Raw genomic sequence first — 54187 nt, 5'->3', positions numbered from 1 at the left:
ATCCCCTTGGCTTCCAAGGCTTTTTGCAGCCGAACCGGAAATGCCGCCGGGCCCGGGAGACCGTAACCGGCGCTCAGGGAATCGCCCAGGACCACCATCTTGATCGGTTTCACGGAGCCTTGCGCCGGGCCTTTGTCGGCTCCGTCCCCAGATCCCGGCGTCTGCGCGCTTGCCGCCGTCATCAAGCCCATAAGCAACACGAGTATGTGCACGACAATTCTCAACCGGCCCTCGACCGCAGCTGCGGAAGTGCCATATGACCGAACCATGGACAGTCTCATCGCATCCTCTTCACTGACCGACGTCGAGCCGGACACCATTGCCGTCAGGAACGTCAATCTCTCGCTCGGCACCGGCGCGGCACGGGTTCATATCCTGAAAGATATCAGCCTTCGTGTGGCAGCGGGCGAGGCGATCGGCCTGATCGGCCCGTCGGGCTCGGGCAAGTCGACCTTGCTGATGGTGATGGCGGGGCTTGAACGTCCTGACAGCGGAGAAGTGGTCGTCGACGGCACCTCGTTCAATGCCCTCGATGAAGATGCGCTGGCGCGCTTCCGCGGCCGCCAGGTCGGCATCGTGTTCCAGTCGTTCCATCTGATCCCGACCATGACGGCGCTGGAGAATGTCGCGGTGCCGCTCGAACTTGCCGGCAATCCCGATGCGGCTGCGCGCGCCGCGCAGGAGCTGCAATCGGTCGGGCTCGGCGAACGGCTGCATCACTATCCGACGCAGCTCTCCGGCGGCGAGCAGCAGCGCGTCGCGATCGCGCGCGCGCTGGCGCCGGATCCCGCGATCCTGGTCGCCGACGAGCCGACCGGAAATCTCGACGAGGCGACGGGCAAGCAGATCGTCGATCTGCTGTTCACCAAGCACGCCGAGCGCGGCATGACGTTGGTGCTGGTGACGCATGACCTCGCGCTCGCGCAGCGCTGCGATCGCGTGGTGCGGCTGCGCTCCGGCCGCATCGACGGACAATCCGCCACATGAGCATTGCGTCCGACGTCGCGGTGCAAGTCCGTACCCAGGGCCGCGCGTCGTCGCTTGCCTTCCGTTATGCGCTGCGCGAACTGCGCGGCGGCCTGCGCGGGTTCTATGTCTTCATCGCCTGCATCGCGCTCGGCGTGATGGCGATCGCCGGTGTCGGCTCGGTCGCCGCGAGCCTCGGCGACGGCCTGTCGCGCGAGGGCCGCACGCTGCTCGGCGGCGACGTCGCGTTCTCGCTGATCTCGCGCGAGGCCAAGCCCGACGAAGTCGCGTATCTGCGCACCCGCGGCGAGGTCTCGGTTGCGGCCACGCTGCGCGCGATGGCCCGCAGTGGCGACGGCAAGCTGGCGCTGGTCGAGCTCAAGGCGGTCGACGGCAAATATCCGATGCTCGGCGAGCTGACGCTCGAGCCCGGCATGCCTATCGCCGATCTGCTCGCCGAGCGCGACGGCGTTTTTGGCGCGGCTGCCGATTCGACTTTGCTGGCGCGGCTCGACCTCAAGCTCGGCGACCGCGTCACCATCGGCAGCGCGACCTACCAGATCCGCAGCGTGGTGGCGGCCGAGCCCGACAAGCTCGCCGGCGGCGTCGGGCTCGGTCCGCGCTTCCTGATCAGCGAAGCCAGCCTGCGCGCCACCGACCTGCTGCAACCCGGCAGCCTGGTACGCTGGATCTACCGGGTGAAGCTGCCCGACGGCGCCAACGACGATCGCGCCACCACCGCGCTGATCGACGGCGCGCGGGCCGCGGCGCCGGAGGCCGGCTGGGAGGTCCGCAGCCGCAGCAACGCCTCGCCGCAGCTCGAACGCACCATCAACCGCTTCACCCAGTTCCTGACCCTGGTCGGCCTTGCCGCCCTGCTGGTCGGCGGCGTCGGCGTCGCCAACGCAGTGAAAAGCCATATCGACCGCCGCCGCGACGTGATCGCCTCGTTCAAGGCGCTCGGCGCCACCGGCCGCGACGTCTTCACGATCTACTGCACCCAGGTCGTGGTGCTGGCCGGAATCGGCTCGGTGATCGGGCTTGCGCTCGGCGCCGCGCTGCCTTTCGTCATCGTCGGCCTGTTCGGCAAGCTGCTGCCGCTGCCGGTGGTGCCGGCGCTGCATCCCGACGAGCTCGCGCTCTCCTTCATCTATGGCCAGCTCACTGCGCTGGCGTTCGGGCTGTGGCCGCTCGGCAGGGTCCACGACGTGCCGGTCGCCGCGCTGTTCCGGGAAACCGTCACCAGCGAGTGGCATCGCCCGCGCTGGAGCTATCTCGCGCTGATGGCCGTGGTGATCGCATTGCTGATCGGCGTTGCGATCGGGCTGGCCTATGACAAGCGGGTCGCCACCGTGTTCGTCGCCTCGTCGATCGCAGTGTTCCTGCTGCTGCGCGGCATCGCCGAGATCCTGATGGCGGTGGCGCGGCGGCTGCCGCGCAGCCGCATCACCATGCTGCGGCTCGCGATCGCCAACATCCACCGGCCGGGCGCGCTGACGCCTTCGGTCGTGCTGTCGCTTGGGCTCGGGCTCGCGGTGCTCGTCACCATCACCCAGATCGACGGCAATCTGCGCCGGCAATTCCTGGCCGCGCTGCCGGAGCGGGCGCCGTCGTTCTTCTTCATCGACATCCCCTCCACCGAGGCCGACCGCTTTGCCGCCTTCCTGGGTCAGATCGCCGCCGGCTCAACCGTCGAGGACGTGCCGATGCTGCGCGGGCGCATCGTCGCCGCGCGCGGCGTCAAGGCCGATCAGCTCAAGTCGTCGGTCGATTCGGAATGGGTGCTGCAAAGCGACCGCGGCCTCACCTATACCGGCGAGATTCCCAAGGGCTCGAAGATCGTCGAGGGCGAATGGTGGGGCCCGGACTACAGCGGACCTCCGCTGGTCTCGATGGAGAAGAAGATCGCCGACGGCCTCTCCCTGCAGATCGGCGACGAGGTCGTGGTCAACGTGCTCGGCCGCGACGTGCCGGCGAAGATCGCCAATCTGCGCAACATCGACTGGCAGGGCCTCGGCATCAACTTCGTGCTGGTGTTCTCGCCGAACGCCTTCAAGGGCGCGCCGCACAGCCACGTCGCCACCCTGACGGAGCCGCATGCAAGCTCGACCCAGGCGGGCGCTGACGACGATGCGCGCATCATCAAGCAGGTCGCCGATGCGTTTCCGATGGTGACGAGCGTGCGGGTCCGCGAGGCGCTGGAGACGGTCGGCAGCGTCGTCAGCAACCTCGTGCTGGCGATCCGCGGCGCCAGCGCCGTGACGCTGATCTCGGCGATCCTGGTGCTGGGCGGCGCGCTCGCGGCCGGGCACCGTCACCGGGTCTATGATGCCGTGATCCTCAAGACGCTCGGCGCGACGCGGCCGCGATTGCTCGGCGCTTACGCGCTGGAGTATCTGATGATCGGTTTTGCAACCGCGATCTTCGGCGTCATCGCCGGTTCGGTCGCGGCCTGGCTGATCGTGACGCGGCTGATGACGCTGAGCTTCATCTGGCAGGCCGGCAGCGCCGCGCTGGTCGTGCTCGCCGCGCTGGTCGTCACGGTCGGGCTTGGGCTGGCCGGCACGCTGCTCGCGCTGAACCAGAAACCGGCCTCGGTGCTGCGGAATTTGTGACAATATGTAGCGGCGAAAGCGCCGTTTTTGCCTATCATGCTAGGCCAGAGCGACATTCGGCCGCGCGTGGAAGCTTGCGTCGGATGTGTTAATTTCCCACATACCAAACGGGTCGGATGGCCGGCTGAATGACACGGAATTAATGTTCCGCAAACCGAGCCATCTGAGATAGATTTACGACCGGCGCCGCAAATCCCTTGCGCTCCACCGGGACCAACCACGGGAATTCGACCATGTCGGACCTAGACCGCAATTACGCTTCTCCTTTCGGCCGGGCCGCCGGGCGCATTGACGCTGCGGCCGTCGACGCCGGTCTGCGCGCCTACATGCTGCGCATCTACAACTACATGAGCATCGGCCTTGCCATCACCGGCCTGGCCGCGCTCGGCGTCTACATGGGCGCGGTGACCACCGACCAGTCGGCCGCGGTCGCCAAGTTCGGCAACGCCTATCTGACGCAGTTCGGCTACGCGATGTTCGTGAGCCCGCTGAAGTGGCTGTTCATCCTCGCTCCCTTGGCGATGGTGTTCGTCATCTCGGCCGGCATCAACCGCTTGCAGCCCGCGACCGCCCAGCTCCTGTTCTGGGTGTTCTCGGCGCTGATGGGCCTGTCGCTGTCGTCGATCTTCCTGGTGTACACGCACACCTCGATCGTGCGCGTGTTCTTCATCACCGCGGCGACGTTCGGTGCGCTGAGCCTGTACGGCTACACCACCAAGCGTGACATGAGCGGCATGGGCTCGTTCCTGTTCATGGGCCTGATCGGCATCATCATCGCGAGCCTGGTCAACCTGTTCCTGGCGAGCTCGGCGCTGCAGTTCATCGTCTCGGTGGTCGGCGTGCTGGTGTTCGCGGGCCTCACCGCCTGGGACACCCAGCGGCTGAAGAACGACTACATCTACGGTTACGCCTCGCAGGGTGGCGTGATGGCAGAGCGTGCGGCGATCACGGGTGCGCTGTCGCTCTACCTGAACTTCATCAACCTGTTCACGCTGCTCTTGCAGCTGCTCGGCCAGCGCGATTAACCACCTCGAGCAAGGCAACCGATCGAAGCCCCGGCCATCTGGCCGGGGCTTTTCTTTTCGGCGGGCCGAATGGCGTAGCCCGGATGGAGCGGAGCGCAATCCGGGACTCCTCCATCCGCGGTTACAACGGCCCCGGATTGCGCTCCGCTTCATCCGGGCTACGAAGCCGCGGCCTTGCCACGCCTACACCAGCGACAGCTTGCGGTCGATCGCGAGCAGCACACGTTCGAGTTCATGGCCACGGCGCAGGATCAGACCGGTCGCCGAAATCACGCTGTACATGCCTTGCTTGCGCGCCAGCCGGGGATCCTTCTCGATCCGGTAGATCGGCATTTCCGACGCACGCCGGAACACCGAGAACACGGCGCGGTCCTTCAGAAAGTCGATCGCGTAGTCGCGCCACTCGCCGTCGGCGACCATGCGGCCGTAGAGATTGAGGATGCGGTTGAGCTCAAGTCGATTGAATGTCACGCGGTTGGGCTGGGGGGTCGCGGCGACGGGACGCGCCGCGGCGCGACTCCCGCTCGGATCAGTGTCCTCCGAGATCAAACTCATCGAGCGCCTCCTGTCATCTCGGTGACGGCGGAACCCGAATGCCGTCCACCCTTCGGGATCGTCACGAGAGTGACATGATTGCGCTAAGCGATGGGCCCTGCAAGGGGCCATTCGCAACGCAACCAGGCCTTAACCACTATTGGACGCAACGGATTGTCCGAAAAACCAGAGAGTCACGGGAACGTTAGCGGAATCATATTGCTGCCCCACTTCCGCCAATCGCCCGCCCCGCTGCCTTGCGAAAACAAAATCCTGCGTTGGCCCGGTCCTTTCGGTTCCGGATTCCTCAGCCCCCAGCCCCCCGGGGCCGTCGGGATCGGGCCTGTTCGCAGGGGAGTCAAATCCCAACACTGGGCCAACGAAAGTTGGTCCTTTTTGTTTTTGGGACCTACGGCATAGCGCACGATCGAGACGCAGGCGCAAAGCCTCGCGTCCTTCCTTTCAGCACATCACTGGATGCACGTTCGCTGTCGCTCGGCTGCGCGACAAACCATGCGACGCAAGCGCGCCCCGTGAAGCTTAGTGAAGCGAGGTGAACGCGGCGCCGAGCATCGGGCCCGGCTTGTCGCGATTGCCGTCCTGGACGTACACCGCCGCGGCATCGACGCCCTCGCGCGTGATGTTCTCCAGCGGCACCGTCCAGCTCCCGGACGACCCGTTCCAGTCACCGACCTTGAGGAGGTTGCGCACCACATTGTGGTAGGTGATCTCGCGGCCGCGGTTCTCGCCGCGCGCGATCGAGATCGGCACCGACTTCGAGATCGAGCAGATCCAGACTTCGCCGCGCGATGCGGCGGGCGACTTCGATGCCGCGACCGACACGTTGATCTGCTTGCCGGTCAGCGTCATCGTCACCGGCACCGACATCACGCTGCCGCCCTTCTCGGTATCCTTGATCGCGCTCTCGATGCCGGCGCGATCGCTGCCGATCACATGCGCGGAGCCGTTGATCACGGCCTGCGGCGTGTAGACATCGCGATCGCCGCGCATATGCGAATAGGCTTTCTGACGCGCGCTGAACCGGGAGTCGGCCAGCGTATCCTTCCAGCCGAGATAGTCCCAGTAGTCGATCGGCATGCTGAGCGCGATGACGTTGGGGTCCTTCGCAAGATCACCGATGATCTTGTCCGCGGGCGGGCAGGACGAGCATCCCTGCGAGGTGAAGAGTTCGACGACAGCACGCGGATCGGCGTGAGCGGGGCGGATGATTGCGACGATCGCGCAGATACCGAGCGCACTGGACCATCGCGAGATAGAATTATAGGCCATCATCGCTGTCATACTGCGAACCAGTCGTGATGATTTCCATCCGTAATTGTACGGAGCATGAAGTCTGTCCCTGAACTTGCGTGCCCCAAAACGCGAGAAAGCGGCCTTTTCATAGGCCGCCTTCTTTTTGGTCGCTACTCACTAAGCGGTGAGCCACCGATCACAAATCCGCGTTGAGGCATGGTCCCTCGCGGCAAACGCGAGGGGTTTGCGCGGAGACCAGACTCCAACAAACGGCCCTTAGGCCGCGAGTTTGCGCAGCACGTAGTGCAGGATGCCGCCGTTGCGATAGTAATCGAGCTCGTCCAGCGTATCGATGCGGCAGAGCAGCGGGACATCCTTCTTGGCCCCGTCGGCGGAGACGATCTCGGCGGTCAGCGTCTGGCGCGGCTTGAGATCGCCCTGCAGGCCGCGGATCGTGACCTTCTCGTCGCCCTTGAGGCCGAGCGAGGACCACGACGTGCCGTCCTGGAAGGTGAGCGGCAGCACACCCATGCCGACCAGGTTGGAGCGGTGGATGCGCTCGAAGCTCTGGCAGATCACCGCACGCACGCCGAGCAGGCGGGTGCCCTTGGCGGCCCAGTCGCGCGACGAGCCGTTGCCGTACTCGGCGCCGGCGAACACCACCAGCGGCACGCCCTCGGCCTGATACTTCATCGCGGCGTCGTAGATCGACATCTGCTCGCCGTCCGGCCAGTGCTTGGTCAGGCCGCCTTCCGGAATATTGCCGTCGGCGCCCTTCAGCATGAAGTTCTTGATGCGGATGTTGGCGAAGGTGCCGCGCATCATCACTTCATGGTTGCCGCGCCGCGTGCCGTACTGGTTGAAGTCGGCGGGGCGCACCTGGTGCTCGCTGAGGAACTTGCCGGCGGGCGAGGTCAGCTTGATCGAACCGGCCGGCGAGATGTGGTCGGTGGTGATCTTATCGCCGAACATCGCCAGGATGCGGGCGTCGACCACGTCGGTGACCGGATCCGGCTGCTTCTTCATCCCTTCGAAATAGGGCGGGTTCTGCACATAGGTCGAACCCATGTTCCAGCGATAGGTCTCGCTTTCGGTGGTCTTGATCTTGCGCCAGTTGGTATCGCCCTTGAACACGTCGGCGTACTTCTTCTTGAAGATCGTCGCGGTGACGTACTTCTTCATGAAGGCGTTGATCTCCTTGGCGGTCGGCCAGATGTCCTTGAGGAACACCGGCTTGCCGTCCTTGCCGATGCCGATCGGCTCGACCGCGAGGTCCTTGGTCACGGTGCCGGCGAGCGCATGCGCGACCACCAGCGGCGGCGAGGCGAGGTAGTTCGCCTGCACGTCCGGCGAGACGCGGCCTTCGAAGTTGCGGTTGCCGGAGAGCACGGCGGCGGCGACGATGCCATTCTCGTTGATCGACTTCGAGATGTCTTCCGGCAGCGGCCCGGAATTGCCGATGCAGGTCGTGCAGCCGAAGCCGACCAGGTTGAAGCCGACCTTGTCGAGATCGGCCTGCAGGCCGGAATTGGCAAGATATTCCGCCACCACCTGGCTGCCCGGCGCGAGCGAGGTCTTCACCCACGGCTTGGCCTTCAGGCCCTTGGCGGCCGCCTTGCGCGCGAGCAGGCCGGCGCCGATCAGCACGCTCGGGTTCGAGGTGTTGGTGCAGGAGGTGATTGCGGCGATCACGACATCGCCATGGCCGAGATCGAAGTTGCGGCCCTCGACCGCGAAGCGCTTCGATTCACCCTCGGGCTTCTTGTACTCGTTGACCAGCGCGGTCGCGAAACCGGTCGACACCGCCGGCAGCGCGATCCGGCCTTCGGGGCGCTTCGGTCCGGCCATCGACGGCACGACGTCGGCGAGGTCGAGCGTCAGCGTGGTGGTGAATACCGGATCGGCCGACTTGGCGGTGCGGAACAGGCCCTGCGCCTTGGCGTAGGCCTGCACCAGCTTGACGCGATCAGCCTTGCGGCCGGAGGTCTTCAGGTAATCGATGGTCGCGGCATCGACCGGGAAGAAGCCGCAGGTCGCGCCATATTCGGGCGCCATGTTGCCGATGGTCGCCTTGTCCGCGACCGAGAGATAGTCGAGGCCGGGGCCGAAGAACTCGACGAACTTGCCGACCACGCCGAGCTTGCGCAGCATCTGGGTGACGGTCAGCACCAGGTCGGTCGCGGTGACGCCTTCCTTGAGCTGGCCCTTGAGCTTGAAGCCGACCACCTCGGGCAGCAGCATCGACAGCGGCTGGCCAAGCATGCAGGCTTCCGCCTCGATGCCGCCGACGCCCCAGCCGAGCACGGCGAGGCCGTTGACCATCGTGGTGTGCGAATCGGTGCCGACGAGCGAGTCCGGATAGGCGACCTCGAAGGTGCCGGTCTTCTTGCCGACCGTCATCTTCTCCTTCTTGGTCCACACCGTCTGCGCGAGATATTCGAGATTGACCTGGTGGCAGATGCCGGTGCCGGGCGGCACCACCGAGAAGTTCGAGAACGCCTTCTGGCCCCACTTCAGGAACTCGTAGCGCTCCTGGTTCTGCTTGTATTCCTCGGTGACGTTCTTCGCGAACGCCTTGTTGTCACCGAAGAAGTTGACGATCACCGAGTGATCGATCACGAGATCGACCGGCACCAGCGGGTTGATCTTCTCGGCATCGCCGCCGAGGTTCTGCATCGCGTTGCGCATCGCCGCGAGATCGACCACGGCCGGAACGCCGGTGAAGTCCTGCATCAGCACGCGCGCCGGACGGAATGCGATTTCATGCTCGAGCTGGCGCTTCTTCAGCCACTTCGACACCGCAACGATGTCGTCCTTCTTGACGGTGCGGCCGTCCTCGTTGCGCAGCAGGTTCTCCAGCAGAACCTTCATCGAATACGGCAGCTTCGAAATCCCCTTCAGTCCGTTCTTCTCTGCCTGGGGCAGGCTGTAATAGACGTAGGACTTGCCGCCGACCTTCATGGTCTTGCGGCATTTGAAGCTGTCGAGCGAGGTCATGCGAGGAATCCCAATTTTCAGTTATACCCGGCAGGGGTAACTACGAGGGTAACTAAACACCGGCGACCAACACGGGCCAAGGGATGGCCTGGATGGCTTGCGGCCGCCGATTGTGTGTGCTGCATCAAGTTCCGGGCTTATAGAACCTTTCTAGAAGCACCGCCACACCGACAAGCGTGCGACAGCGTTGCGCGACCCAAAAATTCTCACGCGGTAGCGAAAGATTTCAGAGGGCTGTGACAAGACAAACCATGCAGCTCTCCGGACGAAATCTGAAATGCGTGCGCGGCGGACGCGAGGTGTTTTCCGGCCTCGACCTGTCGGCTGCGGCCGGCGAGGCGCTCGCCATCACCGGCCCCAACGGCGCCGGCAAGACCTCGCTGCTGCGCGTGCTCGCCGGGCTCCTGGTTCCGGCCGAGGGTTCGGTCGCGCTCGAAGGCGGCGACGCCGAGCTCAGCCTGCCCGAGCAGGCCCACTATCTCGGCCACCGCGACGCCCTTAAGCCGGCGCTGAGTGTTGCGGAAAATCTTTCCTTCTGGCGGGAATTCCTCGGCGGCGAGACGCAGGATGCCGGCCGCTGCCTTGCCGCCGTGGCGCTCGACCACGCCGCGCATCTGCCGGCGGCGTATCTTTCCGCCGGCCAGCGCCGCCGCCTGTCGATCGCCCGCCTGCTCTCGGTGCGGCGGCCGGTCTGGCTGCTGGACGAGCCGACCTCGGCGCTCGATGCCGCCGGACAGACGCTGTTCGTCGGCCTGATGCGCGACCATCTCGCCAGCGGCGGTCTGATCGTCGCGGCGACCCATCTGCCGCTCGGCATCGATGCGCGCGACCTGCGGATGGGAGGCGCGACATGAACCCGCTGTACTTCTCAACGCTGAGCTCCGGTCTCTCCGTTCCCTCCCCCCTTGCGGGCGAGGGCATAGGCCGCCTTTGGCGGCCGTTGACTGAAAGGACGCCGAAGCAAAGCTTCGGCTATGGAGCGGGGTGCCACACGACGGACTCTATCGATGTGCGCTTCAACGACGCACGGCCGAGATTGCGAAAGCAGCACTCCCAACAATCCTCTCGCCCGGGGCCACCCCTCTCCCCCGCCCTCCCCCGCAAGGGGGGAGGGAGCGCAGCGAGTACGCGGCGAGATTTCGGGAGCTTCCTGCAGAGTGGATTTCTTACATGACCGCGCTGGGCGCATTGATCCGCCGCGATATCCGGATCGCGCTGCGTGTCGGCGGCGGTGCGCTGATCGGGGTGCTGTTCTTCCTCACCGTCACGGTGCTGATGCCGTTCGCGGTGGGGCCGGATTTGGCGCTGCTGTCGCGGCTCGGCCCTGCCATCCTCTGGCTCGGCGCACTGCTGGCGAGCCTGCTCACCCTCGACCGGCTGTTCACGGCCGACCACGAGGACGGCTCGCTCGACCTGATCGTGATGAGCCGGACGCCGCTGGAACTCGCCTGCGCGGCCAAAGCGCTGGCGCATTGGCTTGCCGCCGGCCTGCCGCTGATCATCGCAACCCCGGTGCTCGGCTTGCTGCTCAATCTCGACGGCACGGCGACGCTGGCGGTTGCCGCCACGCTGCTGGCGGGAACACCGGCGCTGACTTTCACTGGCATGATCGGCGCGGCCCTGGCGGTGACGCTGCATCGCGGCGGACTGCTGCTGGCGGTGCTGGTGCTGCCGCTGTCGATCCCGGTGCTGATCTTCGGCGTCGCGGCCTCGCAGGCGGCGCTCTCGGGTCCCCTCCCCTTTGAAACACCGTTCTCGATCCTGTGCGCGCTGTCGCTGGCGAGCCTCGTGATCGGCCCGTTTGCCGCTGCCGCGAGCCTCCGGCACGGGCTGGACTGATCAAATCTCGCCGAGGGGAATTCGGCCAATTGCCTCGTTCACAGCGGACGACTATCAGGGTGCCATGAAGCTGACCGAGACGCTGACCGACCTTGCCAATCCGACCAGGTTTCTGGCACTGACCGCGCGCATCCTGCCGTGGCTCGCCGGCGCGACCGCGCTGCTGCTCGCGATCGGGCTCTACCAGTCGGCGATGGCGCCCGACGACTATCAGCAGGGCGCCACGGTCAAGATCATGTTCATCCATGTCCCGAATGCGTGGCTGTCGATGTTCGTCTGGGGCGTCATGAGCGTGGCTGCGCTCGGCACCCTGGTGTGGCGCCATCCGCTGGCCGACGTCGCCGCGAAAGCCGCAGCCCCGATCGGCGCCGCCTTCACCTTCCTGGCGCTCGTCACCGGCTCGCTGTGGGGCCGGCCGATGTGGGGCACTTATTGGGAGTGGGATGCGCGGCTGACCTCGGTCTTGATCCTATTCCTGATGTATCTCGGCCTGATCGCGCTGTGGCGTGCGGTCGAAGACCCGTCGCGCGCGGCACGGGCGGCGGCGGTGCTAACCCTGGTCGGCGCCATCAACATTCCGATCATCAAATTCTCGGTCGATTGGTGGAACACGCTGCATCAGCCGGCCTCGGTGTTTCGCGCCGGCGGCCCGACCCTCGACAAGGCGTTCCTGTGGCCGCTTTTGGTGATGGCGATCGCGTTTTCACTGCTGTTCATCACGTTGCATCTGGCGGCGATGCGCAACGAGATCCTGCGCCGGCGCGTGCGCAGCCTGCAGATGATCCAGGCGAGCCGCGTCTCGTTCGCGAGCGAAGCAGGTGCCGGCTCGCGCGACGGAAGCGCGCCCAAGGGAGCGGCGTGACGCGATGTCGCTTGGTCCCTACGCCTCCTTCATCGTGACGTCTTATGCGCTGGTCGCAGCCGTCGTGCTGCTGTTGATCGTCTGGATCGTCGCCGACTATCGCCGCCAGCAGACCCGCCTCAGGGAGATCGAGGCCAGCGGCATCACCCGCCGCTCCGGCCGCAGCGCGGCGGACATCAGATGAGCGAGCAGGCGACCGACAGCCCGCCGCAAGCCCGCCGCCTGCTGGTGGTGCTACCGCTGCTGATCTTCCTGGGGCTGGCAGCCCTGTTCCTGCTGCGGCTCTACGGCGGCGATCCCTCGAAAATTCCGTCGGCGCTGATCGGCCGGCCGGCGCCGCAGACCGCGCTGCCGGCGCTCGACGGGCTGGTGAAGGACGGCGCACCGGTCCCCGGTCTCGATCCCGCCGCGTTCAAGGGCAAGGTCTCGGTCGTTAACGTCTGGGCGTCGTGGTGCGTGCCCTGCCATGACGAGGCCCCGCTGCTGACCGAGCTCGGCCGCGACAAGCGCTTCCAGATCATCGGCATCAACTACAAGGACTCGCCCGAGAACGCGCGACGCTTCCTCGGCCGCTACGGCAACCCGTTCGGCATCGTCGGTGTCGACGGCAACGGCCGCGCCTCGATCGAATGGGGCGTCTACGGCGTGCCCGAGACTTTCCTGGTCGGACGCGAGGGCACGATCGTCTACAAGCTGGTCGGGCCGGTCACCCCTGACAACGTCAACACCGTGCTGAAGGCCGAGATCGAGAAGGCGCTGCACGCCGGACAGTAAGCGCATCGTCATTCAGCGATGCTGTGAACCGCTGGTGAATGACGAGGAGAAATACCTGCGGCAAAATACTTCGTCGCATTTATCCGCGGTTCATTTCGCGGCCACGGCAACGCCACGAACGCAACCCCAACTCAGCAGCGTTGACATCAACGTTCCTCTGGAGGGGACATATGCGCAAGACCACGCTCGCTTCACTTCTCACCACCGCGCTCACGCTCGGCATGCTGACGGCGACGCCGTCGATGGCCCAGAGCGTTCAGCCGGCCACGCCCGCCACCAAGTCGGACGTCAACAAGATGGCTCCCGCGCCGAAGGCTGTGACGCCCGACGCCAAGACGACCGGGATGGCCAAGGACGACCTGCTCGACGTCAACAGCGCCACCGCCGACCAGCTCGACGCGCTGCCCGGCGTCGGCAAGACCTATTCGGCCGCGATCATCAAGGGCCGTCCCTACAAGGGCAAGGATGAACTGGTGCAGAAGCAGATCCTGCCGCAGGCGACCTACGACAAGATCAAGGACAAGATCATCGCCAAGCAGAAGAGCTGAACGCTGAACAGTTGATCTCCGAGACCTCGAACGCAGCGCGGCGCAATCGCCCGCGCTGCGTTTCGATCTACTTCCGCAGGTCGCCGGCGTCCGCTTCGCTGGTTTCCAGCGAGACCGGCTCGAGGTGATAGCGCTTGGTCAGCGGCATCTGCGCGATGGCGAAGATCATGGTCAGCGGCGTCACGCCGAACACCTTGAAGTTCACCCAGAAATCCGTGGTCTGGGTGCGCCAGACGATCTCGTTGAGAACAGCCATGCCGGCGAAGAACAGCGCCCAGCGCATGGTGAGGATGCGCCAGCCCTGCGGCGTCAAATTGAACATCTGGTCGAACATCACGGCGATGAAGGAGCGGCCGAACAGCAGCCCGCCGCCGAGCACCGCTGCGAACAGGCCGTAGATGATGGTCGGCTTGACCTTGATGAAGGTCTCGTCGTGCAGCACCAGCGTCAGGGTGCCGAACACCAGCACGATCGCGCCGGTCACCAGCGCCATGATCGGCACATGCCTGGTCACCACATAGGATGCGATCATCGCCGCGACGATCGCGACCATGAAAGCACCGGTCGCGACGAACAGATGGTACTTGGCGTTCGCCACGAAGAACACGAGCAGCGGCCCGAGTTCGGTCGCAAGCTTGAACAGCGGATGCGGCTGGGTCTTGTCCATCAATCTAGTTCTCGATCCCGGCAATCGCCTTGGCAAAATCCTTCGCCGTGAAGGGCGCGAGGTCCTCGACGCCTTCGCCGACGCCGATGAAATGCACCGGCAGTCTGTGCTTCTCCGATAGCGCGACCAGGATGCCGCCGCGCGCGGTGCCGTCAAGCTTGGTCATCACGAGGCCGGTCACGCCAGCCGTACGATGAAACGCCTCGACCTGCGACAGCGCATTTTGTCCCACCGTGGCGTCGAGCACGAGCAGCACCGCGTGCGGCGCCGAGGCATCGACCTTCTTGATCACGCGCACGACCTTCTCGAGCTCGTTCATCAACTCGGACTTGTTCTGCAGCCGGCCGGCAGTGTCGATCAAGAGCACGTCGCGCCCCTGCTCCTTGGCCGCGGTCAGCGCGCTGAAGGCAAGGCTCGCGGAATCGGAGCCCTGGGCACCGGCAATGACCGGCGACTTGGTGCGCTCGCCCCAGACCTTGAGCTGCTCGATCGCCGCGGCGCGGAAGGTGTCGCCGGCGGCGAGCATCACCTTGCGGCCCTCGGCGGCGAATTTCGCCGACAGCTTGCCGATCGTCGTGGTCTTGCCGGAGCCGTTGACCCCGACCACCAGGATGACGAACGGCTGCTTCGAGCCATCGATCTCGAGCGGCTTCGCCACCGGCGCCAGCACCTTCTCGACCTCGGTCGCAACCACGTCCTTGACCTCGTCGGCGGAGATCGCCTTGTCGTAGCGGCCCTTGCCGACCGCCTCCGCGATGCGGACCGCGACATCGGTCCCGAGATCGGCGCGCAGCAGCACATCCTCGATGTCATCGAGCATGGCCGAATCGAGCTTGCGCTTGGTGACGAGGTCGGCAACCGCGGTCCCGATCGAACTCGAGGTCCGCTTCAGGCCGCCTTTCAGCCGCTGCCACCAGCTCTGTTTGGGAGTTCCCGCAGTGGTATCGTTCATGGCGCGGACGTGTTAGCCGTTTCGGCTCACAAACGAAAGTCTCGACGAATTGATCGATGTTCACCAATTGACCGCGGAAGAAATCCTTGCGCGGGTGCTCCACCGCGACGGGCTGATGCTGGTGATCGACAAGCCGGCCGGCCTGCCGGTGCATCGCGGCCCCAAGGGCGGCCCCAATCTGGAGGCCTCGTTCGACGCGCTGCGGTTCGGGCTGCCACGACCGCCGGTGCTGGCGCATCGGCTCGACAAGGACACCTCCGGCTGCCTCGTCCTGGGACGCCACCGCAAGGCGACCGCCTCGCTCGGGCTGTTGTTCAAGCACAGCAAGATTGCGAAGACCTATTGGACCGTGGTCGAGGGCGGCCCCACCGAGGACGAAGGCACCATCGACATGCCGCTCGGCCGGCTCAACGCCGAGCGCGGCTGGTGGCAGAAGCCGGACCCGGACGGCCAGAAGGCGATCACGAACTGGAAGGTGCTGGGGCGCGGCGATGGTCTCGCCTGGCTCGCGATGGAGCCGGTCACCGGCCGCACCCATCAGCTGCGGGTGCATTCCTCGGCGATGGGCTGGCCGATCGTCGGCGACAATATCTATGGCAACGGCCCGCGTTTCGGCGAGCCGACCCTGCATCTGCATTCCCGCGAGATCGGCATCCCGATCTCCCGCAACAAGGACCCGGTGCATGTCGTCGCGCCGGCGCCCGAACATATGCAGGCGCGGCTCAAGGCCTGCGGCTGGAACGGGCAATGACCACCGTGATTTTACGGACCATTATCCTTTACGGAACATTCAGCCCGATCCGCTAGTCCTGCAGGCGGCTTAGAAAAAGCGCGCCGCGACGGGCTCAGGACGAGCAATGCTGAATGATGGGCAAGCAATTGTCGACGAGGTCGAGGCTGCGATACGCGCCGGCTCCGCCGCGAAATGCATCACCACGGCCAAGCGCGTCACCAGCCTCTTCCTCGCATCCGCCGGCAGCTTCAACAGCGAGCAGGTCGAGCTGTTCGACAACGTGCTCGATCGCCTGGTGAAGACCATCGAGTTGCGCGCGCTCGCCGACATCAGCGCCCGGATGGCGCTCACCGACATCAGCGAGCAGCTCGCGCCGATCGCCCAGGCCCCGCCCGCGCTCATTCGCCGTCTCGCGAGCAATGAGGAGATCAGGATCGCCCGGCCGGTCCTGCAGGAATCCTCGCGGCTCGGCGCGGACGACCTGGTCGAGATCGCGCGGACCAAGAGCGAGCAGCATCTGCTCGCCGTCGCCGGCCGCTGGTGGTTGAAGGAAGTCGTCACCGACGCGCTGTTGGCCCGCAGCTTTGCCAGCGTCAGTCATCGTCTCGTCACCAATCCCGGCGCCAAGCTGTCGCCGGGCGGCTTTGCGGTCATCCTGGCGCAGGCCGAGCACGATCCCGTGCTCGCGGTGCAGACCGGCGTCCGCGCCGACCTGCCCTCGGAGCTCCGCCTTCAACTGCTGCGCGATGCAACCGAAGAGGTTCGCGGTCGTTTGCTGGAACGCGCCCCGCCCTATCTGTTCGAGGAGATCCGGAACGCGATCGCCGCGGTCGCAGCCGGCGTCGAGCGCGACATGTCGCAGGTGCGCGATTTCACCGCGGCGAAGCGCCACATCGCGAAGCTCAGGGATGGCGGCGATCTCAACGAGGCCGCCCTGCTCGGCTTCGCCAGACAGCGAAGATATGAGGAGACCATCGTTGCGCTGGCGGAGCTTGCGCCGTCGAGCATCGAGGTGATCCGCTCGCTGATGCAGAGCCTGCGCAGTGAAGGCCTGCTGGTACCGTGCCGCGCCGCGGGCCTGAGTTGGGAGACCACCGCCGCGGTGATGGAATGCCGCTACACGACCGGCTCCATGGGACTGGTCGAGCTCGCCAAAGCCAAGAGCCAGTTCACGAAACTGACCCGCGAAAATGCCGATCGCCTGCTGCGGTTCTGGCAAGTCCGCGGCGCACACCCTCCGAAGCCCGGCGGACGCGCGCATTGAAGGCGTCGCGCGCGAGGGCGCGACTTGATTTCGATTCAACCTGTCAGACAGGGTATTGGGTGTCATTACCCGAAAGCGGGTGATCCAGTATTCCAGAGACAGGGGTACCGAGCCGAGCGGCCGCGGCGCACTCGGAGACGGCAGCACCCCAGCATTCCGCGCCGTCGTACCGGAACGACGATGCGCGGAAGTGCAGCCGCAGTCACGACGTGATCAAAGGCGCGCGATGCAACCAAGTGTTGGTTTGCAGCTGGTCGAGGACGAAGCTCGCGACGTCGTCGCGCGATACGGTTCCGCCATGGAAGCCGGAGAGATCCGTCAGAGCGCGAACCGAACCACTGCCGGGCTTGTTGTTCAGGACGGAGGGACGCACCAGAACCCAATCGAGGCCGCTGTCCCTGACAATGGCTTCCTGGCGGTTCTTGTCGGCGTACACGTTCTTCAGCAGCAGCGGGAAGATCGCCTTGTCGAACAGGAAGCCGCCGTGCCCGGCACTATCGCCGGCACCAATGCCCGTAATGAGAACCAAGCGAGACACCCGCTCGGCTTTCATCGCCTTGACGAGCGCACGTGTCGCGGTCGAGAGCAGCGTCACCTCGCCGAATGGGCTCGCCGGCGTGCCGAGCGCGCTGATCACGGCGTCCTGGTCCTTGAGCGCGGCGCGCAACACGGCTTCATCGCGAGCGTCTCCGATGACCAGCCTGGCACCTTCGAGATGACGCGCTTTGTCGGGCGATCGCACCAGTGCGGTGACCTCGTGACCGCGGGCTTGCGCCCGGCCGACGATCCGGCGTCCGGTGCCGCCGGTCGCGCCGAGCACCAGTATTTTCGAGGGGGAAGTCTTTGGGCTGTCGTTGATGGGATTGTTCATGGCTGCCTCCGTGGCTGACGGGACGCCTCCAGTGAGGCTGTCCCGCCGTTGAATGACTGGCGATGATCAGAGCTTGCCCTCCGCGAGCAGTTCGCGGGTCCGCTTCAGCGTCGAGAGCAGCGCGGCCTTGTAGCCCTTGTCGCCGTCGAACTGCGTCTGCTCGGCCTGCTCTTCCGGACCGAAGGGCTGCTTCCCGCGCAACCCGATGTAGCAATAGAACCGCAGCTGCAACGCGCCGGTCTCGTCCTCGAACACCTCGTTGACGATGGCGCCTTCGCGCGGGCCTGCGGCCTGGAAGAAGGTGACCTTCTTCTCGGGTTCGAAGACGACGATCTCGCGCAGGTCATCGCCGGCGATGGTCGCTTCACGCACAATGTGCGTCGCGCTTTCCTCCACGACTTCGCAGCGGGTGCAGAGATTGGGCGGCAGAAACAGCCGAGCGTCCATCGCCTTGCGAACCAGCCCGGTCCAGATCTGGGCGCGGGTCAGCGGAGTCACGTCCCCCGGATTCACCGGGACGGTGGCAGTCGAATGGATCATGGCCTCATCCTTGATTGTCGTGATGGGGTGGTGTCGCCGCCCTCAGGCGGCGGCCGTGATCTCGGCAACGAAGTCGCGATACGATCGCAGCGGCCGGCCGAGCAGCGTGGTCAGACGCTCGACGTCGCCAGCCTCGGGCAGCATCCCGTCCGTGAGGAAGCGCTCGCTCATCAACCGCATGTCGAACGCCATCCAGCTCGGCATGAACTGCCGGAGGTTCTTCTCGAAAGCGGCGGTATCGTCGCCGGGATAGGCGATCGTTCGACCGAGCACGTCCGACCAGATGGCGGCGGCCTTCGCGCCGGTCAGCGTGTCGGGACCGACCAGGTTGATCCGGTCGAGCGGCGTATTGGAGGCCTCGCGGCGGATGAGCTCGATGGCGGCGATCTCGCCGATGTCGCGCGCATCGATCATGGCGAGACCCTTGCTGCCGATCGGCATCGGGTAGACGCCATATCCGGTCACCACGTCCTTGATCGTGAGCTCGTTGCTCATGAAGTAAGCGGGGCGCAGGATCGTGGCGTTGAAGCCCATCTGCTCGATCATCCGCTCGATGCCGAACTTGCCGGCGAAGTGCGGCACATTCACGTAGACGTCGCTGTGGATCACCGAGAGATAGACGAGCCGCTCGACTCCCGCCTCGCGCGCCACGTTGAGCGCAATCAGCGCCTGGGTGAATTCGTCAGGCACCACGGCGTTGAGCAGAAACAGCGTCGAGATACCCGCGAATGCGCCGCGCAGCGAGTCGACGTCGAGCAGGTCGCCCTTCGCGGCGGCGACGCCGGCCGGGAGGCTTGCCTTGGCCGGGTCGCGCACCAGGGCGCGCACGTCGGCGCCGCGCTTGACGAGGTGTTCGACGACGCTGCGGCCGACCGTTCCGGTGGCACCGGTCACGAGGATGGTCATTGGGTCACTCCAGTTGGGGGTTGGTCAGCACCCCGGAAATTAGTGATCCACATTCGGATCGATAGACGCTATGTTTGGACAGACCGTCCCACTGGTGGAACACATGGATCTGCTCGCGCTCGCCGATTTCAATCTGGTCGCCCGCCACGGCGGGTTCGGAAAGGCCGCCCGGGCCTCCGGACGCCCGAAGGCCACCCTGTCCCGCCGGGTCTCCGAGCTGGAGAGCAGCCTCGACTTGCGCCTGTTCGAGCGGGGAACGCACGCATTGAAGCTCACCGAGGAGGGACGCGCGCTTCATGAACGGAGCGGCGCCTTGCTCGCGGAGCTCGACGAGACCGCCTCCGCGATCGCCTCCGGCGCGGACAAGCCGCGGGGCAGGTTGCGGATCAGTGCACCTTTGCTGTTTTCGCAGACCGCGATGGGCAAGCTGGCGGCCGCGTTCGCGCTGAAATATCCCGAGGTGCGGCTCGAGATCACCACGGAAGACCGCGCCGTCGACATGATCGAGGAAGGCTACGACCTCGTGATCCGGGTCAATCCGGACCCGGACGAAAGCCTCGTCGGACGGATATTTATGCGCGATCGGCTGGTGGTCGTGGCGAGCCCCGCTCTCGTCCGTCCGACGGCGGATGTCGCTGTTCCGACCGTGGCGCGCGGGGTAAGCGACCTGGACGCCAGCTGGGACGCGGTGGCGCAGGGACGCAATCTGCGGATCAAGACCAGACCGGCGCTTCGCCTGTCGTCTCTCATCATGGTCCGCGATGCGGTGCGCGCAGGCGTTGGCGCTGCGCGGCTTCCCATCTCGCTCGTCAGCCGTGACCTGGCCGCCGGCAAGCTCGTCCACTGGGGCGACGTCGACGGACCGGACATCGCGCTCTGGACGCTGTATCCCTCACGCCGGCTGTTGAGCGCTCGGGTCTCCGCATTCCTTGAGTTTCTGAAGCAAGCCTTCCCCTCGGGGACCCCCGAGGAGCTAGCGGCTTTCATCGACTGAACAGATGGTCATTACTCCTGATCGGTCGTGTCGCGGCGCACCCCGACGAGACGTGCACCGTCATGGCCGGTCACGGCGAGCCGGCGCACCATGCCCGCCACGTCATCGTCGATCGCGACCGGCAGGAAATGTTCGGTGCGGCCCTGCGTGTCGCTCTCGATCAGCACCTCGCGTACGGCGCCGATCTCCGCCGCAAGCCGCCGCGCCAGCGCGGCGTCGCCGGCCGCGCGCAGCCGCTTGGCGCGCTCCCGGATCGTGCCGCCTGGGACCTGCGGCATCCGTGCGGCGGGCGTGCCCGGACGTGGCGAATAGGGAAACACGTGCAGGAAGGTGAGATCGCATTCGTCGACCAGGTCGAGCGAGCGCGAAAACATCTCGTCGGACTCGGTCGGAAAGCCCGCGATGATGTCGGCGCCGAAGGCGATGTCCGGCCGCAGCCGGCGAACCTGCGCGCAGAAATCGATCGCGTCCTTTCGTGAATGCCGGCGCTTCATCCGCTTCAGGATCATGTCGTCGCCGGATTGCAGCGACAGATGCAGATGCGGCATCAGCCGTGCGTCGTTGGCGATGACATCGAGCAGATCACGATCGGCCTCGACCGAATCGATCGACGAGATGCGCAGCCGCTTCAGCTCCGGCACGTGGCGCAGGATCTGCCGGGTCAACTGGCCGAGCTTCGGCGCGCCAGGCAGGTCGGCGCCATAGCTCGTGAGATCGACGCCGGTCAGCACGATCTCGGCATGGCCGCGCTCGACCAGCGCACGGACCTGATCGACCACCGCGCCCATCGGCACCGAGCGCGAATTGCCGCGGCCATAGGGGATGATGCAGAAGGTGCAGCGATGGTCGCAGCCGTTCTGCACCTGCACGAACACCCGCGGCAGGCCGCGCGCAAAGCCGTCGAGCAGGTGCGGCGCCATTTCCGTCACCGCCATGATGTCGGCGACCGCGATCTTCTCGCTGGCGCCGAGATCGAACGCGGCGCGTGTCGCGCGCCAGGCGTCACCGCGCGTCTTCTCGTCATTGCCGACGACGCGGTCGACCTCGGCCATGTCGGCGAACATCCGGCTTTGCGTCTGCGCCGCGCAGCCGGTGACCACGATGCGCGCCGTGGGCCGCTCGCGCTTCAGCTTGCGGATCGACTGCCGGGCCTGCGCCACCGCCTCATTGGTGACGGCGCAGCTGTTGATGACGATGGTGTCGGAAAGTCCCGCCTGTTCCGCCTCGCGGCGGATCACCTCGGATTCGAATGCGTTGAGGCGGCAGCCAAAGGTGACGACGTCGACGCCCATAGTTCTTCGTTTGAGCATGATCTCTTCGGAAAACCGGTTTCCACTTTTCCGGATCATGCTCTAAGCGACGCTGGCGAACAGCGCCGGATCGAAGCGGCCCTCATATTCGAAATCGGCGGTGCCGGTCATCAGCACGTGATCGTCGCGCTCGCGCCACTCGATGCCGAGCTTGCCGCCAGGTAGCGTGATCTCGACGACCCGATTGGCGCGCTTCAGCCGCGCCGCGGCGACCGCCGTGGCGCAGGCCGCCGAGCCACAGGCCCTGGTGAGGCCGGCGCCGCGCTCCCAGGTGCGGATCGTGATGTGGTCGCGATCGACGATATGGGCGAGCGTGATGTTGGCTCGCTCCGGGAAGATCGGATGGTTCTCCAGCAGCGGGCCGAAACGTTCGAGGTCGTAAGCATTGACGTCATCGACCCAGAACACCGCATGCGGATTGCCCATCGAGACCACCGAGGGCGAATGCAGCACCGGATTGTCGATCGGCCCGACCTGCAGCTCGATGTAGCGGGTATCGCGAAATTCCTCAGCCAGCGGAATGTCCTGCCAGCCGAACTTCGGCGCGCCCATGTCGACGGTGTAAAGATCGGGCGCCGGGCCCTGCCAGCAATTGAGCAGCCCGGCGCGGGTCTGGAACGTCGCTGTGGTCTGGCCGGTCTTCTCGAAGATCCGCCGCACCACGCAGCGCATGCCGTTGCCGCAGGCCCCGGCCTCCGAGCCGTCATTGTTGTAGATCGTGATGTACGCTTCGGTACCGTCGAGCCGCGGCGGCTGCAGCACCATCAGCTGGTCATAGGGCGCCCCGGCCGGCAACGCCACCGCGCGCGCCTCCGCCGCCGAGACGACTGCCCGACCTGGTGCCTCTAAATCGCGCAGGTCGACGACGACGATCTCGTTGCCGATGCCGTTCATCTTGGCGAATGCGTGATTGGCGAGCGCGCTCATCGATTTTCCCAAATTCTGCCCGGTTATATGGCGAGTGAAGGCCAGTTAGCCAGCCTGAATAGCCCCATGACACATCTGTCATGGGACGAATGCAGAACTTGCGTGTTAGGACTAGCGCACCTCGCGGACCGCGCGCCGGGACAATCGAGCGGCCGTCTGAGGACGGGGATGGAGAAGACCGAATGAACCGTATCAACACGCTCCGCGCGGCCGTGCTCGCGCTGCTCCCTTTGACCGCTATCGCACTGGCAAGCCCGGCACCTGCCCAGTCCCCGGCGGCCTCGCCCGCCCCGGCGGCAAGCCCGAGCCCGATGCCCACCCCAGCGCCATCGGCAACGCCGGTGCCCCCGCCGGCCGAGACCAAGTCGCCCGCCGACAGCCCGGCCGCGTCGCAATCCCCCACACCGCCGCCGGCCGCCCCGGTGCAGACCGCCGATCCGTTCGGCGAGCCGTTCACGCTGGAGCCGAAGAAAGTTGTCATGCTGAAGGGCACGGCCAACTGGGATTCCGCGTTCGACGCATTGATCGAGGCGTTCAAGCAGCTCACCGCCCTGCTCGACAAGGATGGTGTCAAGGCCGCGGGCAATCCGATGATCGTCTACACCTCGACCGACGACACCGGCTTCACCTTCATCGCCGAAGTCCCGGTCGACCAGGACCTGAAGAACCTCGGCAAGAACATCAGCATGGGCAATTCGCCGGACGGCAAGGCGCTGAAATTCGTCCATCGCGGGTCCTACGACAACATGGACAACACCTATGAGGCGATCACCAATCACCTCGACGACAAGAAGCTCGAAGCCAAGGACACCTTCATCGAGGAATACATCACCGATCCCTTGAAGACCGCCGAAGACAAGCTTGTGATCAACGTCTACGTCCCCCTGAAGTGAGCCAGATGACCTATCGCCTCCCCCTCGGCCTTCCTTGCGCTGCCACCCTGATTGCGACCACGCTGCTGGCTGCGCCGGCATTCGCCGACAACGACTTTCCGCCGGCGATCTCGGTCACCGGCGAGGCGACCGTGTCGGCGGCGCCCGACCAGGCGCAACTCGACGCGGGCGTCACCACCGACGGCAAGACCGCACGCGAGGCCACCGAAGCCAACAATGTGACGATGGGCAAGGTGCTGGCGGCGCTGAAGGGCGCAGGGATCGCGGAGAAGGATTATCAGACCTCGCGGCTGTCGCTGCAGCCGCAATTCGCCAACCGCACGCCGTCGTCGACCAACGCGCCGCCCAGCATCGTCGGCTATCACGCCAGCAATCGCGTCACGATCCGGCTGAACGATGTCAGCAAGGTCGCCGGTGTGATCGACGTGCTGGTGGGTGCCGGCGCCAATGATATCGGCGGGCTGAACTTCTCGGTGACGCAGGCCTCGAAGCTGCTCGACGAAGCGCGTGAGAAGGCGGTCGCCGACGCCCGCCGCAAGGCGGAAATCTACGCCAAGGCCGCCGGTGTCACGCTCGGCGCGCCGTTGAACATCGCGGAGGTCGGCTCGGCGCCGGTGCCGGTGTTCCGTGCCAAGATGGCCACCGCAGGCTTTGCCGCACCGACGCCGGTGGCGCAGGGCGAGGAAACGCTGACGGTCAATGTCAGCGTCTCCTGGGCGATCAAGGAGAAGTAGAGCCACAGGCGTAGCCCGGATGGAGCGAAGCGCAATCCGGGGCCGATCTCTCCGCGGATAGTCCCCCCGGATTTCGCTTCGCTCCATCCGGGCTATTCTTCTGCTAGATCTCGAACACCTGCCCCGGCTTCAACGCGACGAATGTCTCCCGCGGCACTTTTGCCGCATCTAACGCCTCGCCCAGCGCGATCGCGGGCGCGTCGATCGCCTCGTCGGTCAACTGGAATGTGCCGTGGTGATGCGCCAGCGCTTGCGCCGCGCCGCAATCGGCCAGCGCCTTCACCGCATCCTCCGGGTTCATGTGCTGGTCCTGCATGAACCAGCGCGGCTCGTAGGCGCCGATCGGCAGGATTGCGAGCCGCAACGGGCCGTGCGCTTCGGCCACCCTGCGGAAATGCCCCCCGTCGCCATAGCCGGAATCGCCGACGATGTAGAGCTTGCCGGCCGGCGTCTCCAGCACAAAGCTCGCCCATAGCGCCTTGTTGCGATCGAACAGGCCGCGCGCCGACCAGTGCCGCGTCGGCACCAGCGTCACCGCAAGACCGCCTCCAAGCTCGACGCGCTGATGCCAGTCGAACGCCTCGGCCTTGATCGCAGCATCGGCCGCGCGCATCGTGACGTCGTTGCCGAGCGGCGTGATCACGCGCGGCGCAAAGGAAGCAGCGAGCTTCGACAACGTCGCGACGTCGAGATGGTCGTAGTGGCCGTGCGACACCAGCACGACGTCGATCTTAGGCAGCTTGTCGAACGCGATGCCGGGATCGTTGTGCCGCTTCGGACCGGCGAAGCTGAACGGCGAGGCGCGCAGCGACCACACCGGGTCGAACAGGATGTTGAGGCCCGCGGTCTGGATCAGCCAACTGGCATGACCGACGAAACAGAACCGGGCCTTGTCGCCATCGACCCGCGGCGGCGGCGTGTCGGCAAAGGGGCTCGGCGCCCATTCCGGCCACTCGGCGCGCTTGCGGCCGCCGCCGAACTGCCAGCGCAGCACCTCGCCAAGCGATTTCGGCGGCGATCCATCCGGATCGAAGAAATGCAGGCCGTCGAAATGATCGGAGACGGGGCCGTCATAGGTTTTCATCAGGGACATCCAGATCGAGGGCACGCCGAGCGCGGCGGCGGCTCCGGTCAAGGTTGCAAGCAGATGGGCAAGCGGGTTCCCAAACAGGAGGCAGGCTCCGGTTATATGGGTGGCCGCCGCGGATTCGGAACCAAGCCAGCAAATCGACGCAATTTCAGTATGTTAATGACTATGTTCGGCAACTCGCGGCGAAACTTTCCTTGACTTTGCCGCCCCGGCAGCGTTTAACGCCGCGACTTTCTCGGAAAGCTCCGTCTTTTCGACCCGCCCACTGGTCCCGGAGGCCAGAGGCCAACGCCCGACAGCGCGATGCGCCCTCGGGCGCGAAAGTGTTTGGACCATCGTCTTGGCACGCCGTCTTGGCACTGTGCCAAGGCGGACTATGTGGTCATCACCCGCGAAAGCGGGTGATCCAGTATTCCAGAGCAGCTCGGATTGAACCGAGAGGCCGCGGCGTACGGGATACCCCGCTTTCGCGGGCTATGACGGGAAGCGAATGTAGCGAGCGCCGACCGGCGCAACGAAGGACAACGGCATTGTTCGACAATCTGTCGGAACGGCTTGGTGGCATTCTCGATCGTCTGACGGGGCGCGGCGCGCTGACCGAAAAGGACGTCGATGCCGCGATGCGCGAGGTGCGCCGCGCGCTGCTCGAGGCCGACGTCGCGCTCGAGGTGGTCCGCAGCTTCATCGACCGGGTCCGCGAGCAGGCGATCGGCGCCACCGTCGTCAAGTCGGTGACCCCCGGCCAGATGGTGGTGAAGATCGTCCATGACGAGCTGGTCGCCACGCTCGGTTCCGACGGCCAGACCATCGATATCAATTCCGTGCCGCCGGTGCCGATCATGATGGTCGGCCTGCAAGGCTCCGGCAAGACCACCACCACCGCGAAGCTGGCCCGCCGCATGGTCCAGCGCGACAAGCGCAAGGTGCTGATGGCCTCGCTCGACGTCTACCGCCCCGCGGCGATGGAGCAGCTCGCGGTGCTCGGCCGCGACCTCGACATTCCGACCCTGCCGATCGTCGCCGGCCAGATGCCGCCACAGATCGCGCGGCGCGCGCTGGAAGCCGGCAAGCTCGGCGGCTACGACGTCGTGCTGCTCGACACCGCCGGCCGCACCACGCTCGACGAAGACATGATGAAGGAGGCGGCCGAGATCAAAGCCGCCGCCAACCCGCATGAAGTGCTGCTGGTCGCCGATAGTCTGACCGGCCAGGACGCGGTCAACCTCGCACGCTCGTTCGACGAGCGCGTCGGTCTCACCGGCATCGTGCTGACCCGCGTCGACGGCGACGGCCGCGGCGGCGCCGCGCTGTCGATGCGCGCGGTCACCGGCAAGCCGATCAAGCTGCTCGGCACCGGCGAAAAGACCGACGCGCTGGAAGACTTCCATCCCAACCGCATCGCCGGCCGCATCCTCGGCATGGGCGACGTCGTTTCGCTGGTCGAGAAGGCCGCTGCGAACATCGACGCCGAGAAGGCCGCGCGCACCGCCGAGCGCATGCGCAAGGGTCAGTTCGACCTCAACGACATGCGCGAGCAGCTGCAGCAGATGGCCAATATGGGCGGCATCGGCGGCCTGATGGGCATGATGCCCGGCATCTCCAAGATGAAGAACCAGATCGCGGCCGCCGGGATTGACGACAAGATCATCAAGCGCCAGGTCGCGATCATCGATTCGATGACGCGGCAGGAGCGCAAGAACCCGGACCTCCTGAAAGCCAGCCGCAAGAAGCGCATCGCGGCCGGCGCCGGCCAGAGCGTCGAGCACGTCAACAAGCTCCTGAAGATGCACCGGAACATGGCCGACATGATGAAGGCGATGGGAAGCGGCAAGCGCGGCCCGCTGGCCGGCATCGCACAGGCGATGGGCTTTGGCGGCGGCATGAAGCCGCCCTCGGCCGAGGAGATGAAGGCGCTGGCCGAGAAGATGCAGGGCGGCGCCGGCGGCGGTCTGCCCAATTTGCCGAAGGATTTGCCCGCAGGGCTGCGCGGCGGCCTGCCGAACGTGCCGGGCCTGACCGGGCTTTCCGGCAAGCCGATGCTGCCGGGGCTCGGCGGCTTCCCGGGCAAGAAGAAATGACCCTCTTTCGTCATTGCGAGGAACGAAGCGACGAAGCAATCCACGCCTCCATGTGCGGGGCTATGGATTGCTTCGCTGCGCTCGCAATGACGGCGTAACTGACCAACACAGACTTCAAACCAACACTTAAGGAGAACTAAATGTCCGTTGTTATCCGCCTCGCTCGCGCAGGCACCAAGAAGCGTCCGGTCTATCACGTCGTCGTCGCCGACTCGCGCTTCCCGCGCGATGGCCGCTTCATCGAGCGTCTCGGCCACTTCAACCCGCTGCTGCCGAAGGACAACGAGGCTCGCCTCAAGCTCGACATGGACAAGGTGAAGGCCTGGCTCGCCAAGGGCGCGCAGCCGTCGGATCGCGTGACCCGCTTCCTCGATGCCGCCGGGGTCAAGAAGCGCACGCCGCGCAACAACCCGGAGAAGGCCGTGCCGCGCAAGGAGCGCAAGGCGCAGGGCCGAAGCCGCCGCCAAGGCATAAGCTGAACGGCTGCTGCGGTGGCTGCACCGGTCTGTGTCGCCCGTATCGGCGCTGCGCATGGCGTGCGCGGCGCCGTCCGGCTATGGACCTTCACCGAAGACCCGCTGGCCGTGAAGGATTACGGGCCGCTGATGACCAAGGACGGCACGCGCCAGTTCGAGGTCACGCATGCGCGCGAGGCCAAGGACCATCTGGTGGTGACGCTGAAGGGCGTCGCCACGCGCGATGATGCCGAGCGGCTGAACGGTCTCGAGCTCTACATTCCGCGCGACCGGCTGCCGGCCACCGACGACGGCGAGTACTACCACACCGATTTGATCGGGCTCGCCGCAGTGACGACCGCAGAGCAGCCGCTCGGCAAGGTGATCGCGATCCATAATTTCGGCGCCGGCGACATCATCGAGATCGCCCCGCCGCAGGGCGCGACGATGCTGCTGCCGTTCACCAATGCAGTGGTGCCGACGGTCGACATTGTCGGCGGCCGCGTCGTGATCGAGCTGCCGCAGGAAATCGACGGCGAAGATCCGTCGGCCGCCTGACCTGAAAATACTCTTCAGCCTGTCATCCGGCCCTGTTGCTCGAGCCAGTCGCAGAACACCGCGCTGTGCGGATCGTTGCTGCGGCCCGCCGGGAAGTAAGCGAAGTAGCTGCGCGCCGGCAGGCTGATATCCGGAAACGGCGTCACGAGGCGTCCCGCCGCGAGATCGTCCGCGATCAGCGCGGTCGGTCCCATCGCGACGCCGAGCCCATCGAGCGCGGCCTGGATCGTCAGATAGAAATGATCGAAGGTCAGCGCGGCCTTGGGCTCCAGCGCGGAATGCCCGGCCTCGGTGAGCCAGTCGCGCCACAGCCGCGGCATCGACGTGACATGCAGCAGCGTATGCCTCGCGAGATCCGCGACCTCATGCAGCGGCAGTTGCGCTGCCAGCGATGGACTGCACACCGGCAGTCGCCGCTCCGAGACCAGGAAACGCGACGAGAAGCCGTGAAACGTATCGGGCCCGCCGCGGATCACGACGTCGAAAGTGTCGGGCAGCGCATCCACCGGATCGTTCGACGTGCTCAGGCGCACCTCGATATCGGGATGCTCGGCGCGAAACCGGCTCATCCGCGGCAGCAGCCAGCGCAGGCTGAAAGTCGCGAGCGCATTGACCTGGAGCACCGCCACCGTCGCGTCGCTGCGTCGCGCGCGATGCTGCTGGACGGCCGCCGAGATCCGGTCGAGCGCCGGCGCGAATTCCGCCAGCAGCGCCGCGCCCGCCGGCGTCAGCACCACGCGCCGCACCGACCGCCGGAACAGCGCCGGCGCGCCCAGCCATTCCTCGAGCAGCCGGATCTGCTGGCTGACGGCGCCATGAGTCACGCTGAGCTCGGCGGCGGCTTCCTTGAAGCTGCCGAGCCGCGCGGCGGCTTCGAAGGCGCGCACCGCATTGAGCGGCGGCAGGCTGCGGCGGGGGACGAACATGAATTCCTCCATACCAGATTTTCTAACGCATCGCTGGATTATTACTGATTTGTGACAGCGGCTGATCGGGCGCATATTGCGCAGCAAGACACTCACATATCTCCACTTTTCGGAAGACTCCTCGAATGCAACGCCGTCCTGGCTTTAGATTTTCTCGATATAGGTGGCCGCAATGAGCGTAGCGGCGAAAGCCGGCACGCCCCGCCCCGACCGCGCCCGGGCGACGCGGACGCTGACGGTGACCGGGCTCAACCACGCCCTGCACGACGGCTACACCGATCTGATCTACGTGCTGCTGCCGATCTGGCAGGCCGAATTCGCGCTGGGCTACGGACTCCTGGCGCTGCTGCGCGGGCTCTATGCCGGCGCCATGGCGGGCTTGCAGATTCCGGTCGGGCGCATCGCGGAGCGGATCGACGGCAAGATCATCCTGATCGCCGGCACGGCGCTGTCGGCGCTCGGCTACATGTTCGCCGGATTGTCCGGCGGCGTCATCGGACTTGGCCTCGCGCTCGCATTGTCCGGCGCCGGCTCGAGCACGCAGCATCCGATCGCATCCGCCGCGGTGTCGCGCGCCTATGGCGCCGGCGCACGCGGGCCGCTCGGCATCTACAATTTCACCGGCGATCTCGGCAAGGCGGCGATCCCGGCGCTGACCTCGATCCTGCTCGTGATCATGTCATGGCGGCACACGCTGCTGGTGATCGCCCTGGCAGGCTTGCTGGTCGCGATCTGCATCGCGTTCTGGATGCCCTCGGTCGGCAAGGGCGCCGAGCACAAGGCCGCCGGGGCTTCACGCCACGACGGCGACGGCAGTGGTTTTCCCTGGCTGCTCGCGATCGGCATTCTCGACACCGCGGTGAGGATGGGTTTTCTCACCTTCCTGCCGTTCCTGTTGCGCGACAAGGGCGCCGCGCTGCCGACCAACGGCCTCGCGCTGGCGCTGGTCTTCATCGGCGGCGCCGCCGGAAAATTCACCTGTGGCTGGCTCGGCCAACGCGTCGGCACGCTGCGCACCGTGCTGATCACCGAAGGCGGCACGGCAGCGCTGATCGTGGCCGTGCTGCTGTTGCCGCTGGCGCCGGCCATCGTGCTGCTGCCGCTGCTCGGCGTGATGCTCAACGGCACCTCCTCGGTGCTCTACGGCACGGTGCCCGAGCTGACGCCGGAGCATCAGACCGAGCGCGCTTTCGCGCTGTTCTATACCGGGACCATCGGATCGGGCGCGATCGCGCCTGTCCTCTACGGCCTGCTCGGCGACGCGCTCGGCCCGACGCTTGCCACCACGGCAACCGCGCTCACGGCACTGGCGATCTGTCCGCTTGCAATGGTCCTCGCCCGGCATCTCGCCGACGAAGCGACGGCGTGACGCCGCACATGCCCAAGCCCGTAGCCCGGATGAAGCCAACGGGTCGCGCGAATGCGCGCCCGATGACAGGCTCCGCGCAATCCGGGACCGCTGCTTGTTGCTTGCGTGACCCCGGATTGCGCTTCGCTCCATCCGGGCTACTTAAGCATTGGTCTCACGGAGCATCCCAATGACAAGCACGCATAAGGCCTGGCGGCTGCACGCCCACAACGATCTTCGCTTCAAGGATGTCGCAACGCCCAAGCCCGCGCCCGATGGCGTCGTGGTGCGGATCGAGGCCGGCATGGTGCTGTCCTATACCAACAGACTGCTCTCCGGCGCGCTGCCCTACAGCCTGCCGCCGATGCCGTTCGTGCCGGGCACCAACGCGATCGCGCGCGTCGTCGCCACCGGCGACAACGTCACGCATGTGCAAAGCGGCGACCGCGTATTCCTCAGCCCGCATCTGCGCGGCGACGTGCCGGATCGCGATCCGCCGCAAATCCTGATCGGCCTCACCGCCACGGTGACGACGCCGGAGGCGCTGGCGTTGCAGGCGCGCTGGCGCGACGGCGTGTTCGCGGAGATCGCGCACTGGCCGGCCGCCTGCGTCACGCCGCTCGCCAATCTCGACGACCGACCCGCGACCGAGCTGATCGGGCTCGCCAAACTGATCGTGCCGTTCGGCGGCTTGCAACGCAGCGGCCTGCGCGGCGGCCAGACGATCATCGTCAACGGCGCCACCGGCTATTTCGGCTCGGGCGGCGTGATGCTCGCGGTCGCGATGGGCGCGGGCCGCGTCGTCGCCGTCGGACGCAAGCAGGCCGCGCTCGACCAGTTGCGCGACGCATTCGGCCCGCGCGTCATTCCTGCCCTCGTCACCGGCGATTCCACAGCCGACCTTCAGATCATCCGCCGCGCGGCCGGCGGCAGCGCCGATGTCGCGCTCGACCTGCTCGGCGCCGCCAGCAGCACGTCCACCACGCTGTCGTCGCTGCGCGCGCTCCGGCGCGGCGGCCGGATGGTGCTGATGGGCAGCGCCGAAGTGCCGCTCGAGCTCTCGTTCCGTGAGATGCTGGCCAACGACTGGGAGGTGGTCGGGCAGTTCATGTACGACCGCACCGCGCCGGGCCAACTCGCCGGCCTCGCCGCCGAAGGCCTGCTGGATCTGCGCAAGATCAGCGTCGCGGCCTTTGCGCTCGCCGACTTCCGCCGCGCGGTCGACGCCGCCGCGATGATGCAGAGCCTCGACCTCACGGCCGTGGTGCCGTAACCAGAGGCATGACACCGCAAGAGACCCCAGCCCAGACGGCACACTGGCGCGCCACCGTGCTGACCCTGTTCCCGGAGATGTTTCCGGGGCCGCTTGGCGTGAGCCTGGCCGGCAAGGCGCTGGCCACGGGCCTTTGGGCGCTGGAGGCGCGCGACATCCGGGCGTCGGCGACCGACAGGCATCGCAGCGTCGATGACACCCCGGCCGGCGGCGGCCCCGGCATGGTGCTGCGGGCCGATGTGCTGGCGGCAGCGATCGACGCCGCTGCCGTCGCACCTGACCGCCCGCGCCTGCTGATGAGCCCGCGCGGTCGGCCATTGAGCCAGGGCCAGGTCGCACAGCTTGCGGCCGGGCCCGGCCCCCTGATCGTCTGCGGGCGCTTCGAGGGTATCGACCAGCGGGTGATCGAGGCCAGAGGCCTCGAGGAGGTCTCGATCGGCGATTATGTGCTGTCCGGCGGCGAAATCGCCGCGATGGCGCTGATCGACGCCTGCGTCCGCCTGCTGCCGGGGGTGATGGGCAAATTGGCCTCGGGAACCGAGGAGAGTTTCTCCGAAGGACTACTGGAATACCCCCAATACACCCGTCCGCAGGAGTTCGAGGGCCGCCAGATCCCGGAAATCCTGATTTCCGGCGATCACGCCAAGGTCGCGGCCTGGCGGCTGGCCCAATCCGAGGCCCTGACGGCGGCCCGCAGGCCCGATCTCTGGGCCCGGAAGGCCGGCCAAAAAGCCGCTCCGCGCCGGACAAAAAACACGACAGACGGGTGACAAACCCTGCGCTTTGCCTTATAGGCACGGCCTAATCCGCACACGCGCAGGATAGATGGACGTTTGCGCAGCCCCCATACAGGCTGGGCGCGCCGCCGATGGAGATTTCGATGAACCTTATTCAGCAGCTCGAAAAAGAGCAGTTCGACAAGCTCGCCGCCACCAAGACCATTCCGGAATTCGGTCCCGGCGACACCGTCATCGTCAACGTGAAGGTTGTCGAAGGCGAGCGCACCCGCGTGCAGGCCTATGAAGGCGTTTGCATCGGCCGTTCCGGCCAGGGCCTCAACGAGAGCTTCACCGTGCGCAAGATCTCCTATGGCGAAGGCGTCGAGCGCGTCTTCCCGGTGATGTCGCCGATGATCGACTCGATCAAGGTCGTGCGTCGCGGTAAGGTGCGTCGCGCCAAGCTGTATTACCTGCGCAACCTGCGCGGCAAGTCGGCCCGCATCGTCGAGAAGCAGGACCGCCAGACCGCCGTCGGCGAGTAATCCATCCCGCAAGGGTTTTGACGAAAAGCGCGGGGCTGGCCCCGCGCTTTTTTGTTGCGGCATACCTATCTGATGGACAGGCCCGCGCATCGATCGATTGTCGCGGGCGCGAGCCCTGTGTTAGAAATTTAGAATGGTTCCGGATCAAGCAAGCCAGCGCTGCCCAAGTCAGATCTGCCAGCGCGTCGTGATCGACGATCGCTCGCGGCTGCCCGGCCGCTTCTTCGGGCGCTTTGCGACATCGGCAACGTCTGAGCTTAGACGCGCAGCGTAACGCTGCCTGGACGCTGTCGCCTGCTCGCGCGCTTGAGGCGCGCTCTACACCATTCACCACTGAATTTCTTCTGGAGCTGAAGCTCATGTCCAAACCGACCACGCTGTACGACAAGATCTGGAACGACCATCTGGTCCACGAGGCAGAGGACGGCACCTGCCTGCTCTACATCGATCGCCACCTGGTGCACGAAGTGACCTCGCCGCAGGCGTTCGAGGGGCTGCGCGCCGCCGGCCGCAAGGTGCACGCGCCCGAGAAGACGCTCGCCGTCGTCGACCACAACATCCCGACCACGGATCGCTCCAAGCCCAATCCCGACCCCGAGAGCATCGAGCAGATGCGGGTGATGGCGGAGAACGCCAAGGAATTCGGCATCGAATATTACAACGAGTTCGACAAGCGGCAGGGCATCGTCCACGTCATCGGCCCGGAGCAGGGTTTTACGCTGCCCGGCACCACCATCGTCTGTGGTGACAGCCACACCTCGACGCATGGCGCGTTCGGTGCGCTCGCGCACGGCATCGGCACCTCCGAGGTCGAGCACGTGCTGGCGACGCAGACGCTGATCCAGAAGAAGGCCAAGAACATGCGCGCGATCGTCGACGGCAAATTGCCCGAAGGCGTGACCGGCAAGGACATCATCCTGGCGATCATCGGCGAGATCGGCACCGCCGGCGGCACCGGCTACGTGCTGGAATATGCCGGCGAGGCGATCCGTGCCCTCAGCATGGAAGGCCGCATGACGGTCTGCAACATGTCGATCGAAGGCGGCGCGCGCGCCGGTCTCGTTGCACCCGACCAGAAGGCGTTCGACTTCCTGCGCGACCGTCCGAAGTCCCCGAAGGGCGCCGCCTGGGATGCCGCGATGCGCTACTGGGAGACGCTGCGCTCCGACGAGGGCGCGCATTTCGACCACGAGCTGCGGCTGGACGCTGCAAAACTGCCGCCGATTGTCACCTGGGGCACGAGCCCTGAGGACGTCATCTCGGTGACCGGCTTCGTGCCCGACCCCGACAAGATCGAGGACGAGGCCAAGCGGCTCTCCAAGCACCGCGCGCTGAAATACATGGGCCTGACCGCCGGCACCAAGATCACCGACATCAAGCTCGACCGCGTCTTCATCGGCTCCTGCACCAACGGCCGCATCGAGGATCTGCGCGCCGCCGCCAAGATCGCCGAGGGCAAGACCGTCAACGCCAACGTCAATGCGATGATCGTGCCGGGCTCGGGCATCGTGAAGGAGCAGGCGGAAGCCGAAGGCCTCGACAAGATCTTCGTCAAGGCCGGCTTCGAATGGCGCGAGCCGGGCTGCTCGATGTGCCTGGCGATGAACCCGGACAAGCTGAAGCCGGAAGAGCGCTGCGCCTCGACCTCGAACCGCAACTTCGAGGGCCGTCAGGGCTTCAAGGGCCGCACCCATCTGGTGTCGCCCGCGATGGCCGCGGCGGCCGCGATCGCCGGCCACTTCGTCGACGTCCGCGACTGGCGGTAAGGCAAGCACCAGATTCTTTTTGACGCGTTTTCTTCACGCGAACCGGGGCCACTTCGCTCGAAAACGCTATTGCTTCGCCTCAAGCTCGAGCCGTTTCGGAAACGGCTCGTTAACGGGACGCACGCACACTGCCTCCTTGCGAAAACAAGTCTTCGCAAGGAGCGCCTGCCGTGGCCGATAAACCCGAATTCGTCGACATGATCAGGGAGGCGACGCGGCAGAAGCGCCGCCGCGCTGCGCCACGCATCATCGATCCGCTTCCCGAGGTGAAGGAAACCTCGCGCCTCAGCCACTGGCCGCCGGACCGCTGGACGCAATGGCGGATGGAAAACCTGACGCCGTGGAAGATCAAACCCTGGAAGCTGAAGAACTGGGACTAGAGCCTTTCCCGTTCCGACAGAATCGGAACGGGGCTCTAGAATCTTGTGTTGGCGCGTTTTCCTCACGCGAACCGGTATCCACTTCGCTCGAAAACGCTCCAGCGCGCCCGCGACGCGGGGCGTCACCTAGGGCGCGTACTCATAAATTCGTCAGTTCCGCTTTTGAACAGTCCGCTCGGACCGATCAGTTCACTCCAACCAGCGCCTTACAGACCTCCCGGCTGGCCTCTTGGAATAATTTGACGGCACCTCCGGCCCGTCGCCCCTTCAAGGTGATTGAGGCTATCGGGGCGGAAGTATCGCCAAGATCGACGTTCAGCGCGCGCAGCCATGCGCTACTCGATCGCATTCTGAGTATCTGCATGGGCAATAGGGTTATAAACCGGCTGCTCGCCAACAGATTCAACCGCATGTAGATTGAGATCGTGGTGACGGTCGTTGGCGGAAGCGGCAGGTTATGTCGCCGAAACAGCTCGGCGCCGGTACGCCCCAAAAAAGTATCGGGTGGCGAGAGCGTCCATTGCTCTTGCATAATGTCTGCGAGCTTCAACTTCTTGCTCGATCGCAGCAGCGGATGCCGTCGCTCCGCCATCACCGCGAGGGAGGATTTAAACAGCACCTCCGCGGACAAATCGTCGGCAGCCGGCAACGGCGACCAGCGCGTTATGGCCAAATCAAGCATTCTCTGGCGCAAAGCGTGCTCCAGCGCATCCCGATCACCTATCGTGATATGATACCTGATGCCTGGATATCTGCGGACGAGATGTCCGATAATTTCTGTAACGATAGCGGTGACCGGCTCGGTTGTACCGATCGCAATGAGCCCTTGCGCCGGATCTGACCTTTGCACAATGTCGGTAACACCTAGCTTTATTTCGTCGAAGACGACGCGCGTCCTATCGACAAGAAGGCGACCGCACTCGGTGAGTTCAACTCCGCGCGAAGTGCGATCCAGCAGCGTAGCTCCGACGGCATGCTCCATATCGGTGATAGCTTTGGAAATCGCCGGCTGCGACAACCCGAGACGGCGAGACGCCTTGGCCATGCTACCGACCTCTGCGACGGTCTGCAGCGTATGCAGATCCTTGAGGCGCAGGCGCCGGCCGATGCTTTCGTGCCACTGCATGGGTATTCACCTCACGTTATAGCCCGATAGGAAAATGCGATTTCGGGTTATAGCGTTGTTGCTTCAGAATAGCGAGATGGAAAGCCGGCCGGATCATCTCATTGCTGTCCCAAGCACATGGAGAACGCCATGCAGCTTTACTCGCGTCGCGCCATACTGGCCGGATTTTCGGCTCTGGCTGTTCCGCTACCCGTTATTGCTACCGACCAGCCGCTGAAGATCGTGTTTCCATTCGCGCCTGGTGGGTCGGGAGATTCGATCGCCCGGCTGTTTGCCGAGCAGCTTCATACCAGGTTCGGCAAGGTGGCGATTGTAGAGAACCTTGCTGGCGCTGGCGGGCGCATCGGCGCCCAGGCAGTCAAGAATGCCGCACCCGGAGAGGAGGCAGTGCTGTTTGCTTCCGCTTCGCAATTCACGCTTCAGCCGCATCTCTTCAGGAGCCTGGGATACGATGCAGACCGCGACTTTGTGCCCCTTTCGCAGGCGATGACGGTCGATCTGGCTCTGGCGGTCAGCGGGAAGCTGCCCATCCATTCAGCGCATGAGCTCATCGACTGGATCAAGGCCAATCCCGCACAGGCCGTGTACGGCTCGCCCGGAGCAGGTACAGCACCTCATTTCATCTGCGGCGAGTTTGGCCGGATCACAGGCCTTAACATGCGCCACACGCCGTACAAGGGTACGCCTGCTGCCCTCCCGGATGTGCTGGCCGGCCGGGTCCCGATGTATATGGCGTTTCTTTCTGAACTCCTGGAGCAACATGGGAGCGGTGGCATACGCATCATTGCCACCGCGGCCGCTGCGCGGTCTTCCTTCCTGCCCCAGACTGCAACTCTGAAGGAGAGCGGGATCGATATCGACGCGGCCGGGTGGTTCGCATTCTATGCGCCTGCCCATTCCTCGCGTCAGTTCGTTGAGCGCCTGGGAAAGGAGATCGTTGCAATCGCAAGCGATCCCGAAATGCGCGCAAAGATTCATGCCATGGGATGCGAGCCGACAGGAACGACATCGGACGAACTTAAACATATCCAGCGCACCGAGTTCGAACGCTGGGGACCGATCGTCAAGGCGTCGGGATTCCCGATCGAAGACTAGGGCGGCACATGACCACCAATCCACCCGAACGGTTGTTGGACCTTGTTCAATCGCACCGCGTGACCGCAGTGATCTATGTCGCTGCCCGGCTGGGGCTCGCCGAGTTGCTGCGCGACGGACCACGAACGGTCGACGAACTCGCGAGTCGAACCCACACGGACCGGGACGCGCTTGCGCGCTTGCTCGTCGCTCTCTCGACCGTCGGCATCTGCTCCCGCGTCGGCGAACGCCGCTACTTGCTAACCGAACTGGGGACGGGACTCGACGGTGCTGCGGGACGATCATTCAAGAACTGGGTCATTTTTGAAGGCTCCATGCTGACCAAGAGGTGGGATGGTCTCCTGGATTCGATCATGTCGGGCAAGACGGCTTCCCAGCTTCAGGACGTCGAGGACAATTTCGACTTGATGGCGCGCTCGCCAGAGCATGTGCGGATATTCAATGAAGCCATGACAGACCTGACACGGCTGGTCACGCACGATCTACTTGAGGCCTACGACTTTGGCGCGATCTCCCACTTGACGGATGTCGGAGGCGGCTCGGGGGAGCTCATGGGCGCGGTGGCGAGGGCATATCCAGCCATCAAAGGAACGGTCTTCGATCTGCCGAGGTGCGCCGACGCCGCCAATCAGTGCTTCGAGCGCCTCGGCATCTCCGACCGCGTCGGCTTCGTTGCAGGCGATTTCTTTCACGTGGTGCCTGCAGTGGCCGATGCGATCATCTTGAAAAGCATTATTCACGACTGGGATGATGAGCGCAGCCGCATCATTTTGGGAAACTGCCGCAAAGCACTTCCCCAAAAAGGCAGACTGCTATTAGTCGAACGTGCGATGCCGGAATTGCCCGGCACCGATGACGCGGGCAGGTCGTGCGCGATGAGCGATTTAAACATGCTGCGCGGACCAGGTGGACGGGAACGGACGGAAAGGGAATATTGTCGGCTCCTGACCGAGAGTGGCTTCCGTCCCATCGCGGTTCTCCGCGCCGGCCGCTTTAATCTGACCGAGTCGCGGCTTTGTTGAGACTTGGAAGTGGTTTACTTTGCTCGCTTCCAAGTCACATCGACATTCTCTCCGCTCGGAGGGCGAATGGTCAGTGTGAGTTGATCCCCAGTGATCGCAACGAAGCGCTTCTGATCTGAGCCGTTCCAGTTGGGAAAGGAGCTACCTTCAACATGGATTGCGATGCTACGGTCTGCTTCATTCACGGTGTACGTCCCGAAGTAGGTCTGGGTCCCATTAGCTGTTGTTTCATTCTCTTCCGGAGTACCGTGCCAAAGCGCATTGCTTTTGTATTTGGCGCGGTCTGGACGCATGACCGTGATGATGTACCGCCCACCTGCATCAAAAATGGCCATACCCGCTGGGTTCTCTCCGAATTGCCGTAAGGGGGTGCCATCATTTTTCTTCTGCTCCCAGGACGCCACGATCCATGTCCCGACGAGGCCTTCTTTCATCGATGGCTGCTGACCGGCGCTATTTGCATGCATGGACAGCCCGAAAGCCGCGACCATGCACGCTCCGAGAACTCTACGGTGCTTCCTCATGTCTCATCCGCCTTTCAAGTCGCCAAATTACAGGAATCTAGGCTTGTGAGGGACTGGTTTCCTCGGGTCATTTTCGACGCATTTGGCAGAAATTGAGAACTGGTTGATGTCCGCTCCTATCCATAAGCGCCGTACCAGGAGCGGGCCAGGATCGTTGCGCCTGGCCCGACTGCCGTGATTCAAACTCCTGAACTGGAGGCTCGAATCATGCGCTACTCGCGGACCATGAATGGAATGCCATCAAGCCGATGCTACCGAACAAGCCGCGTGGCGTTCGTCGGGTGAATGACAGACGGGTCCTGAATGGCATCTTCTGGGTCCTCCGATCAGGAGCACCTTGGCGTGATCTGCCAACGGCGTTTGGCCCATACACCACTTGCTACAACCGCTTCGTCAGGTGGCGGCGGTCCGGTGTTTGGGGCCGCATCATAGAAGCGCTTGCCGCTGCTCATGATGCCGCTGTTCAGATGATCGACACCATTGTCCGCGTGCATCAGCATGGAGCCTGCATCACTAGGAATCAGCGCCAATCGATGGGAAGGTCCCGCGGCGGGTTGACGAGCAAAATCCATGCGGTGGTCGATGGCAATGGTCTGCCAATAAGGCTGGCGCTGAGCCCGGGTGAAGCCCATGACGTTCGACTTGCCGGAAAACTGCTGTCTCGTCTACTGGGTCGTCATGGCATCGGCCGCAGATTTCGCCGCGGGCACGGTGCGCGGGCTCGCCAGCGACAGCGCTTCGGCGCGCTGCTGCGAAGTGATCGACAACGCGAAGACCGCAGCCGCCGCAACACCGAGCCGGCGCAGCAATCCACGCCGCTGATAGCTCTCCCTCATCACAGAACCTCCCTGACAACAGCAACGACAGCCGCGCAGCATCGCAGCCGGTCTCATTGCGTTGATTGCAGTCGCTCCCGGCATGACGCTAGAAACCGGCGAGTGAATGCGCCATGAACACGCACACCAAACGGTGCGGCGAAAAGTCCGGGAGGGAGTTCAGTGACCGTCTATGTGATCGTGCAACTGAAGATGACCGATCGCGCCGCCTATGATCGCTATCAGGCGCGCTTCTTCGACGTGTTCAGGAAGTTCAACGGACGACTGCTGTCGGCCGACGAACACCCTGCGGTGCTTGAAGGCAGCTGGGATCGCGACAAGCTGGTGCTGATGTCGTTCCCCGACGAAGCCGCCTTCCGCGCCTGGTCGGAATCACCCGACTACGTCGAAATCTCCAGGGATCGCAAAGCAGGCGCGCAGGGCATCGTGCTGCTCGCGAAGGGCTTCGCACCTTGATGCCGGCGGCCGGTTCCAGCGTGAACCCTTTGCTAAGGGTTGCTGGCTAGGGTTAACCGACAATCAATCAGAAAATTCAGGACTTCTTCCGTTTCCACGGCACGGCCGCCCAGGCCAGGCCGTGGCATCGTGTCCTCACATATGGCTGGTCGGCCGGGTGGGCCGATGGATTTCAGCAGCCTTATCGTGGGACCAGAAATGACCCTCAAGTTTCAGAATTTGCCGATCATCGCCAAGATCGCAGTGCCCGCGGCCATTGTCGCCCTGGTCGCGATCGGCATCGTTGTCGAGGCCTCGCTGGCTCTCAGCCATCTGGCGGTGACCGCCTCCGACCTCGTCGACGGCAACGCCCGCCGCGTCGAGTACAGCCTCGAGGCAGAGAGCAATTTCAACAGCGCAGCCGTGAGCGAGAAGAACGTCATCCTCTCTGCCTCCGACCGCAGGGCGACCGACTCCAATATCGAAGCCTACACCAAGGCGACGGACGCGACGCTCGCAGCCGTCGACCGCCTGGCGTCCGTGACGTCAGACGCCGCACAGCAACAGCTGATCGAGACGCTGCGCCGCGCGGTCAAGGACCGCCGCGAGGCAAGTGCCAAGGTGTTCGAGCTGGTGACCGCGGACAAGGTAGAGGACGCCTTCGCCTATTCGCGCAATGTCGCGGCCAAGCATCGCCAGACCGCGATGGAGGCGGTCGCCAGCCTGATATCAGCCAATGTGAAGGACATGCAGGCCGCGCGTGACCAGGGCGTCGCCTCCGCCGACCAGACCCGGCTCGTGCTGCTGTTCGGCGCCGCGGCCGGGCTGCTCTGTGGCTTCACCATCCTGGCCTGGATCGCATTCAGCCAGATCGCGCGGCCGCTGTCGCGCATGACGGAGGAGATGGCGAAGCTCGCCGAGGGTGATCTCGACATCACTGTTGCCGGCGACGACAGGAGCGACGAGGTCGGTGGTCTCGCCAAATCGCTGCGCGTATTCAAGGAGAATGCGATCACGGCGCGCCGCCTCGAAGCCGAGCAGCGCGAGGAGCAGTTGCACAAGGAGGCCCGGCAGCGCGCGGTCGAAGGTCACATCGCGACCTTCGACAACCAGATCTCCGAGGCGCTCAATGCCCTGACCGCGGCCTCGACCGAGATGCACGCCACGGCTGGCAGCATGTCGGCAACCGCGGAGGAAACCAGCCGGCAGGCGACCTTCGTCGCCACCGCCTCCAACGAGGCCTCGGCCAATGTCCAGACCGTTGCGGTTGCGACCGAGGAGCTGCACGCCTCGATCAGCGAGATCACGCGCCAGGTGACGCACGCGGCCGAGACGGCAAGAGCGGCGGTGGACGAGACCGACCGCACCAACGCGACCATCGAGAGCCTTGCCGCGGCGGCACAGCGGATCGGCGAAGTGGTCTCACTGATCCAGAACATCGCGTCACAGACCAATCTGCTGGCACTGAACGCAACGATCGAAGCCGCCCGCGCCGGCGATTCCGGAAAGGGCTTTGCGGTCGTCGCCAATGAGGTGAAGGCGCTCGCCACCCAGACCGCCAAGGCGACCGAGGACATCTCCTCGCAGATCGCCGCGATCCAGCAGGAAACCGGCCACGCTGTCGACGCGATCAGGACGATCGGCGGCACCATCGGGCGCATGAGCGAAATCGCGGCCGCAATCTCCGCGGCCGTCGAGCAGCAGAGCGCCGCAACCCGCGATATCGCGAAGAACATCCAGGAAGTCTCGCGAGGCACCAGCGAGGTGTCGGCAAATGTCGGCAGCGTCAACGAGGCCGCTACCGAAACCGGATCGGCGGCTACCCAGGTGCTGACGGCCGCCGACGATCTCAGTCATCAATCGGCAACGTTGCGCGGCAACGTCAATGCCTTCCTGGACAAGATCCGCGCGGCCTGACCGGGTCAGGCCGCATCAGTTCGCGAAGCGGCGCGCGCGGAGCCTCACCAGAACGGGCCGAACCCGAAGCCGAAGGTGAAGGGCGCCGGCGCAGCATACGGATACGGCCGATAGTCATACGGCCGCCCGTAATAATAGGAGTTGTACGGCCGATAGTAGGAATAGGGCTGGTAGTATGGCCGGTAACCGCGGTGATCGTGGCGGCGATGGGCGTGGCGATGATGGCGCTGCGCGCTGAAGTCGGTCGCCTGGCCCGCCTGCCGCTGGGGGGTCGCGGCCTGCGCCTTGCCTGAAGCCGCCGCGGTTGCCGATGCCGGCGCCGTCAATGCCAATGCACACGCGAGCGCCGCGACACCGATCCATCTCATCATGATCAACTCCTGCAGATTGCGATCAATCTCATCTGGCGCGCGCGAATCTGCCGGTTTGATGGCTGATAATGACGACAGGCCCGCTGCTCACGGGCCTGTGTCTCGACTGCGCTGATACGTCGCGCGATCAGCGGCGCCAATGGCGACGATGGCCCCAGCCACGGTGATGTCCGCGATGCCAGCCACGATGCCAGCCGCGACCATAGCGTACCTGCGTGGTCTGGCTCGCGTTGTCCTGAACCGTTGCGGCGGTGCCCGGCGTGGCGAGCGACATCGCGCTCGCGCGCTCGGCCGGCGCCGCCAAAACCAGCACGGCACCGACGGCCGCAAGCCCCAGAACCTTCATCACCTTCATGAGTTGTCTCCTTGATCCCTTGAGGTCACGTCTTGCAACGACGATTGGAGTTTCGAATCGACCCCCGTTGCCGCGACGCAGATCGCTAGCAGAATGCGGACGACGTGAATGGGAAGTGAATGACTGCGCCACGATCATGAATGCCGCTGGCGCGCACAGGTTCCGATTGACCGCGTCATTTTTCGCGCAGACGCGCGAAACCCGGCATAGACTATGGTCGTATCTCGCGTGCTCTCTGTTGCAGGAGATTGCCGTGACACAGACAGGCACACGCCGGCGGTTGCTTCGAGCCGGCGTTGCGACGTTCGTTGGTTCCATCACGCTGGCCGATGTCGCGCTCGCTTCGCAAGGACCAGGCGGCGGCATGGGAACGGCAAGCCATCTCACGCAATTGCTGATGGCAGTTGTGGTCTATGGAACGTCAGGTGTTGTCGCGGTTGCCGCGATGATCGGTGCGGCACGTCGGCGGGCGCGCAGCTAGCCTGGCCGCCAGAAGCAATTCATGCGCGGCGTGATCACCGTGCCGCTCGGCCGGTGCTCCTGCACATAGGTCGCGGTGCATTCGCGCACAGCGTTCGGACCGGGATTGTAGCGCGGGATCACATCCGGTTCCCAATGATCGGGCCGCGACCGGTAGACCGGCACGCGCCTCAGGCGGCGGCGCTCGGCGACGCGCTGATGCGCAACGGGTGCCGGCTCACCTATCCGCGCTTCGGCTGCCGCGCTCTGCGCGCGCGCCTCTCCTGCCGAGAGCGAGAACCCGACTGATGCCGCCAACAGCGCTGCCGCCACGATCCGTTTCATCACGCCACCCAAGCCCCAATCTTGAGCCCCTATTATTGGGCAGCACGGTCTCCCATCGCATCGCCAAGGTCAACTGCGCTGGCGTGGCCTGAGGCACTCGCGCTAAAGGAGTGGCATGTGGACCACAGAAAAAGCCCCCTCGCTCGCCGAGATGGAGGCCATGGCGCACGAGGTTTTCGAGCGCCTGCCCGCGACGTTCCGGGCCCTCTGCGAGGGCCTGATCATCCGTGTCGACGACTTCCCGACCGACGAGGTGCTCGACGAGATGCAGGCCGAAAGCGAGTTCGACCTGCTCGGCCTGTTTCACGGCATCGGCCTGCCGCAGCAGAGCCATGGCGACGTGGCCCGGCTGCCCAACCTGGTGTGGCTCTACCGCCGGCCGATCCTGGACTACTGGGCCGAGCACGACGAGACCCTGGGCCATATCGTCCGCCACGTGCTGATCCATGAGATTGGCCACCATTTCGGCCTCTCGGACGCCGATATGGAGGCGATTGAGGCCGATGCGGGCTAGCCCTGCAGAAATCGCCCTTTTACCGCTGTCACATTCGCGATAGATATCCGGCCCTACCCCCACTTTTGGCCCGGAAGAGCACCGATGGACAAGTTCACCACGCTGGAAGGCGTCGCGGCACCGCTGAAGATCATCAATGTCGACACCGACATGATCATTCCGAAGCAGTACCTCAAGACCATCAAGCGCACCGGCCTTGGCAAGGGGCTTTTTTCCGAGCAGCGCTACAAGGATGACGGCAGCGAGAACCCGGATTTCGTGCTCAACCAGCCCGCCTATCGCAGCGCGAAGGTGCTGGTCGCCGGCGACAATTTCGGCTGCGGCTCGAGCCGCGAGCACGCGCCTTGGGCGTTGCTCGACTTCGGTATCCGCTGCGTGATCTCGACCTCGTTCGGCGACATCTTCTACAACAACTGCTTCAAGAACGGCATCCTGCCGATCCGCGTGTCGCAGGAAGACCTCGACAAGCTGTTCGACGATGCCGAGCGCGGCGCCAACGCGACGCTGACCATCGACCTCCCCAACCAGGAGATCCGCGGTCCCGACGGCGGCAAGGTCAAGTTCGAGATCGACCCGTTCCGCAAGCACTGCCTGATCAACGGCCTCGACGACATCGGCCTGACGCTGGAAAAGAAAACGTCGATCGACAGCTACGAGGCCAAGCTTAGGGAACGTGCCTGGGCCTGAGGCTCGGCGTATCGTCGCGCCCCGGTGCCCTCAGGCGCCGGGGCTTTTCTTTGCCAAGTCGCTTTCTCACAAACCTGCTGATGACTGACGCGCATGCTGCCTGACATCGTCACCTTCTGGCACGGCTCGATGGACGCGCTGCGCCAGACCTGCCTGCGCTCGCAGCTGGCGGCAGGCCACAAGGTGACCGTCTACAGCTTCGATCCGATTCCCGGCCTGCCCGACGGCGTCGGCAACGCCGAGGCCGAAGCGGTGTTGCCGCACGCGTTCTCCGAGAAGCTGCGTCCGGCCGAGCGCGACGGCTCTTGGCGCGACTGGACCATCCTGCAATTCAGCGACTTCTTCCGGATGCGGCTGATGGCGCAGCGCGCCGGCGTCTGGCTCGACGCCGATGTGCTGTTACTCAAGCCGGTCGCGATCGACCCGGCCAAGCCCTATTTCGCCTGGGAACGGCCGCGGCAGCTCGGCAACTCCGTGCTGTATCTGCCGCCGGACGATCCGATCGTGCGCGCCTTCGAAGCGCTGATGAAACAGGACGAGCTGACGCCGGACTGGCTGGCGCTGCGTCACCGCCTGACATTTGCGATGCGCAAGCTGCGCGGCAAATCCCACCGCCTCTCCGACATCCGCATCGCGATCTACGGCCCCGCCGCGCTCACCGCGCTGGCGCGCCGCGAAGGCGAGTTGCAATACGCGCTGCCGAAGCAATCGTTCTACGCAGTGCATGCCGAGCCGAGACTGTTCTTCGAGCCGTCGGATTTTTCGAAGTACCTGAACGATCCCGCAATCATCGGCCTGCACATTTCGCCGAAAGGCCGCGGCAAGGAGGCGCCGATCCCGGGCAGCCTCTATGCGTGGGCGGCGGAGAAGTTTGCGGCGTGATGCAACTGCTGCACCCTCTCCCCTTGTGGGAGAGGGTGGCTTCGCGAAGCGACGCCGGGTGAAGGGTTCTCTCCACACGGGCGATTTCGCAAGCGGAGAGAACCCCTCATCCGGCGCTTCGCGCCACCTTCTCCCACAAGGGGAGAAGGGAAGAATCTTCGCTGAATCAATGTCCCATCGCCGCGATCGCGTCCGCGATCGCGATGGTGCGCTTCGCCATCTCGGCGTGCAGCCGCTCCACCATGCGGCCCTCGAGCTGGATCGCGCCGCGCGAGGCGTTTTCCGGCAGTTGGAAGGCGGCGATGATCTTGCGGGCCTCAGTGACCTCGGCCTCCGGCGGCGTGAAGATCGCGTTGCAGGCATCGATGTGACTCGGATGGATCAGCGTCTTGCCGTCGAAGCCGAGATCGCGGCCCTGCGCGCACTCCTCGGCGAAGCCGTCGACATTGCTGATGTCGCCATAGGGCCCATCGAGGATCTCGAGCCCATGCGCGCGGGTCGCCAGGATGCAATGCGTGATCATCGGGATCATCGCCGCGCGCCCCGGCCTCATCCGGATCCGGGTTTCGCGCGCAATGTCGTTCGGCCCGAACACGAAGCCGGCGAGCCGGGTCTCGGAATCCTTCGACGCGGCCGCGAGCTTGTCGGCATCGAGCACCGCGCGCGCGGTCTCGATCATGGCCCAGACCCGGATCGAGGCCGGGGCATTGATATCGCTCAGGCGATCGGCGACGGCGTTGAGATCGTCGACGGTGGAAATCTTGGGAACCAGGATGCCGTCCGGCTGCGCCTTGCCGGCCATCGCGATGTCGTCGACCCACCAGGGCGTGTCGAGCGCGTTGATGCGGATCAGCACCTCGCGCTTGCCAAAGCCTTTGGCGGCAACCGCCTTGGCGATCTGCTCGCGGGCCACCGCCTTGGCGTCGGGCGCAACGGAATCTTCCAGATCGAGGATGATGCCGTCGGCCGGCAGCGTGCGGGCCTTCTCCAGCGCCCGTGCATTCGATCCCGGCATGAACAACAGGCTGCGGCGCGGACGGGTCATCGGCATTCTCCTCGGGGCTTCGGCTCTGCCGGTCCAAGTTTTGGGCATCGGCCGGGAACCATGCTTCAACGCTGCCGTATCATTTCAGGCCGTACCCCGAAAGTCTTGTTCCCGTCACCGGCATGTGGTTAGCCAGAGGCCATGAAATTCTTTCCGAAGCAGTTGATCGACGGCTACCGGACCTTCGCGACCCAGCGGCTGCCGACTGAACAGTCGCGCTACAAGGACCTGTCGGAGCGCGGCCAGTCTCCCGAGACCATGGTGATCGGGTGCTGCGATTCCCGCGTCTCGCCGGAAGTGATCTTCGATGCCGGCCCCGGCGAATTGTTCGTGGTGCGCAACATCGCCAATCTGGTTCCGGTCTATCAGCCGGACAGCAACGCTCACGGCGTCTCGGCGGCGCTGGAATACGCCGTGACGGTGCTGAAGGTGAAGAACATCGTGGTGCTGGGCCATGCCCAGTGCGGCGGCATCCGCGCCTTCGTCGACAAGATCAAGCCGCTGACGCCGGGCGACTTCATCGGCAAATGGATGCAGATGTTCATCAAGCCGGGCGAGGTCGTCGAGCAGCGCGCGCATGAGAGCATGCAGGATTTCGTCACCCGCATCGAGAAGGCCGCGGTGTTCCGCTCGCTGGAGAATTTGATGACCTTCCCGTTCGTGCGCGAACGGGTCGAGAGCGGCGAGATGCAGTTGCACGGCGCCTATTTCGGCGTCGCCGAGGGCTCGCTGTTCGTGCTCGACAGGGTCGCGAAGGAATTCATCAGCGTGCGGGAAGCCCTTCAAAAGAGCGAATAGCGAATGGCGAGTGGCGAATAGGGAAGCCCTACTCGCCATTCGCTACGCACAATTCGCGAGCTTCATTCGTGATCGTTGCCCCAGCGATCGGAGATCGCGAGCAAGAGCGCCGAGATCACGAACACCAGGTGCACGGCGACCAACCAGGTCATCCGCGTCGCATCGAACGCGGAATCGATGTTCAGGAACGCTTCCAGCACATGGATCGCGGAGATCGCGACGATCGAGGCCAAAAGCTTCTGCTTCAGCCCGGCAAAATCGATCTTGGTGATCCAGATCGGCCAGTTCGGATTGCCCGACGTGTCGATGCGCGAGACGAAGTTCTCGTAGCCCGAGAACACCACGATCAGGATGAGATTGGCGACCAGCGTGACGTCGATCAGCGCCAGTGCATCGAGGATGACTTCGGTTGATTTGTAGCCGGACGCATGCAGCACGAACTCCCAGAGCATGCGCGCGAATTTCAGCAGCAGCACCGCCAGCGCCACGACCAAGCCGACATAGAACGGCGCCATCAGCCAGCGGCTGTTGAACAGCACATATTCGAAGCCGCGCATGAAGCGCGGCGTCGCGGGGTTGGATGGGACGGGAGCCGACTGTTCCGACATGGTTAGGCCCCCGTTGGTCCGCGCCGCTCAGGCCGCCTTCTGCTTCGCGGTGATCAGCTTGCGGTTGATCAGCACCTCGGCGATCTGCACGGCATTGAGCGCCGCGCCCTTGCGCAGATTGTCCGAGACGCACCAGAACGCCAGGCCGTTCTCCACCGTCGCGTCCTCGCGGATGCGGCTGATATAGGTGGCGTCCTCGCCGGCCGCCTCATAGGGCGTGACGTAGCCACCCGGCTCGTGCTTGTCGATCACCAGGCAGCCCGGCGCATTGCGCAGGATGTTGCGCGCCTCGTCCGCGGTGATCGGACTGGCGAACTCGACATTGACCGCTTCGGAGTGGCCGACAAAGACAGGCACGCGCACGCAGGTCGCGGTCAGCTTGATCTTGGGATCAAGGATCTTCTTGGTCTCCGCCATCATCTTCCACTCTTCCTTGGTGAAGCCGTCTTCCATGAAGACGTCGATCTGCGGAATGACGTTGAAGGCGATGCGCTTGGGAAACTTCTTATTGATCAGCTCGTCATTGGTGTAGACGGCCTTGGTCTGCGAGAACAATTCGTCCATCGCATCCTTGCCGGCGCCCGACACCGATTGATAGGTCGAGACCACGACGCGCGTGATCGTCGCCTTGTCGTGCAACGGCTTCAGCGCGACGACGAGCTGCGCGGTCGAGCAGTTCGGATTGGCGATGATGTTCTTCTTGGTGAAGCCGGCGGCGGCATCCGCGTTCACTTCCGGCACGATCAGCGGCACGTCCGGATCCATGCGCCAGGCCGACGAATTGTCGATCACGACCGCACCGGCCGCGCCGATCCTGGGCGACCATTCCTTGGAGACCGAGCCGCCGGCGGACATCAGGCAGATGTCGATGTCGGAGAAATCATAATGCTCGAGCGCCTTCACCTTCAGGGTGCGGTCGCCGTAGGAGACCTCGATGCCGACGCTGCGGCGCGAGGCCAGCACGACGACCTCGTCGGCGGGGAATTTGCGCTCGTCGAGAATGTTGAGCATTTCGCGCCCGACATTGCCGGTCGCACCGACCACCGCGACTTTGTAACCCATCGTTCACTCTCCGACGAAAAATGCCCGCTTCCCCGCTGTCAGCGGAAAGGGAAGAGGCAGCGCTTCTATGCGAGAAACCCGGTCAACACAACGTTGCGTAGCTTTGAGCGTTTTGATGCGTTTATTCCGGGCCGATCCGGCCGCACCCCATCATACGAGAATTCCGTCAGCGCTGACGAGCTTCGTCGACGAGGTGTACGCCACGCTCTCCGGGCTGTTCGCCTATGCCGCCGCGCTTGCGCTGTTCGCGGTCCTCGGCGTTTATCTATGGAAGCGGCTGCCTGATACAACGGCGATGGCGGCCCCCGCCGCCGGCTGGAGCATGGCTGCCCGCACGGCCCCCGGCTTTGCTGTGAGCAAGCTCGATCCACGAGATAAAACAGCAACTTACGAAATCTACCGGCACCCCGAGGGCGGCCGCAAGGACGTCTTCCGCTGGACCGATGCCGACGGTGCGCCGGCGGCCGAGCTGGAGATCTATCGCCCCGGCGGCGAGGCCCTGGGACCCGCGGTGACCGAGATCGCCGGCCGGCTCGACCCGGGCGGCAGTCGCGAGCTCGAGGCCGCCGGGATCGTCGACAGCAAGTTCGGCAGCGTCACCCTGCTGCGCCCGGCGCGGCAGGATGGCAGCCGCGCCTGCCTCGGCTTCCTCGAGCAGGCCGACGCGCCTGACCTGCGGATTTCCGGCTGGACCTGCCAGGGCGACAGCCTGCCGGCTCAGCGCGCCGCCGTCGTTTGCATGCTGAACCGCCTGACCCTTCTGGCCGCAGGCAATGACGCGCGGCTTGCCGCGCTGTTCGCCCATGCCGAACTGCGCCGCACCGACTGCGTTACCTCCGGCCCGCCGGCGCTCTCGGCCGACTGGGTCGTAGGCAGCCAGAACCCGCTGCTGCGCGGTGCGCTTTGATGGCGACACCGTGGCAAGGCACTGGTTTTCATGAAACTTTTGCGCTTGGACACGCATTATCTCGGCCGGTGTGGCGCAATTGACCTAGTGACGGCCTCCCCACCATGGCTACAATGTGTTCCAAGTGATTTTGGCTGATACGCCAGCCCCTGACGGGGGCCGTAATGACGAGGATGCGATGACCTTGAATTTCCCTGCCGCGAACAAGCTCGTGGTGTTGCTTGCCGCGGCTGCCGTCACCGCAACCGCCTTCGGAATGACCGCGGCCAGCGCGCAGCAGACCCCGAGCAAGCGCAAGCAGCAAGAGCAGTATGACCGCGACGGCCGCCGCTATTACGGCACGCAGGGCCCGAACCGGGTCTATCAGCAGGGCCCGCGTACCCGCGTCTACGTCACCACGCGCTCGTGGCTGGACGCCGGCACCGAAGTGCTGCCGGGCGACCGCAAGTTCAACGACTACGCCTATCCGCCTGATGTCGGTTATCCCTCGTTCGGACGCGAGAACAACAACCGCCCGATCGATCGCCAGCCGCTCAGTCCGCCGTCCGACCTCGGCGGCTATCCGCGGACCTTCCCGCTGTACTGAGAATTGGCGCACCGCCGATACGAAAATGCCCGGCTCCGGCCGGGCATTTTTTTGATCGCCGTCATTCCGGGGCTCGCCAACGGGTCGCGCGAACGCGCGCCCGATGACAGGCTCCGCGAGAGCCCGGAATCCATCAGGCCGCAGAGGCGCCGGTGAAATGGATTCCGGGCTCGTGCTTCGCACGCCCCGGAATGACGGGTGTCAAATTTATGCGTGCAGCTTCTGCAATTCCTTCAGGATCGCTTCGCCCATCTGCGCGGTGCTGACGGGCGTGGTGCCGGCCGACTTGATGTCGGCGGTGCGCAGGCCGGCGGCGAGCACGGCCGCGATCGCGGCGTCGACCTTGTCGGCGAGATCGCCCATGCCGAACGAATAGCGCAGCGCCATGCCGAACGAGGCGATCATCGCGATCGGATTGGCAAGACCCTTGCCCGCGATATCGGGCGCCGACCCGTGCACGGGTTCATACAGCGCCTTGCGCTCCTTGGTCTTGGCGTCCTCCTTGCCGAGCGAAGCCGACGGCAGCAGGCCAAGCGAGCCGGTCAGCATCGCCGCGATGTCCGACAGCATGTCGCCGAACAGATTGTCGGTGACGATGACGTCGAACTGCTTCGGCGTCTTGACCAGGTTCATGCCGCCGGAATCGGCGAGCTGATGCTCCAGCGTGATGTCCTTGTATTCGCGCGCGTGGACCTGGGTCATCACCTCGTTCCAGAGCACGCCCGACTTCATGACGTTGCGCTTCTCCATCGAGGTCACCTTGTTCTTGCGCTTGCGCGCCAGTTCGAAGGCGACGCGGCCGATGCGCTCGATCTCGAAGGTGTCGTAGACCTGGGTGTCGATCGCGCGCTTCTGGCCGTTGCCGAGATCGGTGATGGTCTTCGGCTCGCCGAAATAGACGCCGCCGGTGAGCTCGCGCACGATCATGATGTCGAGGCCCTCGACCACCTCGCGCTTGAGGCTCGAGGCATCGGCCAGCGCCGGGTAGCACACCGCCGGACGCAGATTGGCGAACAGGGCAAGATCCTTGCGCAGCCGCAGCAGGCCGGCCTCGGGACGCACCTCATAGGGCACAGAGTCCCACTTCGGACCGCCGACCGCGCCGAAGATCACGGCGTCGGCCGCATTGGCCTTGGCCATGTCGCCCTCGGAGATCGACACCTTGTGCGCGTCATAGGCGGAGCCGCCGACCAGGCCCTGCTCGGTCTCGAACTTGGCGATGCCCTGCGCATTCAGCCAGTCGATCAGGCGCTGCACCTCGGCCATCACTTCGGGGCCGATGCCGTCGCCGGGGAGGAGCAGCAGTTTGTGGGTCGCCATGGTCGTTACCTCATTCAATCGGGCATGCCCGCCATCGTCAGGCGCGAGTGCTAAAACGCCCCGCACCGATTGGCAAGGTACCCGGCAGAGGGCCAAAATGGGGCTTGAGCGAGCCAAACCGCGCCTCAAGAAGCCGACAAGACGGACCTCATGACCGCAGCCATCGTCTACGCCTTCGCCTCGGCCATTTTCCTCGGTGCCGGGGTGGTGCTGGCGCAGCTTGGGCTGCGCACCGTCGAGCCGCTGTCCGGCGCCGCGATCAGCGTGCCCTCCTTCACCCTGCTGTTCCTGGTGCTGTCGCCGCTGATCCTGCATGGCGAGCCGGTGGTCTGGCGAGCCTTGCCGATCTTCATGGCGATCGGCCTGTTCTTCCCGGCCTCGCTGACCTTGCTGACCTTCGCCTCGAACCGGGCGCTCGGGCCGGTCATCACCTCGACGCTCGGCAATCTGGCGCCGCTGTTTGCGGTCACCGCCGCGGTGGTGCTGCTGCACGAGCCGCTGCTGCCGCAGCAGCTCTTAGGCCTCGTCGTCGCGGTGGCCGGCGCGGCCATCATCACCGTGACCCGGCCGCGCGACCTCGGGCATTGGCGGAGCTGGGCGCTGCTGCTGCCGCTCGCAAGCGCGCTGGTGCGCGGCATCGTGCCGCCGATCGCCAAGCTCGGGCTTGCGATCTGGCCGAGCCCGCTATGGGCCTGCCTGGTCGGCTATGTGATGTCCTCGCTGGTGGTGCTCACCGTGCAGCGGATCCGCAAGGGCAGCTTCATGGTGCAGGCGCCGCGCGAGGGCCGGCTCTGGTTCATGCTCACCGGCATCAGCAACGGGCTCAGCGCGCTCAGCCTGTTCGCCGCGGTCGGCAACGGGCCGATCACGCTGGTAGCTCCGCTCGCCGCGATCTACCCGCTGGTCACCGTGGCGATGAGCGCCGTCATGCTCAAGCATGTCGAGATCACGCCACGGATCGTCGCCGGAACCCTGCTGACCGTGATCGGCGTCGCGCTGGTCCTGATCGCCTGATTGCCCGATACGCAAGACAGTGTTGCTGCCTCCGGCGCTGGGCAGGAGCGCCGCGGCCTGCCACAATGGCTGTATTGCCGGAGTGAATTGTGAGAGCCCCCGCCCCGTCCTACCCGCATCCCGCGCGGCTGATCCTGATTCTGTCGCTTGCACCGACCGTCGGTCTCGGCATCGGCCGTTTCGCCTATTCGCTGGTGCTGCCCGACATGCGCGAGCAGCTGGCCTGGTCGTATTCGGCCGCCGGCTTTATGAACACGATCAATGCCGCCGGCTATCTGGTCGGCGCATTGTTCGCCTCGCGCCTGATCCAGCGCTTCGGGCTCGCCGCATCGGTGCGCTGGTCGACGCTGGCCTGCGCGCTGTCGCTGGCGCTGTGCGCCATCTCGGGCAATTTCGCCGTGCTGAGCTTTGCCCGCCTGCTGGTCGGCTTCGCCGCCGCGATCGGCTTTGTCGGCGGCGGCGCGCTGGCGGCGACGATCGCGCAATCGCGCCCGGACCGCGCCAACTTCCTGCTCAGCCTGTTCTATGCCGGACCGGGCGTCGGCATCCTGGCATCGGGCCTGATCGCGCCGTTCGTGTTGCAGGGCTTTGGCGCCGGCTCGTGGTGGATCGTGTGGTGGGCGATGACCTTGCTCTCCGCAATCATGATCGTGCCGTTGTGGCTTGCGCCATTGCACGCCAATGCAATCGCCGGCGGCATCGTCCGCACCAAATTCGCCGTGATGCCGGTCCTGATCTACCTCGCCGCCTATTTCCTGTTCGGCGCCGGCTACATCGCCTACATGACCTTCATGATCGCCTATGTCCGCGACGGTGGCGGCGGCGCGGTGGCACAGAGTGCGTTCTGGAGCCTGATCGGCGTCAGCGCCTTCGTCACGCCATGGGTCTGGCGGCGGGTGCTGGCGCTCGACCGCGGCGGGCTCGCCACCACGATCATCC

At 65.1% G+C, this 54187-nt stretch carries 58 protein-coding genes and 1 pseudogene (2 of these 59 running past the window's edge); 37 read left to right on the top strand and 22 right to left on the bottom strand.

All coding sequences use genetic code 11. The features are described from left to right. Nucleotides 1-212: the start of an arylesterase gene (locus tag ACVW17_RS08815; RefSeq protein ID WP_456756378.1), read on the bottom strand. Its footprint begins 460 nt before the window's first position; only the first 212 of its 672 coding nucleotides appear in the window; the start codon lies at nt 210-212; the stop codon falls past the left edge of the window. Nucleotides 213-267: 55 nt separating this feature from the next. On the opposite strand from ACVW17_RS08815, the gene ACVW17_RS08810 reads away from it, so the two are divergent. The 3 genes from ACVW17_RS08810 (at nt 268) to ACVW17_RS08800 (ending at nt 4606) form a co-directional block, all read left to right on the top strand. Continuing rightward, a complete protein-coding gene (locus tag ACVW17_RS08810) occupies nt 268-987 on the top strand; it encodes an ABC transporter ATP-binding protein (RefSeq protein WP_456751518.1) in 720 nt (239 codons plus the stop codon). Next, nucleotides 984-3581: an ABC transporter permease gene (locus tag ACVW17_RS08805; protein WP_456751517.1), complete on the top strand. Its 2598-nt coding sequence runs from the start codon at nt 984-986 to the stop codon at nt 3579-3581. Before ACVW17_RS08810 ends, ACVW17_RS08805 begins: the two co-directional genes overlap by 4 nt. A gap of 233 nt (nt 3582-3814) precedes the next feature. Further along, complete coding sequence (locus tag ACVW17_RS08800) at nt 3815-4606, top strand: Bax inhibitor-1/YccA family protein (protein WP_021078796.1); 792 nt, start codon at nt 3815-3817, stop codon at nt 4604-4606. A gap of 183 nt (nt 4607-4789) precedes the next feature. On the opposite strand, the gene ACVW17_RS08795 is transcribed toward ACVW17_RS08800, so the two are convergent. The 3 genes from ACVW17_RS08795 to acnA form a co-directional block, all read right to left on the bottom strand. After that, complete coding sequence (locus ACVW17_RS08795) at nt 4790-5161, bottom strand: DUF2794 domain-containing protein (protein WP_456751516.1); 372 nt, start codon at nt 5159-5161, stop codon at nt 4790-4792. A gap of 519 nt (nt 5162-5680) precedes the next feature. Further along, entirely contained in the window at nt 5681-6442 is a 762-nt protein-coding gene (locus tag ACVW17_RS08790; RefSeq protein ID WP_456751515.1) for a DUF1223 domain-containing protein, read from the bottom strand. Nucleotides 6443-6670: 228 nt separating this feature from the next. After that, nucleotides 6671-9391, bottom strand: a complete 2721-nt coding sequence (gene acnA, locus ACVW17_RS08785; RefSeq protein WP_456751514.1) for an aconitate hydratase AcnA — start codon at nt 9389-9391, stop codon at nt 6671-6673. Between the two features lie 251 nt (nt 9392-9642). Between acnA and ccmA the strand changes: the two genes are divergently transcribed. The 6 genes from ccmA (at nt 9643) to ACVW17_RS08755 (ending at nt 13414) form a co-directional block, all read left to right on the top strand. Next, complete coding sequence (ccmA, locus tag ACVW17_RS08780; protein WP_456751513.1) at nt 9643-10245, top strand: heme ABC exporter ATP-binding protein CcmA; 603 nt, start codon at nt 9643-9645, stop codon at nt 10243-10245. A 316-nt stretch (nt 10246-10561) separates the two neighbouring features. After that, nucleotides 10562-11230, top strand: a complete 669-nt coding sequence (gene ccmB / locus ACVW17_RS08775; RefSeq protein WP_456751512.1) for a heme exporter protein CcmB — start codon at nt 10562-10564, stop codon at nt 11228-11230. A gap of 64 nt (nt 11231-11294) precedes the next feature. Further along, entirely contained in the window at nt 11295-12092 is a 798-nt protein-coding gene (locus ACVW17_RS08770; protein ID WP_456751511.1) for a heme ABC transporter permease, read from the top strand. A 4-nt stretch (nt 12093-12096) separates the two neighbouring features. Beyond that, complete coding sequence (ccmD, locus tag ACVW17_RS08765) at nt 12097-12276, top strand: heme exporter protein CcmD (protein ID WP_456751510.1); 180 nt, start codon at nt 12097-12099, stop codon at nt 12274-12276. After that, on the top strand, nt 12273-12866 hold the full coding sequence (locus ACVW17_RS08760; protein ID WP_456751509.1) for a DsbE family thiol:disulfide interchange protein: 594 nt from the start codon (nt 12273-12275) through the stop codon (nt 12864-12866). The genes ccmD and ACVW17_RS08760 overlap by 4 nt, the downstream gene beginning before the upstream one ends. Nucleotides 12867-13036: 170 nt before the next feature. Further along, nucleotides 13037-13414, top strand: a complete 378-nt coding sequence (locus tag ACVW17_RS08755) for a ComEA family DNA-binding protein (RefSeq protein WP_456751508.1) — start codon at nt 13037-13039, stop codon at nt 13412-13414. 67 nt (nt 13415-13481) lie between these two features. Here ACVW17_RS08755 and ACVW17_RS08750 read toward each other — a convergent pair whose 3' ends face one another. Further along, nucleotides 13482-14081: a septation protein A gene (locus ACVW17_RS08750; protein ID WP_456751507.1), complete on the bottom strand. Its 600-nt coding sequence runs from the start codon at nt 14079-14081 to the stop codon at nt 13482-13484. 4 nt (nt 14082-14085) lie between these two features. Then, on the bottom strand, nt 14086-15033 hold the full coding sequence (gene ftsY / locus ACVW17_RS08745) for a signal recognition particle-docking protein FtsY (protein ID WP_456751506.1): 948 nt from the start codon (nt 15031-15033) through the stop codon (nt 14086-14088). Nucleotides 15034-15082: 49 nt separating this feature from the next. On the opposite strand from ftsY, the gene ACVW17_RS08740 reads away from it, so the two are divergent. Both ACVW17_RS08740 and ACVW17_RS08735 read left to right on the top strand, forming a co-directional pair. Further along, nucleotides 15083-15784, top strand: a complete 702-nt coding sequence (locus ACVW17_RS08740) for an RluA family pseudouridine synthase (RefSeq protein WP_456797024.1) — start codon at nt 15083-15085, stop codon at nt 15782-15784. 106 nt (nt 15785-15890) lie between these two features. Further along, a complete protein-coding gene (locus ACVW17_RS08735; RefSeq protein WP_456751505.1) occupies nt 15891-17030 on the top strand; it encodes a DUF2336 domain-containing protein in 1140 nt (379 codons plus the stop codon). 202 nt (nt 17031-17232) lie between these two features. Here ACVW17_RS08735 and ACVW17_RS08730 read toward each other — a convergent pair whose 3' ends face one another. From ACVW17_RS08730 to ACVW17_RS08720, 3 genes are all read right to left on the bottom strand, one after another. Beyond that, entirely contained in the window at nt 17233-17901 is a 669-nt protein-coding gene (locus tag ACVW17_RS08730; protein WP_456797023.1) for an NAD(P)-dependent oxidoreductase, read from the bottom strand. 66 nt (nt 17902-17967) lie between these two features. Next, complete coding sequence (locus tag ACVW17_RS08725; RefSeq protein ID WP_456751504.1) at nt 17968-18441, bottom strand: SRPBCC family protein; 474 nt, start codon at nt 18439-18441, stop codon at nt 17968-17970. Nucleotides 18442-18483: 42 nt separating this feature from the next. Next, on the bottom strand, nt 18484-19347 hold the full coding sequence (locus tag ACVW17_RS08720; RefSeq protein ID WP_456751503.1) for an SDR family oxidoreductase: 864 nt from the start codon (nt 19345-19347) through the stop codon (nt 18484-18486). 103 nt (nt 19348-19450) lie between these two features. Here ACVW17_RS08720 and ACVW17_RS08715 point away from each other — a divergent pair, with 103 nt between their 5' ends. Further along, a complete protein-coding gene (locus ACVW17_RS08715) occupies nt 19451-20341 on the top strand; it encodes a LysR family transcriptional regulator (RefSeq protein ID WP_456751502.1) in 891 nt (296 codons plus the stop codon). A gap of 11 nt (nt 20342-20352) precedes the next feature. Here the strand turns inward: ACVW17_RS08715 and mtaB are convergent, their stop codons facing one another. After that, nucleotides 20353-21633 (bottom strand): tRNA (N(6)-L-threonylcarbamoyladenosine(37)-C(2))-methylthiotransferase MtaB, encoded by a 1281-nt coding sequence (mtaB, locus tag ACVW17_RS08710; RefSeq protein ID WP_456756377.1) that lies wholly within the window; start codon nt 21631-21633, stop codon nt 20353-20355. A 60-nt stretch (nt 21634-21693) separates the two neighbouring features. After that, nucleotides 21694-22578: a diaminopimelate epimerase gene (gene dapF, locus ACVW17_RS08705; RefSeq protein ID WP_456751501.1), complete on the bottom strand. Its 885-nt coding sequence runs from the start codon at nt 22576-22578 to the stop codon at nt 21694-21696. 182 nt (nt 22579-22760) lie between these two features. Between dapF and ACVW17_RS08700 the strand changes: the two genes are divergently transcribed. Together ACVW17_RS08700 and ACVW17_RS08695 are read left to right on the top strand one after the other, a co-directional pair. Next, a complete protein-coding gene (locus tag ACVW17_RS08700) occupies nt 22761-23471 on the top strand; it encodes a GyrI-like domain-containing protein (RefSeq protein ID WP_456751500.1) in 711 nt (236 codons plus the stop codon). Nucleotides 23472-23476: 5 nt separating this feature from the next. Further along, nucleotides 23477-24205 (top strand): SIMPL domain-containing protein, encoded by a 729-nt coding sequence (locus ACVW17_RS08695; RefSeq protein WP_456751499.1) that lies wholly within the window; start codon nt 23477-23479, stop codon nt 24203-24205. Nucleotides 24206-24308: 103 nt separating this feature from the next. Here ACVW17_RS08695 and ACVW17_RS08690 read toward each other — a convergent pair whose 3' ends face one another. Next, nucleotides 24309-25298: an MBL fold metallo-hydrolase gene (locus tag ACVW17_RS08690; RefSeq protein WP_456756376.1), complete on the bottom strand. Its 990-nt coding sequence runs from the start codon at nt 25296-25298 to the stop codon at nt 24309-24311. A gap of 527 nt (nt 25299-25825) precedes the next feature. Between ACVW17_RS08690 and ffh the strand changes: the two genes are divergently transcribed. The 3 genes and pseudogenes from ffh (at nt 25826) to rimM (ending at nt 28386) form a co-directional block, all read left to right on the top strand. Then, nucleotides 25826-27373, top strand: a complete 1548-nt coding sequence (ffh, locus tag ACVW17_RS08685; protein ID WP_456751498.1) for a signal recognition particle protein — start codon at nt 25826-25828, stop codon at nt 27371-27373. A 140-nt stretch (nt 27374-27513) separates the two neighbouring features. Further along, a pseudogene (rpsP, locus tag ACVW17_RS08680) lies at nt 27514-27847 on the top strand (30S ribosomal protein S16). Between the two features lie 17 nt (nt 27848-27864). Continuing rightward, a complete protein-coding gene (gene rimM, locus ACVW17_RS08675; RefSeq protein WP_456751497.1) occupies nt 27865-28386 on the top strand; it encodes a ribosome maturation factor RimM in 522 nt (173 codons plus the stop codon). Between the two features lie 14 nt (nt 28387-28400). On the opposite strand, the gene gcvA is transcribed toward rimM, so the two are convergent. Then, nucleotides 28401-29312, bottom strand: a complete 912-nt coding sequence (gene gcvA, locus ACVW17_RS08670) for a transcriptional regulator GcvA (RefSeq protein WP_456751496.1) — start codon at nt 29310-29312, stop codon at nt 28401-28403. 172 nt (nt 29313-29484) lie between these two features. On the opposite strand from gcvA, the gene ACVW17_RS08665 reads away from it, so the two are divergent. The 6 genes from ACVW17_RS08665 (at nt 29485) to ACVW17_RS08640 (ending at nt 35340) form a co-directional block, all read left to right on the top strand. Continuing rightward, nucleotides 29485-30681 (top strand): MFS transporter, encoded by a 1197-nt coding sequence (locus ACVW17_RS08665; RefSeq protein ID WP_456751495.1) that lies wholly within the window; start codon nt 29485-29487, stop codon nt 30679-30681. 169 nt (nt 30682-30850) lie between these two features. After that, entirely contained in the window at nt 30851-31933 is a 1083-nt protein-coding gene (locus tag ACVW17_RS08660) for a zinc-binding dehydrogenase (protein WP_456751494.1), read from the top strand. Between the two features lie 8 nt (nt 31934-31941). Next, a complete protein-coding gene (trmD, locus tag ACVW17_RS08655; RefSeq protein ID WP_456751493.1) occupies nt 31942-32703 on the top strand; it encodes a tRNA (guanosine(37)-N1)-methyltransferase TrmD in 762 nt (253 codons plus the stop codon). A gap of 110 nt (nt 32704-32813) precedes the next feature. Continuing rightward, nucleotides 32814-33194 carry a 50S ribosomal protein L19 gene (gene rplS, locus ACVW17_RS08650; protein ID WP_021078824.1) on the top strand — a complete coding sequence of 127 codons (381 nt, stop codon included), beginning with the start codon at nt 32814-32816 and terminating at the stop codon, nt 33192-33194. 359 nt (nt 33195-33553) lie between these two features. Then, nucleotides 33554-34960 (top strand): 3-isopropylmalate dehydratase large subunit, encoded by a 1407-nt coding sequence (leuC, locus tag ACVW17_RS08645; RefSeq protein ID WP_456751492.1) that lies wholly within the window; start codon nt 33554-33556, stop codon nt 34958-34960. Nucleotides 34961-35130: 170 nt separating this feature from the next. Continuing rightward, nucleotides 35131-35340 carry a hypothetical protein gene (locus ACVW17_RS08640; RefSeq protein ID WP_456751491.1) on the top strand — a complete coding sequence of 70 codons (210 nt, stop codon included), beginning with the start codon at nt 35131-35133 and terminating at the stop codon, nt 35338-35340. 184 nt (nt 35341-35524) lie between these two features. On the opposite strand, the gene ACVW17_RS08635 is transcribed toward ACVW17_RS08640, so the two are convergent. Continuing rightward, complete coding sequence (locus ACVW17_RS08635; protein WP_456751490.1) at nt 35525-36466, bottom strand: LysR family transcriptional regulator; 942 nt, start codon at nt 36464-36466, stop codon at nt 35525-35527. 129 nt (nt 36467-36595) lie between these two features. Here ACVW17_RS08635 and ACVW17_RS08630 point away from each other — a divergent pair, with 129 nt between their 5' ends. Together ACVW17_RS08630 and ACVW17_RS08625 are read left to right on the top strand one after the other, a co-directional pair. Next, on the top strand, nt 36596-37561 hold the full coding sequence (locus tag ACVW17_RS08630) for a tripartite tricarboxylate transporter substrate-binding protein (protein WP_456797022.1): 966 nt from the start codon (nt 36596-36598) through the stop codon (nt 37559-37561). An 8-nt stretch (nt 37562-37569) separates the two neighbouring features. Then, nucleotides 37570-38583, top strand: coding sequence for a methyltransferase (locus tag ACVW17_RS08625; protein WP_456751488.1), 1014 nt, complete (start codon nt 37570-37572; stop codon nt 38581-38583). Between the two features lie 14 nt (nt 38584-38597). Here the strand turns inward: ACVW17_RS08625 and ACVW17_RS08620 are convergent, their stop codons facing one another. Next, entirely contained in the window at nt 38598-39074 is a 477-nt protein-coding gene (locus tag ACVW17_RS08620; protein WP_456751487.1) for a lipocalin-like domain-containing protein, read from the bottom strand. Between the two features lie 281 nt (nt 39075-39355). Between ACVW17_RS08620 and ACVW17_RS08615 the strand changes: the two genes are divergently transcribed. From ACVW17_RS08615 to ACVW17_RS08605, 3 genes are all read left to right on the top strand, one after another. Beyond that, nucleotides 39356-40060 carry an IS5 family transposase gene (locus ACVW17_RS08615; RefSeq protein WP_456751486.1) on the top strand — a complete coding sequence of 235 codons (705 nt, stop codon included), beginning with the start codon at nt 39356-39358 and terminating at the stop codon, nt 40058-40060. 45 nt (nt 40061-40105) lie between these two features. Beyond that, nucleotides 40106-40399, top strand: coding sequence for a DUF1330 domain-containing protein (locus ACVW17_RS08610; protein WP_456751485.1), 294 nt, complete (start codon nt 40106-40108; stop codon nt 40397-40399). A 198-nt stretch (nt 40400-40597) separates the two neighbouring features. Further along, on the top strand, nt 40598-42295 hold the full coding sequence (locus tag ACVW17_RS08605) for a methyl-accepting chemotaxis protein (protein WP_456751484.1): 1698 nt from the start codon (nt 40598-40600) through the stop codon (nt 42293-42295). 44 nt (nt 42296-42339) lie between these two features. Here the strand turns inward: ACVW17_RS08605 and ACVW17_RS08600 are convergent, their stop codons facing one another. Together ACVW17_RS08600 and ACVW17_RS08595 are read right to left on the bottom strand one after the other, a co-directional pair. After that, a complete protein-coding gene (locus tag ACVW17_RS08600) occupies nt 42340-42666 on the bottom strand; it encodes a hypothetical protein (RefSeq protein ID WP_456751483.1) in 327 nt (108 codons plus the stop codon). Between the two features lie 127 nt (nt 42667-42793). After that, entirely contained in the window at nt 42794-43021 is a 228-nt protein-coding gene (locus ACVW17_RS08595) for a hypothetical protein (protein WP_456751482.1), read from the bottom strand. Between the two features lie 253 nt (nt 43022-43274). Here ACVW17_RS08595 and ACVW17_RS08590 point away from each other — a divergent pair, with 253 nt between their 5' ends. Continuing rightward, entirely contained in the window at nt 43275-43502 is a 228-nt protein-coding gene (locus tag ACVW17_RS08590; protein ID WP_456751481.1) for a hypothetical protein, read from the top strand. Here ACVW17_RS08590 and ACVW17_RS08585 read toward each other — a convergent pair. Further along, a complete protein-coding gene (locus ACVW17_RS08585; protein ID WP_456751480.1) occupies nt 43499-43825 on the bottom strand; it encodes a hypothetical protein in 327 nt (108 codons plus the stop codon). The two genes, ACVW17_RS08590 and ACVW17_RS08585, sit on opposite strands and share 4 nt — an antisense overlap. Before the next feature lie 115 nt (nt 43826-43940). Between ACVW17_RS08585 and ACVW17_RS08580 the strand changes: the two genes are divergently transcribed. The 3 genes from ACVW17_RS08580 (at nt 43941) to ACVW17_RS08570 (ending at nt 45908) form a co-directional block, all read left to right on the top strand. Continuing rightward, a complete protein-coding gene (locus tag ACVW17_RS08580; protein ID WP_456751479.1) occupies nt 43941-44339 on the top strand; it encodes a metallopeptidase family protein in 399 nt (132 codons plus the stop codon). 84 nt (nt 44340-44423) lie between these two features. Further along, a complete protein-coding gene (gene leuD / locus ACVW17_RS08575) occupies nt 44424-45026 on the top strand; it encodes a 3-isopropylmalate dehydratase small subunit (protein ID WP_456751478.1) in 603 nt (200 codons plus the stop codon). A 93-nt stretch (nt 45027-45119) separates the two neighbouring features. Then, nucleotides 45120-45908 (top strand): hypothetical protein, encoded by a 789-nt coding sequence (locus tag ACVW17_RS08570; RefSeq protein ID WP_456751477.1) that lies wholly within the window; start codon nt 45120-45122, stop codon nt 45906-45908. Between the two features lie 166 nt (nt 45909-46074). On the opposite strand, the gene ACVW17_RS08565 is transcribed toward ACVW17_RS08570, so the two are convergent. Then, nucleotides 46075-46953: an HpcH/HpaI aldolase/citrate lyase family protein gene (locus tag ACVW17_RS08565; protein ID WP_456751476.1), complete on the bottom strand. Its 879-nt coding sequence runs from the start codon at nt 46951-46953 to the stop codon at nt 46075-46077. A gap of 141 nt (nt 46954-47094) precedes the next feature. Here ACVW17_RS08565 and ACVW17_RS08560 point away from each other — a divergent pair, with 141 nt between their 5' ends. Then, entirely contained in the window at nt 47095-47751 is a 657-nt protein-coding gene (locus tag ACVW17_RS08560; RefSeq protein ID WP_456751475.1) for a carbonic anhydrase, read from the top strand. A gap of 62 nt (nt 47752-47813) precedes the next feature. On the opposite strand, the gene ACVW17_RS08555 is transcribed toward ACVW17_RS08560, so the two are convergent. Further along, a complete protein-coding gene (locus ACVW17_RS08555) occupies nt 47814-48359 on the bottom strand; it encodes a TIGR00645 family protein (protein WP_456751474.1) in 546 nt (181 codons plus the stop codon). Between the two features lie 27 nt (nt 48360-48386). After that, nucleotides 48387-49421, bottom strand: coding sequence for an aspartate-semialdehyde dehydrogenase (locus tag ACVW17_RS08550; RefSeq protein WP_456751473.1), 1035 nt, complete (start codon nt 49419-49421; stop codon nt 48387-48389). A 115-nt stretch (nt 49422-49536) separates the two neighbouring features. Between ACVW17_RS08550 and ACVW17_RS08545 the strand changes: the two genes are divergently transcribed. Beyond that, nucleotides 49537-50328 (top strand): hypothetical protein, encoded by a 792-nt coding sequence (locus ACVW17_RS08545; RefSeq protein ID WP_456751472.1) that lies wholly within the window; start codon nt 49537-49539, stop codon nt 50326-50328. A 178-nt stretch (nt 50329-50506) separates the two neighbouring features. Beyond that, nucleotides 50507-50914 (top strand): hypothetical protein, encoded by a 408-nt coding sequence (locus ACVW17_RS08540; protein WP_456751471.1) that lies wholly within the window; start codon nt 50507-50509, stop codon nt 50912-50914. Between the two features lie 207 nt (nt 50915-51121). On the opposite strand, the gene leuB is transcribed toward ACVW17_RS08540, so the two are convergent. Beyond that, a complete protein-coding gene (gene leuB, locus ACVW17_RS08535; protein WP_456751470.1) occupies nt 51122-52234 on the bottom strand; it encodes a 3-isopropylmalate dehydrogenase in 1113 nt (370 codons plus the stop codon). Between the two features lie 150 nt (nt 52235-52384). Between leuB and ACVW17_RS08530 the strand changes: the two genes are divergently transcribed. Then, on the top strand, nt 52385-53248 hold the full coding sequence (locus tag ACVW17_RS08530; protein ID WP_456751469.1) for an EamA family transporter: 864 nt from the start codon (nt 52385-52387) through the stop codon (nt 53246-53248). Nucleotides 53249-53337: 89 nt separating this feature from the next. Beyond that, nucleotides 53338-54187, top strand: partial view of a YbfB/YjiJ family MFS transporter gene (locus ACVW17_RS08525; protein WP_456751468.1) — the 5' portion only. Its footprint extends 329 nt past the window's final position; 850 of the gene's 1179 nt are visible here — the first part of the coding sequence; its start codon is at nt 53338-53340; the stop codon falls past the right edge of the window.

It is taken from the genome of Bradyrhizobium sp. USDA 4473, from assembly GCF_054063335.1.
This window is presented reverse-complemented; position numbering and strand designations above follow the sequence as displayed.

What these genes read in the sequence shown, in the direction of transcription:
- ACVW17_RS08810 (WP_456751518.1), top strand. Translation starts at nt 268, where the DNA reads ATGGACAGTCTCATCGCATCCTCTTCACTGACCGACGTCGAGCCGGAC.
- ACVW17_RS08805 (WP_456751517.1), top strand. Translation starts at nt 984, where the DNA reads ATGAGCATTGCGTCCGACGTCGCGGTGCAAGTCCGTACCCAGGGCCGC.
- ACVW17_RS08800 (WP_021078796.1), top strand. Translation starts at nt 3,815, where the DNA reads ATGTCGGACCTAGACCGCAATTACGCTTCTCCTTTCGGCCGGGCCGCC.
- ACVW17_RS08795 (WP_456751516.1), bottom strand. Translation starts at nt 5,161, where the DNA reads ATGAGTTTGATCTCGGAGGACACTGATCCGAGCGGGAGTCGCGCCGCG.
- ACVW17_RS08790 (WP_456751515.1), bottom strand. Translation starts at nt 6,442, where the DNA reads ATGACAGCGATGATGGCCTATAATTCTATCTCGCGATGGTCCAGTGCG.
- acnA (WP_456751514.1), bottom strand. Translation starts at nt 9,391, where the DNA reads ATGACCTCGCTCGACAGCTTCAAATGCCGCAAGACCATGAAGGTCGGC.
- ccmA (WP_456751513.1), top strand. Translation starts at nt 9,643, where the DNA reads ATGCAGCTCTCCGGACGAAATCTGAAATGCGTGCGCGGCGGACGCGAG.
- ccmB (WP_456751512.1), top strand. Translation starts at nt 10,562, where the DNA reads ATGACCGCGCTGGGCGCATTGATCCGCCGCGATATCCGGATCGCGCTG.
- ACVW17_RS08770 (WP_456751511.1), top strand. Translation starts at nt 11,295, where the DNA reads ATGAAGCTGACCGAGACGCTGACCGACCTTGCCAATCCGACCAGGTTT.
- ccmD (WP_456751510.1), top strand. Translation starts at nt 12,097, where the DNA reads ATGTCGCTTGGTCCCTACGCCTCCTTCATCGTGACGTCTTATGCGCTG.
- ACVW17_RS08760 (WP_456751509.1), top strand. Translation starts at nt 12,273, where the DNA reads ATGAGCGAGCAGGCGACCGACAGCCCGCCGCAAGCCCGCCGCCTGCTG.
- ACVW17_RS08755 (WP_456751508.1), top strand. Translation starts at nt 13,037, where the DNA reads ATGCGCAAGACCACGCTCGCTTCACTTCTCACCACCGCGCTCACGCTC.
- ACVW17_RS08750 (WP_456751507.1), bottom strand. Translation starts at nt 14,081, where the DNA reads ATGGACAAGACCCAGCCGCATCCGCTGTTCAAGCTTGCGACCGAACTC.
- ftsY (WP_456751506.1), bottom strand. Translation starts at nt 15,033, where the DNA reads ATGAACGATACCACTGCGGGAACTCCCAAACAGAGCTGGTGGCAGCGG.
- ACVW17_RS08735 (WP_456751505.1), top strand. Translation starts at nt 15,891, where the DNA reads ATGCTGAATGATGGGCAAGCAATTGTCGACGAGGTCGAGGCTGCGATA.
- ACVW17_RS08730 (WP_456797023.1), bottom strand. Translation starts at nt 17,901, where the DNA reads ATGAACAATCCCATCAACGACAGCCCAAAGACTTCCCCCTCGAAAATA.
- ACVW17_RS08725 (WP_456751504.1), bottom strand. Translation starts at nt 18,441, where the DNA reads ATGATCCATTCGACTGCCACCGTCCCGGTGAATCCGGGGGACGTGACT.
- ACVW17_RS08720 (WP_456751503.1), bottom strand. Translation starts at nt 19,347, where the DNA reads ATGACCATCCTCGTGACCGGTGCCACCGGAACGGTCGGCCGCAGCGTC.
- ACVW17_RS08715 (WP_456751502.1), top strand. Translation starts at nt 19,451, where the DNA reads ATGGATCTGCTCGCGCTCGCCGATTTCAATCTGGTCGCCCGCCACGGC.
- mtaB (WP_456756377.1), bottom strand. Translation starts at nt 21,633, where the DNA reads ATGGGCGTCGACGTCGTCACCTTTGGCTGCCGCCTCAACGCATTCGAA.
- dapF (WP_456751501.1), bottom strand. Translation starts at nt 22,578, where the DNA reads ATGAGCGCGCTCGCCAATCACGCATTCGCCAAGATGAACGGCATCGGC.
- ACVW17_RS08700 (WP_456751500.1), top strand. Translation starts at nt 22,761, where the DNA reads ATGAACCGTATCAACACGCTCCGCGCGGCCGTGCTCGCGCTGCTCCCT.
- ACVW17_RS08695 (WP_456751499.1), top strand. Translation starts at nt 23,477, where the DNA reads ATGACCTATCGCCTCCCCCTCGGCCTTCCTTGCGCTGCCACCCTGATT.
- ACVW17_RS08690 (WP_456756376.1), bottom strand. Translation starts at nt 25,298, where the DNA reads ATGTCCCTGATGAAAACCTATGACGGCCCCGTCTCCGATCATTTCGAC.
- gcvA (WP_456751496.1), bottom strand. Translation starts at nt 29,312, where the DNA reads ATGTTCGTCCCCCGCCGCAGCCTGCCGCCGCTCAATGCGGTGCGCGCC.
- ACVW17_RS08665 (WP_456751495.1), top strand. Translation starts at nt 29,485, where the DNA reads ATGAGCGTAGCGGCGAAAGCCGGCACGCCCCGCCCCGACCGCGCCCGG.
- ACVW17_RS08660 (WP_456751494.1), top strand. Translation starts at nt 30,851, where the DNA reads ATGACAAGCACGCATAAGGCCTGGCGGCTGCACGCCCACAACGATCTT.
- trmD (WP_456751493.1), top strand. Translation starts at nt 31,942, where the DNA reads ATGACACCGCAAGAGACCCCAGCCCAGACGGCACACTGGCGCGCCACC.
- rplS (WP_021078824.1), top strand. Translation starts at nt 32,814, where the DNA reads ATGAACCTTATTCAGCAGCTCGAAAAAGAGCAGTTCGACAAGCTCGCC.
- leuC (WP_456751492.1), top strand. Translation starts at nt 33,554, where the DNA reads ATGTCCAAACCGACCACGCTGTACGACAAGATCTGGAACGACCATCTG.
- ACVW17_RS08635 (WP_456751490.1), bottom strand. Translation starts at nt 36,466, where the DNA reads ATGCAGTGGCACGAAAGCATCGGCCGGCGCCTGCGCCTCAAGGATCTG.
- ACVW17_RS08630 (WP_456797022.1), top strand. Translation starts at nt 36,596, where the DNA reads ATGCAGCTTTACTCGCGTCGCGCCATACTGGCCGGATTTTCGGCTCTG.
- ACVW17_RS08625 (WP_456751488.1), top strand. Translation starts at nt 37,570, where the DNA reads ATGACCACCAATCCACCCGAACGGTTGTTGGACCTTGTTCAATCGCAC.
- ACVW17_RS08620 (WP_456751487.1), bottom strand. Translation starts at nt 39,074, where the DNA reads ATGGTCGCGGCTTTCGGGCTGTCCATGCATGCAAATAGCGCCGGTCAG.
- ACVW17_RS08615 (WP_456751486.1), top strand. Translation starts at nt 39,356, where the DNA reads ATGCTACCGAACAAGCCGCGTGGCGTTCGTCGGGTGAATGACAGACGG.
- ACVW17_RS08605 (WP_456751484.1), top strand. Translation starts at nt 40,598, where the DNA reads ATGACCCTCAAGTTTCAGAATTTGCCGATCATCGCCAAGATCGCAGTG.
- ACVW17_RS08600 (WP_456751483.1), bottom strand. Translation starts at nt 42,666, where the DNA reads ATGATGAGATGGATCGGTGTCGCGGCGCTCGCGTGTGCATTGGCATTG.
- ACVW17_RS08595 (WP_456751482.1), bottom strand. Translation starts at nt 43,021, where the DNA reads ATGAAGGTGATGAAGGTTCTGGGGCTTGCGGCCGTCGGTGCCGTGCTG.
- ACVW17_RS08585 (WP_456751480.1), bottom strand. Translation starts at nt 43,825, where the DNA reads ATGAAACGGATCGTGGCGGCAGCGCTGTTGGCGGCATCAGTCGGGTTC.
- ACVW17_RS08580 (WP_456751479.1), top strand. Translation starts at nt 43,941, where the DNA reads ATGTGGACCACAGAAAAAGCCCCCTCGCTCGCCGAGATGGAGGCCATG.
- leuD (WP_456751478.1), top strand. Translation starts at nt 44,424, where the DNA reads ATGGACAAGTTCACCACGCTGGAAGGCGTCGCGGCACCGCTGAAGATC.
- ACVW17_RS08570 (WP_456751477.1), top strand. Translation starts at nt 45,120, where the DNA reads ATGCTGCCTGACATCGTCACCTTCTGGCACGGCTCGATGGACGCGCTG.
- ACVW17_RS08565 (WP_456751476.1), bottom strand. Translation starts at nt 46,953, where the DNA reads ATGACCCGTCCGCGCCGCAGCCTGTTGTTCATGCCGGGATCGAATGCA.
- ACVW17_RS08560 (WP_456751475.1), top strand. Translation starts at nt 47,095, where the DNA reads ATGAAATTCTTTCCGAAGCAGTTGATCGACGGCTACCGGACCTTCGCG.
- ACVW17_RS08555 (WP_456751474.1), bottom strand. Translation starts at nt 48,359, where the DNA reads ATGTCGGAACAGTCGGCTCCCGTCCCATCCAACCCCGCGACGCCGCGC.
- ACVW17_RS08550 (WP_456751473.1), bottom strand. Translation starts at nt 49,421, where the DNA reads ATGGGTTACAAAGTCGCGGTGGTCGGTGCGACCGGCAATGTCGGGCGC.
- ACVW17_RS08545 (WP_456751472.1), top strand. Translation starts at nt 49,537, where the DNA reads ATGCGTTTATTCCGGGCCGATCCGGCCGCACCCCATCATACGAGAATT.
- ACVW17_RS08540 (WP_456751471.1), top strand. Translation starts at nt 50,507, where the DNA reads ATGACCTTGAATTTCCCTGCCGCGAACAAGCTCGTGGTGTTGCTTGCC.
- leuB (WP_456751470.1), bottom strand. Translation starts at nt 52,234, where the DNA reads ATGGCGACCCACAAACTGCTGCTCCTCCCCGGCGACGGCATCGGCCCC.
- ACVW17_RS08530 (WP_456751469.1), top strand. Translation starts at nt 52,385, where the DNA reads ATGACCGCAGCCATCGTCTACGCCTTCGCCTCGGCCATTTTCCTCGGT.